51 protein-coding genes and 1 pseudogene (2 of these 52 running past the window's edge) are annotated in these 57,671 nt (G+C 39.3%); 31 read left to right on the top strand and 21 right to left on the bottom strand.

From position 1 onward, the window contains the following. The 12 genes and pseudogenes from mgtE to MR054_RS06540 all read left to right on the top strand — a co-directional run. Positions 1-925: the 3' portion of a magnesium transporter gene (gene mgtE, locus MR054_RS06595; protein WP_242157066.1), read on the top strand. 446 nt of this gene lie to the left of the window's left edge; the window shows 925 of its 1,371 coding nt (coding positions 447-1,371); the start codon falls outside the window, past its left edge; the stop codon is at positions 923-925. 125 nt (positions 926-1,050) lie between these two features. Next, positions 1,051-1,986, top strand: a complete 936-nt coding sequence (locus MR054_RS06590; RefSeq protein ID WP_242157065.1) for a 2-hydroxyacid dehydrogenase — start codon at positions 1,051-1,053, stop codon at positions 1,984-1,986. A 9-nt stretch (positions 1,987-1,995) separates the two neighbouring features. Beyond that, a complete protein-coding gene (locus MR054_RS06585) occupies positions 1,996-2,247 on the top strand; it encodes a VOC family protein (protein WP_242157064.1) in 252 nt (83 codons plus the stop codon). 15 nt (positions 2,248-2,262) lie between these two features. Then, entirely contained in the window at positions 2,263-2,727 is a 465-nt protein-coding gene (locus tag MR054_RS06580; protein WP_242157063.1) for a DUF4199 domain-containing protein, read from the top strand. Between the two features lie 14 nt (positions 2,728-2,741). After that, positions 2,742-3,197, top strand: coding sequence for a DUF1801 domain-containing protein (locus MR054_RS06575; protein WP_242157062.1), 456 nt, complete (start codon positions 2,742-2,744; stop codon positions 3,195-3,197). 34 nt (positions 3,198-3,231) lie between these two features. After that, positions 3,232-3,513: pseudogene (locus tag MR054_RS06570) on the top strand (VOC family protein). A 24-nt stretch (positions 3,514-3,537) separates the two neighbouring features. Beyond that, positions 3,538-4,302 (top strand): sulfite exporter TauE/SafE family protein, encoded by a 765-nt coding sequence (locus MR054_RS06565; protein WP_242157061.1) that lies wholly within the window; start codon positions 3,538-3,540, stop codon positions 4,300-4,302. A 47-nt stretch (positions 4,303-4,349) separates the two neighbouring features. Beyond that, a complete protein-coding gene (locus MR054_RS06560; RefSeq protein ID WP_242083094.1) occupies positions 4,350-4,730 on the top strand; it encodes a TM2 domain-containing protein in 381 nt (126 codons plus the stop codon). A gap of 96 nt (positions 4,731-4,826) precedes the next feature. After that, positions 4,827-5,150, top strand: a complete 324-nt coding sequence (locus MR054_RS06555) for an ArsR/SmtB family transcription factor (RefSeq protein WP_242083092.1) — start codon at positions 4,827-4,829, stop codon at positions 5,148-5,150. 60 nt (positions 5,151-5,210) lie between these two features. Continuing rightward, complete coding sequence (locus MR054_RS06550) at positions 5,211-5,351, top strand: hypothetical protein (RefSeq protein ID WP_242157060.1); 141 nt, start codon at positions 5,211-5,213, stop codon at positions 5,349-5,351. 16 nt (positions 5,352-5,367) lie between these two features. After that, positions 5,368-5,889, top strand: a complete 522-nt coding sequence (locus MR054_RS06545; protein ID WP_242083088.1) for a DUF6428 family protein — start codon at positions 5,368-5,370, stop codon at positions 5,887-5,889. Positions 5,890-5,977: 88 nt separating this feature from the next. Continuing rightward, on the top strand, positions 5,978-6,403 hold the full coding sequence (locus MR054_RS06540; protein WP_242157059.1) for an arsenate reductase ArsC: 426 nt from the start codon (positions 5,978-5,980) through the stop codon (positions 6,401-6,403). Here MR054_RS06540 and MR054_RS06535 read toward each other — a convergent pair. The 3 genes from MR054_RS06535 to MR054_RS06525 form a co-directional block, all read right to left on the bottom strand. After that, on the bottom strand, positions 6,400-8,229 hold the full coding sequence (locus MR054_RS06535; protein WP_242083084.1) for a GNAT family N-acyltransferase: 1,830 nt from the start codon (positions 8,227-8,229) through the stop codon (positions 6,400-6,402). The two genes, MR054_RS06540 and MR054_RS06535, sit on opposite strands and share 4 nt — an antisense overlap. Positions 8,230-8,251: 22 nt before the next feature. Further along, complete coding sequence (locus tag MR054_RS06530; RefSeq protein ID WP_242157058.1) at positions 8,252-9,502, bottom strand: aspartate kinase; 1,251 nt, start codon at positions 9,500-9,502, stop codon at positions 8,252-8,254. Between the two features lie 73 nt (positions 9,503-9,575). Beyond that, positions 9,576-10,064, bottom strand: a complete 489-nt coding sequence (locus tag MR054_RS06525) for a GNAT family N-acetyltransferase (protein WP_242157056.1) — start codon at positions 10,062-10,064, stop codon at positions 9,576-9,578. Between the two features lie 257 nt (positions 10,065-10,321). Here MR054_RS06525 and fbp point away from each other — a divergent pair, with 257 nt between their 5' ends. Beyond that, positions 10,322-11,329, top strand: a complete 1,008-nt coding sequence (fbp, locus tag MR054_RS06520; RefSeq protein WP_242157055.1) for a class 1 fructose-bisphosphatase — start codon at positions 10,322-10,324, stop codon at positions 11,327-11,329. 76 nt (positions 11,330-11,405) lie between these two features. Here fbp and MR054_RS06515 read toward each other — a convergent pair whose 3' ends face one another. The 8 genes from MR054_RS06515 to gltB form a co-directional block, all read right to left on the bottom strand. Next, positions 11,406-13,268, bottom strand: a complete 1,863-nt coding sequence (locus tag MR054_RS06515) for a SulP family inorganic anion transporter (protein WP_242157388.1) — start codon at positions 13,266-13,268, stop codon at positions 11,406-11,408. Between the two features lie 93 nt (positions 13,269-13,361). Next, on the bottom strand, positions 13,362-14,006 hold the full coding sequence (locus MR054_RS06510; protein ID WP_242157387.1) for a DUF2490 domain-containing protein: 645 nt from the start codon (positions 14,004-14,006) through the stop codon (positions 13,362-13,364). A 49-nt stretch (positions 14,007-14,055) separates the two neighbouring features. Further along, positions 14,056-14,682, bottom strand: a complete 627-nt coding sequence (locus tag MR054_RS06505; RefSeq protein ID WP_242083074.1) for a carbonic anhydrase family protein — start codon at positions 14,680-14,682, stop codon at positions 14,056-14,058. A gap of 26 nt (positions 14,683-14,708) precedes the next feature. Then, positions 14,709-15,542, bottom strand: a complete 834-nt coding sequence (locus tag MR054_RS06500) for a universal stress protein (RefSeq protein ID WP_242157054.1) — start codon at positions 15,540-15,542, stop codon at positions 14,709-14,711. A gap of 6 nt (positions 15,543-15,548) precedes the next feature. Continuing rightward, a complete protein-coding gene (locus MR054_RS06495) occupies positions 15,549-17,141 on the bottom strand; it encodes a SulP family inorganic anion transporter (protein ID WP_242157053.1) in 1,593 nt (530 codons plus the stop codon). A 96-nt stretch (positions 17,142-17,237) separates the two neighbouring features. Then, the gene (locus MR054_RS06490; protein WP_242083068.1) at positions 17,238-17,492 is read right to left on the bottom strand and encodes a hypothetical protein; all 255 of its coding nucleotides are present in this window, start codon (positions 17,490-17,492) and stop codon (positions 17,238-17,240) included. 246 nt (positions 17,493-17,738) lie between these two features. Next, complete coding sequence (locus MR054_RS06485; RefSeq protein ID WP_242083066.1) at positions 17,739-19,202, bottom strand: glutamate synthase subunit beta; 1,464 nt, start codon at positions 19,200-19,202, stop codon at positions 17,739-17,741. A 4-nt stretch (positions 19,203-19,206) separates the two neighbouring features. Further along, positions 19,207-23,721, bottom strand: coding sequence for a glutamate synthase large subunit (gene gltB, locus MR054_RS06480; protein ID WP_242157052.1), 4,515 nt, complete (start codon positions 23,719-23,721; stop codon positions 19,207-19,209). Between the two features lie 516 nt (positions 23,722-24,237). Between gltB and MR054_RS06475 the strand changes: the two genes are divergently transcribed. The 5 genes from MR054_RS06475 (at position 24,238) to MR054_RS06455 (ending at position 29,508) form a co-directional block, all read left to right on the top strand. Next, complete coding sequence (locus MR054_RS06475) at positions 24,238-25,233, top strand: outer membrane beta-barrel protein (RefSeq protein ID WP_242157051.1); 996 nt, start codon at positions 24,238-24,240, stop codon at positions 25,231-25,233. A 77-nt stretch (positions 25,234-25,310) separates the two neighbouring features. Beyond that, positions 25,311-26,597 (top strand): ammonium transporter, encoded by a 1,287-nt coding sequence (locus tag MR054_RS06470; RefSeq protein ID WP_242157050.1) that lies wholly within the window; start codon positions 25,311-25,313, stop codon positions 26,595-26,597. Between the two features lie 229 nt (positions 26,598-26,826). Then, entirely contained in the window at positions 26,827-27,165 is a 339-nt protein-coding gene (locus MR054_RS06465; RefSeq protein WP_242083057.1) for a P-II family nitrogen regulator, read from the top strand. A 22-nt stretch (positions 27,166-27,187) separates the two neighbouring features. Continuing rightward, complete coding sequence (locus MR054_RS06460; protein WP_242157049.1) at positions 27,188-28,405, top strand: ammonium transporter; 1,218 nt, start codon at positions 27,188-27,190, stop codon at positions 28,403-28,405. Between the two features lie 320 nt (positions 28,406-28,725). Further along, a complete protein-coding gene (locus tag MR054_RS06455; RefSeq protein ID WP_242157047.1) occupies positions 28,726-29,508 on the top strand; it encodes a DUF6090 family protein in 783 nt (260 codons plus the stop codon). A gap of 123 nt (positions 29,509-29,631) precedes the next feature. On the opposite strand, the gene MR054_RS06450 is transcribed toward MR054_RS06455, so the two are convergent. Further along, on the bottom strand, positions 29,632-32,220 hold the full coding sequence (locus tag MR054_RS06450; RefSeq protein WP_242157045.1) for a phosphoenolpyruvate carboxylase: 2,589 nt from the start codon (positions 32,218-32,220) through the stop codon (positions 29,632-29,634). A gap of 269 nt (positions 32,221-32,489) precedes the next feature. Between MR054_RS06450 and nadA the strand changes: the two genes are divergently transcribed. Together nadA and nadB are read left to right on the top strand one after the other, a co-directional pair. Continuing rightward, positions 32,490-33,416 carry a quinolinate synthase NadA gene (gene nadA, locus MR054_RS06445; protein WP_242083049.1) on the top strand — a complete coding sequence of 309 codons (927 nt, stop codon included), beginning with the start codon at positions 32,490-32,492 and terminating at the stop codon, positions 33,414-33,416. Between the two features lie 5 nt (positions 33,417-33,421). After that, positions 33,422-34,978 carry an L-aspartate oxidase gene (gene nadB / locus MR054_RS06440; RefSeq protein ID WP_242083046.1) on the top strand — a complete coding sequence of 519 codons (1,557 nt, stop codon included), beginning with the start codon at positions 33,422-33,424 and terminating at the stop codon, positions 34,976-34,978. A 49-nt stretch (positions 34,979-35,027) separates the two neighbouring features. On the opposite strand, the gene MR054_RS06435 is transcribed toward nadB, so the two are convergent. Further along, on the bottom strand, positions 35,028-35,363 hold the full coding sequence (locus MR054_RS06435; RefSeq protein ID WP_242083044.1) for a single-stranded DNA-binding protein: 336 nt from the start codon (positions 35,361-35,363) through the stop codon (positions 35,028-35,030). A gap of 333 nt (positions 35,364-35,696) precedes the next feature. Here MR054_RS06435 and MR054_RS06430 point away from each other — a divergent pair, with 333 nt between their 5' ends. Both MR054_RS06430 and MR054_RS06425 read left to right on the top strand, forming a co-directional pair. After that, entirely contained in the window at positions 35,697-36,215 is a 519-nt protein-coding gene (locus MR054_RS06430) for a DinB family protein (protein ID WP_242157043.1), read from the top strand. A 10-nt stretch (positions 36,216-36,225) separates the two neighbouring features. Then, the gene (locus MR054_RS06425) at positions 36,226-36,576 is read left to right on the top strand and encodes a hypothetical protein (protein ID WP_242083040.1); all 351 of its coding nucleotides are present in this window, start codon (positions 36,226-36,228) and stop codon (positions 36,574-36,576) included. Positions 36,577-36,583: 7 nt separating this feature from the next. Here the strand turns inward: MR054_RS06425 and MR054_RS06420 are convergent, their stop codons facing one another. Continuing rightward, positions 36,584-37,051: a CBS domain-containing protein gene (locus tag MR054_RS06420; protein ID WP_242157042.1), complete on the bottom strand. Its 468-nt coding sequence runs from the start codon at positions 37,049-37,051 to the stop codon at positions 36,584-36,586. Positions 37,052-37,142: 91 nt separating this feature from the next. Here MR054_RS06420 and MR054_RS06415 point away from each other — a divergent pair, with 91 nt between their 5' ends. After that, positions 37,143-39,434 carry a M28 family peptidase gene (locus MR054_RS06415; protein WP_242157041.1) on the top strand — a complete coding sequence of 764 codons (2,292 nt, stop codon included), beginning with the start codon at positions 37,143-37,145 and terminating at the stop codon, positions 39,432-39,434. 64 nt (positions 39,435-39,498) lie between these two features. Then, positions 39,499-40,215 (top strand): hypothetical protein, encoded by a 717-nt coding sequence (locus MR054_RS06410; RefSeq protein ID WP_242157040.1) that lies wholly within the window; start codon positions 39,499-39,501, stop codon positions 40,213-40,215. A gap of 53 nt (positions 40,216-40,268) precedes the next feature. On the opposite strand, the gene MR054_RS06405 is transcribed toward MR054_RS06410, so the two are convergent. Continuing rightward, entirely contained in the window at positions 40,269-43,724 is a 3,456-nt protein-coding gene (locus MR054_RS06405; RefSeq protein ID WP_242157039.1) for a VPS10 domain-containing protein, read from the bottom strand. A 4-nt stretch (positions 43,725-43,728) separates the two neighbouring features. Beyond that, positions 43,729-44,244: a hypothetical protein gene (locus MR054_RS06400; RefSeq protein ID WP_242157038.1), complete on the bottom strand. Its 516-nt coding sequence runs from the start codon at positions 44,242-44,244 to the stop codon at positions 43,729-43,731. 166 nt (positions 44,245-44,410) lie between these two features. On the opposite strand from MR054_RS06400, the gene MR054_RS06395 reads away from it, so the two are divergent. The 3 genes from MR054_RS06395 (at position 44,411) to MR054_RS06385 (ending at position 47,264) form a co-directional block, all read left to right on the top strand. Next, a complete protein-coding gene (locus MR054_RS06395; protein ID WP_242083028.1) occupies positions 44,411-45,001 on the top strand; it encodes a HupE/UreJ family protein in 591 nt (196 codons plus the stop codon). A 233-nt stretch (positions 45,002-45,234) separates the two neighbouring features. Next, positions 45,235-45,666, top strand: a complete 432-nt coding sequence (locus tag MR054_RS06390) for a deoxycytidylate deaminase (protein ID WP_242083026.1) — start codon at positions 45,235-45,237, stop codon at positions 45,664-45,666. After that, positions 45,666-47,264: a S41 family peptidase gene (locus MR054_RS06385; protein WP_242157037.1), complete on the top strand. Its 1,599-nt coding sequence runs from the start codon at positions 45,666-45,668 to the stop codon at positions 47,262-47,264. The genes MR054_RS06390 and MR054_RS06385 overlap by 1 nt, the downstream gene beginning before the upstream one ends. Before the next feature lie 12 nt (positions 47,265-47,276). On the opposite strand, the gene MR054_RS06380 is transcribed toward MR054_RS06385, so the two are convergent. Genes MR054_RS06380 through MR054_RS06370 form a run of 3 tightly spaced genes read right to left on the bottom strand, consistent with a single transcriptional unit; the run spans position 47,277 to position 48,700 of the window. Next, positions 47,277-47,879 carry an FAD-dependent oxidoreductase gene (locus MR054_RS06380; RefSeq protein ID WP_242157036.1) on the bottom strand — a complete coding sequence of 201 codons (603 nt, stop codon included), beginning with the start codon at positions 47,877-47,879 and terminating at the stop codon, positions 47,277-47,279. Then, positions 47,879-48,082 (bottom strand): hypothetical protein, encoded by a 204-nt coding sequence (locus MR054_RS06375; RefSeq protein WP_242157035.1) that lies wholly within the window; start codon positions 48,080-48,082, stop codon positions 47,879-47,881. The genes MR054_RS06380 and MR054_RS06375 overlap by 1 nt, the downstream gene beginning before the upstream one ends. Before the next feature lie 36 nt (positions 48,083-48,118). Further along, on the bottom strand, positions 48,119-48,700 hold the full coding sequence (locus tag MR054_RS06370; protein ID WP_242157034.1) for a MarC family protein: 582 nt from the start codon (positions 48,698-48,700) through the stop codon (positions 48,119-48,121). A gap of 102 nt (positions 48,701-48,802) precedes the next feature. Between MR054_RS06370 and MR054_RS06365 the strand changes: the two genes are divergently transcribed. From MR054_RS06365 to MR054_RS06350, 4 genes are all read left to right on the top strand, one after another. Further along, entirely contained in the window at positions 48,803-49,375 is a 573-nt protein-coding gene (locus MR054_RS06365) for a DUF3109 family protein (protein ID WP_242157033.1), read from the top strand. A gap of 282 nt (positions 49,376-49,657) precedes the next feature. Beyond that, positions 49,658-50,638, top strand: coding sequence for a ribonucleotide-diphosphate reductase subunit beta (locus MR054_RS06360; protein ID WP_242083014.1), 981 nt, complete (start codon positions 49,658-49,660; stop codon positions 50,636-50,638). A 200-nt stretch (positions 50,639-50,838) separates the two neighbouring features. Beyond that, complete coding sequence (locus MR054_RS06355; protein ID WP_242157032.1) at positions 50,839-53,328, top strand: ribonucleoside-diphosphate reductase subunit alpha; 2,490 nt, start codon at positions 50,839-50,841, stop codon at positions 53,326-53,328. Between the two features lie 201 nt (positions 53,329-53,529). After that, positions 53,530-55,302 (top strand): Na/Pi cotransporter family protein, encoded by a 1,773-nt coding sequence (locus tag MR054_RS06350; RefSeq protein WP_242157031.1) that lies wholly within the window; start codon positions 53,530-53,532, stop codon positions 55,300-55,302. An 81-nt stretch (positions 55,303-55,383) separates the two neighbouring features. Here the strand turns inward: MR054_RS06350 and MR054_RS06345 are convergent, their stop codons facing one another. Continuing rightward, positions 55,384-56,241, bottom strand: a complete 858-nt coding sequence (locus tag MR054_RS06345) for an OmpA/MotB family protein (protein ID WP_242157030.1) — start codon at positions 56,239-56,241, stop codon at positions 55,384-55,386. 146 nt (positions 56,242-56,387) lie between these two features. After that, positions 56,388-57,671, bottom strand: partial view of an inorganic phosphate transporter gene (locus MR054_RS06340; protein WP_242157386.1) — the 3' portion only. It continues 1,020 nt past the right edge of the window; 1,284 of the gene's 2,304 nt are visible here — the last part of the coding sequence; its start codon lies beyond the right edge, outside the window; its stop codon occupies positions 56,388-56,390.

The raw sequence follows: 57,671 nt of genomic DNA, 5'->3' as shown, positions 1-57,671 counted from the left end.
AGAGTTGGTAAAGGTGTATGAGACCTGGACGGTGGCAGGCTGTTTAAGGCGTATTAGAGGACAGGCCAAGGAAGTAACACGCGTGCATTCCATTTACGTCGTGAATAAACAGGAAAAATTAATTGGACGTCTTTCTTTAAAGGACTTGATTGTTGCTAAAAGTGAACAGAAAATAGCAGATATCTACATTTCAAACGTGGATTATGTAAATGTCAATGAAGAGGCCGAAGAAGTGGCCAAAGTGATGTCCAAATACGACTTGGAAGCCATCCCTGTGGTGGATGATAATTTAGTGCTTTTAGGACGGATTACCATTGATGATATTGTCGATGTCTTAAAGGAAGAAGCCGATAAGGATTACCAACTGGCCGCTGGTATCACAGGGGATGTTGATTCAGACGATAGTATCCTTGATCTAACCAGGGCGCGGTTGCCGTGGTTGTTTTTAGGTTTAGTAGGCGGTGTCGGGGCATTTTTAATTATGGAGGGCTTTCAAGAAGCCTTCAACAAATATGCGGTTCTCTTCTTTTTTACACCCCTTATTGCGGCAATGGCAGGAAATGTTGGTGTTCAGTCCAGTGCCATAATTGTACAAGGATTGGCTAATGATGATGTTAAAGGGAGTATCAATGGCCGATTGCTAAAAGAAATGTTCCTTGCAGCATTAAATGGGCTAATATTAGCCGTATTTCTTTTTCTCTTTGTTTGGTTCTCTAAAGGAGAAAAGAGTACCGCCTTGGCTATTTCCTTATCCTTGGTAGTTGTTATTATTGTAGCTGGTCTTATTGGAACTTTTGTCCCCTTGTTTTTGGATAAACGCGGTATAGATCCCGCTATAGCAACCGGACCCTTCATCACTACCAGTAACGATATTTTTGGTATTCTTATTTATTTTTGGATTGCCAAACTTATTCTGGGGATTTAATAGTTTGATATTATTTATGGGGATCTTTTCACGTTTCTACGTTGTCATGCAATAAGAATCCAAAAATCAAAAAAGGCCTCATGTAAATCCAAAAACAGTGTAATTTTATGGTCAATTAAGAAAAAATGAAAATCCTGCACCTTGATACCAACCACGAGCTTTTAAAGAATCAGCTGAATGATTTGGGGTTTACCAATCATGAGGATTTTACAACACCAAAGGAAGCTATAGAATCCAAAATAAAGGATTATGATGGGATTATTATCCGAAGCCGATTTACTATAGATAAACAATTTTTAGATGCCGCCGTTAATCTTAAATTTATAGGTCGTGTAGGTGCCGGGTTAGAAAACATAGACGAAGACTATGCCCAACAAAAGGGCGTGTATTTGATTTCAGCGCCAGAAGGGAACCGCAATGCCGTAGGGGAGCATACTTTAGGCATGATATTGTCCCTTTTTAATAAGTTCAATAAGGCCAACAGCGAGATCAAACAGGGGAAATGGCTGCGTGAAGATAATCGTGGTGTTGAGCTCGACGGCAAAACCATAGGGATTATAGGCTATGGTAATATGGGCAAAGCCTTCGCTAGAAAACTACGGGGATTCGATGTTGAGGTATTGTGTTATGACATTAAGGAGGATGTAGGGGATGCATGCGCCAGACAAGTGAGCTTGACGGAATTTCAAGAACGCGTGGATGTGGTTAGTTTACACACGCCACAAACCCCACAAACCCTGAATATGATAAATGAAAGGTTTATCAATGCATTTCAAAAGCCATTTTGGTTTATGAATACGGCACGAGGGAAAAATGTGGTGACAGCCGATTTAGTAAGGGCCTTAAAATCCGGAAAAGTTTTAGGGGCGGGCCTGGATGTCTTGGAATATGAAAATGCATCTTTTGAAAGTTTATTTACCTCAGAATTGCCTGATGCCTTTCAATATCTCATAGAAGCTGAACAGGTTTTACTTACACCACATGTAGCTGGTTGGACTGTTGAAAGCAAGGTAAAATTAGCCCAAACGATAGTGGACAAAATAAAAGCGAAATTTTGTTAACTTCCAGTCATGAAGAATGATAAAGCCCTAATTGGACTTTTTCAAGGGATGTTTGATCAAAATAGAGTAACTTTTAATCCTGGTTGGGACGAAAGCGGCACTCGCTTGGAGGCATTCACCGATGTTAGGGATATTCAAAGACAGCTCAAGCAACATGCCATAAAACTGGAAAGGGAATGCGATGAAAAGACCTCGGGGCCAACAAGTATGGTATTATATGATCCCGATGGCAATACCATTTTAATCGATCAGCATGTTTAAAAAAAACGATATGACATGAAAACCACAATGATAAGATACGGGATTTTTGGAGGGTTAACAGGATTTGTAATTTTTTTGTCCCATTTAACCTTTGCAAAATACCTGAGTCATACTATTCTGGAACTGTTTGGATACATCTCCATATTGCTCTCTTTATCGTTTATATATTTTGCAATGAAACACTATCGAGATAATGTCAACGGAGGAATAATTTCTTTAGGGAAGGCAGTATGGATTGGGGTTCTTATCTCGTTACTCGTGGGAATGGGAATCGGAATGGCCGATTTTATCTACACCCGATTCTTAAACCCCAATTTTTATGTGGACTATGCACAAATGCTTATCGCTGAAGGACGAGAAGATGAGGTTTTTGAAATGACCAGTATATGGGGAGCACTTTTTATGGTGGCCTTGGTAGTGGTTATTGGGTTTATGATATCGTTAATAGCAGCATTAATCTTACGTCGGGATAAAAAATAAATTAGGAATAACTTGTGAAATACGAAGCTTCAACACCAGAAGAGTATATCGATAAAATTCCTGAGGATAGAAGAGAAGCCATGCGAAAACTGCGAAAGGTCATTCTTAAAAATCTTCCAAAGGGGTTTGAAGAAGGCATAAATTATAATATGATCGGGTATTTTGTCCCGCATTCGGTATATCCCAAAGGATATCACTGTAATCCTAAATTACCGCTACCATTTTTAAATATAGCCTCGCAAAAAAATGGGATAACCTTGTATCACATGGCCTTATATGCCAGAGCAGATTTAAGGAGCTGGTTTGTTAACACCTATAAAAAAATGGCGTCTCACAATGTGGATATGGGAAAAGGATGTATACGATTTAAAAAAGTCGAGGCTATTCCATTGGATTTAATTGGGGAATTGGTTCGTAAAATATCAGTGGAGGAATGGGTTTCATATTATGAAATGTCCATAAAGAAATAAAACATAATTACAGACGAAAACGGGAGTCACTGGAATTGGAGGGCTGTTTTTTAAATGCACCGATCCAAGAGCTACAAAAGCATTGGTATAAATAACATTTGGGATTTGATGCCAACTATTTTGCACCTTCCCATAAGGACTTCATGGTTAATTATCGGGTTGCCAATTTAGAAGCTTTACTTGAAGTTTTAAAAGAAGAGATGTGACTATTGTAGGAGAGATGGAAACCTACGACTATGGTAAATTTGGCTGGATTTTAGATAATGATGAGCATAAAATTGCATTGTGGGAACCTGCAGATAAAGCTTTTTTGTAACTTGCGCGTTTCAAAACCCGACTATTGTCTTACTTCGAAATAATTCAATCGTATAATTTAACTGCATTACAATGGATGGCCATAGGATTTGCAGTTTTTTTATTGGGTTTATCCAAAGCCGGTGTTAAAGGTATTGGAATAATTATTGTCATTATCCTGGCCTTTGTGTTTGGAGAAAAAGCGTCGACCGGGGTATTATTACCTATGCTTATCGCAGCAGATATTTTTGCCGTTGTATATTATAACAGACATACCCAATGGGTCTATATAAAAAAACTTTTACCATGGATGGTTGTTGGGGTCTTAGTTGGAGTTTGGGTTGGGAATGATATTTCAGAAGTCATTTTTAAACGGATCATGGCACTCATTATTATTGGATCGGTCCTAATTATGGCTTTTACGGAAAAACGAAAGACGCTGGTATTGCCTAAACATATAGCCTTTTCAGGTACTACGGGATTTTTAGCCGGATTTACCACCATGATTGGTAATTTAGCCGGACCCATTTCCAATATTTATTTTCTTGCTACCCGTTTACCAAAAAATGAATTTATAGGGACGGCTGCCTGGTTGTTTTTTATAATCAATGTATTTAAACTTCCTTTTCATTTTTTTGTATGGCATACCGTAAGTAAGGAGAGTTTAATTTTAAATGCCACTTTGATTCCGGTTGTCATTTTTGGATTTTTTATAGGAGCCGCCGTTGTAAAGCTTATTTCAAATTTAAATTACCGGCGTTTTATTTTGTTTGTAACCGCTTTGGGAGGTATTTTAATGTTGTTTAGGTAATAGTGATATTTTTTTTGTTAAATTTAAACCACTAAAATTCAACTAAGATGTCAGATGATAAAAATTTAAACGATAAGTTCGACGAGGCAAAAGAAAAAGCGAATGAATTTGCACAGGAGGCTAAGGAATCGGCTTCAGAATTTGCCGAAAGTGCCAAGGAAACCATTAATTCTGGTGAAAATAAAAAAGTATTGGCAGGGGTATTAGCCATTCTGTTAGGGCCATTGGGCATTCATAAATTTATTCTAGGCTATAATAGAGAAGGGATTATTCTTTTGGTAGTCACGTTTGTGCTGGGTTTTGTTACCTGCGGATTGGGAGCCGGAATTACAGGCCTTATTGGTCTTATAGAAGGCATTATTTACCTTACAAAGAGTGATGAAGAATTTTATAATACGTATCAGGTAGGTAAAAAGCCATGGTTTTAATTCGAAAATAGTTAAAAAAGTCAAAAAATTTGCTTTTGACTTTTTTAATTGAATTTATTATCGTAATATTGCAATATAAAAATAATAAAAACAGTCATGGGAATTACTAAATCACAAATCTTCACGGAAAGTCAAAACGATTTGGCGCATTTTTTCAAAGTATTGGGACACCCCGCCAGGGTAGCTATTTTGCAACATATAAGCGTGCAAAACGCTTGTATTTGTAATGATTTGGTTGAAGAAATAGGTTTGGCACAAGCCACTATTTCACAACATCTAAAAGAACTTAAAAGCATAGGTCTTCTTGATGGTGAAGTGGAGGGGAAGAGTATGTGTTATTGCATAAACATGGATAGATGGAACACTATCCAGGAACAATTGAATCTATTTTTTAACACTACTAAATCCAATTGTTGTTAGCATGAATCTTAAAGTAATTAGTATGACTTAAGAGTGATTAAAACCATAAAATTTAAAAAAATGAAACAAATTAGTAAACCAAAATGGGCACGCAAAGTGTCATCACCAAATTTTAACAGATTAAATGCCAACGGTAAATGCTGCATAAAAAATTACCATACGGAAATTGGATATTTTGAAGCGATGACCTTGGTTAAATAACTTAAAACATCAGAAAATGAAAACACAAGAGTTTATTACCCTATTAGAACGCAACAAGGATAAAGATCTGTTGTTTGAATATGCACCAAATCTACTTGTAGGAGCTAATTATCATATCACAGAAGTTAAGCATGTTACCATAGACTCCGTGGATTGTGGGGCACAGACCGATGCCTGGCAAGAAACCGTAATTCAGCTTTGGGAAAGTCCCGATGAATTAGATAAAACTGAATTCATGTCTGTTTACAAAGCCCTGTCCATTTTACAAAGGGTAGAAAAAATGAAAGCGTTTAATTGGACTTCCGAATTGAAGATTGAATATGGTAATGTTCATTTTCATACGGCACAACTGTATGTTAACGATTACGAAATACAAGGCAACAATTTAATATTTAAATTGGCTGTCGAAAAAACAGATTGTAAGGCCAAAACAACTTGTGGAGTAACGGAGTCTAATACATTGGCGAGTTACAATAAACCCGATCAAATGCGTGTTGAAACGGAACCCTGTTGTTCGCCAAATGGGAATTGTTGTTAAGATGGGATCCTTCCTGCAAGGAAAGAAGTCCATTAACACCATGTTCCATCCATAAAAAATCTCCCTAATAGGATTAACCATTGAAATTATGATTAACATACTGGTATTATGCACGGGAAATTCCTGCAGAAGCCAAATGGCTCATGGATATTTAAACCAATTTACAGACCCTGAAAAGATCAGGGTCTACAGTGCAGGGATTGAAACCCATGGCATTAACCCTGGTGCGGCGGCAATTATGAAAGAAGATGGTATAAGTATAGATCATCACACTTCAAATCATGTGGATGAATATGTGCATGTCAATTTTGATTATATCGTTACCGTTTGTGACCACGCAAATGAAAACTGTCCATACATCCCAAGTAAAAACGCCATACGATTGCACCATAATTTTTTCGATCCTTCGAAAGTTAAAGGAACTGAAGAAAAAAGACATGAGGCCTTCTTAAGAGCTAGAGCAGAAATTAAGGAGTATTTTAAGCGGTTTGTCGAGGAATATCAATTGGCCTAGGCCCCATTATTTTCAGATAGTTTACGTTCCAATTCAGCTTGAAATTCCTCCATAACGGGTCTCACCGTACTCTCAGGAAGGTCTGCAATTTTTATGTACATTAAACCATCAACAGAGTTATTGAATAGGGGGTCGACATTAAAGGCCACCAGCTTGGCATTTTGTTTAATATACTTTTTTAACAGTACCGGTAAGCGTAGGGCTCCAGGCTCTATTTCATCAATTATTTTATCAAATTTATTGAGATCGGCTTCGGTTTCATCAAAGACAAAATCTTTATCAGCGTCTTTAAGCTTGACTTTAAATTCCTTTTTTGGATGCACATATTGCGCAATGTAGGGATCGTAGTAATGTGATTTCATAAACTCAATCATCAAAGATTTAGAAAAATTGGAAAACTGATTACTAATACTCACCCCGCCTATTAAGTACTTATGGTCAGGATATCTTAAAGTAGTGTGAACAATGCCTTTCCAAAGCAAAAATAAGGGCATAGGTTTTTGCTGATATTCTTTAATAATGAAAGCCCGTCCCATTTCAATGGACTGGCTCATCATTTTATAAAGCTCAGGCTCAAATCGGAATAAATCCTGAAGATAAAAACCATCAATCCCATAGCGCGCAAATATATGCCCGCCAAGTCCCATGCGATAGGCCCCAACAATCAGCTGACGTTCATTATCCCATAAAAACATATGGTGGTAATACCTGTCAAAGGTATCTAAATCGATGGCCTCATTGGTGCCTTCACCAACTTCCCGAAAGGTAATTTCCCGGAGTCTTCCAATTTCATGCAAAACATTTGGAATGGAAGCTGCTTCAGCCAAAAACACTTCATAGTTTTTACTCACCAATAACCGACAATCTTTTTCTCGCAGAACCTCTACTTCAGCGATCATAGCATTACCATCTACGGGAGTAACAATATTTTTCGGGAGCCTTGGGGTCTTTAGCGTCGATGATATATTTTCAAGAATCTTGGGTTTATCCTCAAAAGCATTCGAAAGCATATAGGTTTTTCTACGAATAAAATTTGAAAAATCTTCGAGGTTCCCATATTCCATCTGATCAGCTATACCAATTGGTTTACCTACTCTAACTTTAATGGTCCTACGTTTTTGCGTTAATAATTCCGAAGGCAGTTTAGCGGTCCTGAAGGTGTCACTTATTTTGGACAGTTTATAAAATAACTTACTGTTCTTTGCATGAAAATAAATAGGTACAATAGGAACTTCGGCTTTTTTAATGAGTTTGATTGCAGCTTCTTCCCAAGGTCTGTCAACAACAAGCTTACCATCTCTGTAGGTTGAGACCTCGCCAGCCGGGAAAATTCCAAGGGGATGCCCATCCCGTAGGTGTAATAACGAATTTTTGAATCCTGTAACACTGGATTTCACTTCCTTTCGATCCTCAAACGGGTTTACCGGCATAATATAGGGCATTAATGGCTCTATACGATGCAGTAAAAAATTGGCAATGATTTTAAAGTCCTTACGTTGTTCCAACATTAACTTTAAAAGCAGTATCCCATCAATACCACCTAACGGATGATTGGAGACCGTAATGTAGGCGCCATCTTTGGGTAAGCGCTTTAGATCTTCTTCCGGAATTTCAAATTTTATTTGAAAATCATCTAGAATTCCATTGAGAAAGTCCAAATCAGTTAAATGTTTATTACTTCGGTAAATTTTATTGAGGGTGGATATTTTAAGGAGCTTCATTAAAATCCAACCAATAAAAGTACCTAGAACTCCATATTTGTCCATTTGGATGGCCTTGGCAACTTCTTTAGCTGATACGAGTCCAGAATGTTGTGGTTTGGTCATGAGCGTAAATGTACTAAATAAACTATTTAGTTACTACTTGAACGGTTTCTGGTGTTAATTGTTTTAACAACACCGTTTTATCGGTTTCAATTTGAGCTATGGTTTTATGGTCGTAATGTCTTATGGTGTAGAGGGACACATTTTCATAATAGGTGACTTTAAATTTTGCTCTCAATTGATGCACGAGGATATCGAGATTATTATAAATATTATCGACGCAAACCGAAAAACTAATCGCCGAATTCTGAATGACATCCACCTTCATTTTATACAAGTGCAACAGACTAAAAATTTCACTGATGTTCTCTTCGACGATATAGGAAAAATCTAAGGAGGACAAGCTAATTAGAACCTGATTTTTTTTAACGATACAACATGGTGTCCATGGTTCCAAAACCATATCTTTATATATTTTTGTGCCTGGAGCGGTCGGGTTTAAAAAGGATTTAACATATAACGGGATTTCCTTTCGCTGCAAAGGTTGTAGGGTTTTTGGGTGGATAACCGATGCCCCGTAAAACGCCAATTCAATAGCTTCACGGTACGATATTTTATGGAGTAATCGAGCATTTTCGAAATAACGTGGATCTGCACTTAAAACACCGGGAACGTCTTTCCAAATCGTAACATTTTTGGCATTGAGGCAATAGGCAAATATGGCAGCAGTGTAGTCGCTACCCTCCCTGCCCAGGCTTGTCGAAAAGTTATTGGGATCGCTTCCCAAAAAACCCTGGGTAATATTTAAAGTGGAGGTATCGAGTTTTGATCCTATTAAACGCTGTGTCGCCTCCCAATCTACATTCGCACGACGGTAAAAGGTATCTGTTTTTATCAACTCCCTCACATCAATCCAGTTGTTTTTAATCCCGATACTGTTTAGGTATTCGCTTATAATGGTTGTAGAAATCAATTCGCCATAGCCGATCACTTGATCGTAAACAAAATTATAATCAGGCGATTTGTTTGCGTTCAAAACGGCATTTAATTCGGTAAAAAAGGCTTTAACTTTTTTGAAGGCCAAATGGTTCTCATTGTCAAATAGTTCTAAGAGAATTTCGTTATGATACTTCTTTACATCCTGAAGGGCACTTTGAAGCTCGGGCTTATTGTTGAAGTAATTTTCTATGACCACTTCCAAGGCATTAGTAGTTTTACCCATGGCGGATACGACTACCAATAGCCTATCATAACCTGTGGTCTGTAATACGGATGCTAGATTTTTTACCCCGTCGGCATCTTTTATCGAAGCCCCACCAAATTTGAATATTTGCATGGATTGTTTTATGGATTAAAATGTTATTGGATATAAGTTACATTGAGCAATCCAAAACCCAATAACATAATGCTTAATTTCTATTAAGTTTTGCGACATAATTTTTTATCCCGTTTTCATCTAAATGGACAACATCCCATTCCCGCATAACTATTGCGCCTTTGCTTTCATAAAATGTAATGGCCGGTTCATTCCAATCCAATACTTCCCAATTTACACGTTTAACACCTCTAGAATGGGCATAGGTTATAACTTCATCTAGTAAAGCCGTTCCAAGTCCGATACCACGCATGGCCTCGCTAACAATTAAATCCTCTAAATGAATGGCCTTGCCTTTCCAGGTGGAATACCGATTATAAATTAAAGCAATACCCTCAATTTTAGAATTAACTTCCGCAACAAAACAATGGAATGCCGGGGGCTCCCCATAACCATCATTTTGTAAATCTTCAACAGTAACTTCTACGGCATCCGGTTCTTTTTCAAAAACCGCCAGCTCCTTTATTAGGTCAAGAACAGCAGGCATGTCCTTTTTAGTGGCATTTCTTATCGTGTAATCCATAGGTGTGGTAATAATTCAAAAATACATGATTTTTTCATTAGAAAATTCATAAAAAAAAATTGAAAAATAAAATAACATGGTGAGGCGCACACCCCATTTATATTTAAAGTTTGTTTCTTCTTCAGGTAATTTTTTTTTTGATGTAATAACACATTTAGTATCAGGGGTTAAAACTAACTAATTATTGGGACTATTAATATCCAAAAACATTGTAGTTGGTTAAAATTTATAAGATATTTGTAGCTAAAACTTCTTCCATGACTTATAAAAAACAAACTTTAGGTGAATTTATTATTGAAAATCAAGCCTCCTTCAAGTATTCATCTGGAGAGCTCTCCAGTTTACTTAATTCCATTCGTCTAGCAGCAAAAGTGGTAAACCACGAAGTGAATAAAGCGGGTTTAGTTGATATTTTGGGGGATTATGGGGATACCAATATACAAGGTGAAAACCAGCAAAAGCTTGATGTTTATGCCAATGAGAAATTTATTCAAACCCTTACTAAAAGAAATATTGTTTGTGGAATTGCCAGTGAAGAAGAGGATGATTTTATTACGATTAACAGCCAGGATGAAAACCATCAAAATAAATATGTCGTATTAATAGATCCCCTGGATGGTTCAACAAATATCGACGTCAATGTATCGGTGGGGACTATTTTTTCTATATACAGACGGGTTACACCTATAGGTACACCGGTAAAGCTTGAGGATTTTCTGCAAAAAGGCAGCCGGCAGGTGGCGGCAGGATATGTGGTTTACGGGACGTCGACCATGCTCGTTTATACCACGGGTGATGGTGTTAATGGTTTTACCCTTAATCCGGCTATAGGGTCATTTTATTTATCGCATCCCGATATGCTATTTCCCATGGATGGCCATATATATTCGGTTAATGAAGGTAACTACATCCATTTCCCACAGGGGATTAAAAATTATATTAAATATTGTCAAATGGAAGAGGAAGACAGACCCTACACCTCACGTTATATCGGGTCATTAGTTTCAGACTTCCATAGAAATATGATTAAAGGCGGGATATATTTATATCCGCAAAGCTCCAAGAATCCAAATGGTAAATTGCGTTTGTTGTATGAGTGTAACCCCATGGCCTTTTTGGCCGAACAAGCCCATGGAAAGGCGAGTGATGGGTTTACTCGTATTATGGATATTGAACCTACAGAATTACACCAACGCGTACCCTTTATTTGTGGGAGTAAAAATATGGTCGAAAAGGCCGAAGAATTTATGCAATCCAGCCGCTAGTGGAATAATCGATCTGGTTTTAGAACATAATAAAGAGGGACGTGTTGCATCATGATACCTGAACCCTTTAAATAAATTATGCATCATGTTTTATATTGGCTTTTATCCATTGGGTACAAGCCTTAAAATTGTCGAACAGATGTTCTTTGGGAATAAGATCGGGGATAATATCAATACGCTCCATCATGTAACGTGGTTGTTTTAACAACCCTACAATGAGCACGGTAATACCGGATTTTTCGAGATCAACCAAGACATCTTCCAAGGCATATAATCCGGATTGATCCATATATTGCATGCGCCCGGCTCTTATGATTACGGCTTTGGCTGTATTCGGAATTTGTTTGGCAAGCTGCTGAAAATCACTGGTAGATCCAAAAAATAAAGGGCCTTTAATATGTTTGATGAAGACGTCTTCTTTTAAGTTTTCGGGAAAGTTAAGCTCATCGGCCCAGGCCTTTTCCTTAATTGGTTTAACATCTGATCTTTCCGCCGTGAGGTCACCTAACTTTTTCATAAACATTAATGAGGCAATTACTAAACCAATACCAACGGCATATACTAAATTCCAAAACGTAGACAGCAACAGAACGGTAAGCATAACCATGACTTCAGAACTTAACTTAATAGGGCCAAGTTTCAAATCGCGCGGTAAACTTGGTATGGCTTTTAATCCTTTATAGTCCATAACACCAATACCCACAGTAATTAAAATTCCGGCCAGAACGCCTGCAGGAATTTTAGAGGCAATCGGTCCCAAACCCAGAAGGATGATGAGCAACATAATTCCTGCAATCATCCCGGATAATTTGGTCCTTCCTCCAGAGCTAATGTTTACTACCGTTCTAATGGTAGCGCCAGCCCCCGGAATACCACCAAATACGGCTGCAATACTATTTCCAATACCTTGACCAACTAATTCTTTATTGGGTTTATGCTTGGTTTTGGTCATGTTATCCGCAACCACACTGGTTAAGAGCGAATCAATAGCGCCCAGCAAGGCTAAGGTTAATGCCGTAAATATGTAAGGGGTTAGGCTCCCCAAGTTAAAATGGGTGAAGATGTCCAGATTTGGAATAGGGAAACCACTCGGGATCTCTTCAATAGGCCTGTAATTTAATCCAAAACCAACGGCAATACCGGACATGACCACCAGTGCCACGAGGGTACTTGGAACCGCTTTTGTAATGCGCTTAAAACCGTATATAATTATTATGGTGCCTATGGCTAAAATAAGTTCAAGCCAGTTGATATTTTGGAGTGCACGAGGTAATACTTTGAGTGCGCCATAGGCGCCCGAGGCATCCTTTGCAGCCAGGGTCTGGGATTCTTTTAAAATATCTGCTGCTGATGTTAGTTCAGCACGACCTATGGTTTCTTTAAAATTTTCTAAAACCAATATGCCTTCTCCTGCTTCTTCTTTGAGTATGTTTTCAAGAATAACTTCTTCGGCTTGTGGTTTAAACTGATTCACAAACTCGGCATCTTCCTTGGGATAATAGCCTAAGGAGGGTAAAATTTGAGTGAGAATAATGATGACACCAATGGCGGTCATAAACCCTGAAACTACAGGATAAGGGATGTAGCGGATATATTTTCCAAGGCCCAATATGCCTAAACCAATTTGCATTAATCCTGCTAATAGAAAAACGGTGAGTATAATAGGGAGGGCTTTATTAATATCGCCATCGTTACCCGCGATAATTCCGGCGATAACCACCATACTAACTGCCGTCATGGGAGCTGTTGGTCCTGAAATTTGTGTATCGGTTCCACCAAACAAAGCGGCAAAAAAGCTGATAAAGATAGCGCCATAAAGTCCAGCCGTAGGACCTAATCCGGATGATACCCCAAAAGCCAGGGCAAGGGGTAGGGCCACAATACCGGCAGTTATTCCTCCAAAAGCATCTCCTTTAATATTTGAAAACAAATTCCTCATGATTAATACCATTAACAGTTATTAAATTTCAACATAAACCAATGCATTGTGCACAAACACTTACCAAAGGACAAAATAAATCTGTGTACTACATTAAAAGTTTACAAATGTAATGATATTCAATTGGTCCCTTCCAGAGGTCTCAAAAAATTGGTTCATGTAACCTATTTCAATTTTTACAGCATCCGAAACTTTATATCCTAAGCCGCCATATAACCGATTCCTATCGAAAACTGAGGATTTCGTATTCAGAAAAATTTCATTGTATGCTGATATGTACAATGGATTTTTACCCGAATCTTTATATTGTAGGGGCAGATTTAGGCCTAAAAAATAACGAAACCGCAATCTAAAATCAGATTCTACAAAGCGTTGTTCAAATCGATAACGGTGATTTAGCTTTACAGGACCAATCTCCTGCTTCGAAATGAACTGTTGAAAAATGCGATGCTCATTAACCGTAACCTTATCGTTTTCATCTATATAATTTTCAGATAGAATATAACCATAGCCTAGTAAAATATCGGATTTATTATTATTAAAACTATAGCCTAATCCCGTGCGCAACAACAACTGTTCTAAATCATCTATGGCATTGTAATTTCTATATTGAACTTCGTTATGGATGTTCCAACCCTTGTTAAGTTTTTTATTTCCAATATAAACCAGCCAATTTCCAAAATTACTATCCTGTCCCAGCATATGGAATGATGGCATAAATATAAATATTAATGCCATCATTACTATTTTCTTTTTCATCTATAGCCTACTTAAAAGATCCGACGCCTTAATAGAAAGTTACTTCTCCCGTTTTAATATCATACATGGCACCAACGATTTTAATCTCGCCCTTTTTTTCCATTTCAGATAGAATAGGACTTTCCTGGTGTATTCTTTTTATGGTAAGATGCACGTTTTTTTCAGAAACATGGTCTACAAAATCAAGGTTGGAGGAATTTCTAAGGCTTTCATCTTTAGGCTCTTCAACGGCATTAACGGCTGGGGTTATTTTTTGGATGAGTTTCGTTAAATTACCCATTTCGGCATGGTCGCATGCCCCCTTTATAGCACCACAACTCGTGTGCCCTAACACGACAATGAGCTTTGTTCCGGCAAGTTTACAAGCGAATTCCATGCTTCCTAGAATATCCTCGTTAACAAAATTACCGGCTATCCTAACACTGAAAATATCACCAAGCCCTTGATCGAATACCAATTCTGCCGAGACTCTGGAGTCAATACAGCTTAATATGGTTGCAAACGGAAACTGTCCATCGCTGGTGTCATTGACCTGTTCTAAAAGATTTCTATTTGCTTTTAGGTTATTTTGGAATCGAACATTACCCTCTTTTAAGAATTGTAATGCCTTATCCGGGGTCATGGTCGCTTGGGTTTCTCTTGTATGTGCTTTCATAATGTGTTTTTTAAGGTAATTAGTGATTAAATACGGTTTAAATTAGGATGCTTTTCCCCAGATAATAATAGGGATACCTCTAAATTATGTATCATTTTTTTAAGGTCCGTTATCATTGGGTTAGTCTTGTTTTTGGTACTTTTCGGTGATCTTTCCAAGAGTAACAAGTTAACATTATTTTTCAACATGTAATTTGAAATATTTTTTATCGTATTATCATTCTGCTCAAATACATATTCATCAACATGTTCAACAGCAGCGTTCCCGGAATGTTTTAATTCGGCTGAATTTTTTATAATCCTAAAGGATTTTAAGGGTTTAGCCGAATGATCGATTAATTCTTTCCCAAACATTAAACGCGATGTAACTTCAGAATTATTGAATAATCCAAGTACAGGCTTTTTATGAGATTCAAATGCATTGTCATTGGCAGAGATCATAATGGTGCCTGAAAAATGTTTTATTACATATTCTGTAATATTATTACCCGGTAAATTAATTGTTTTTTGTTTTCTTTTACCAAGGACAATTATATCGGGTTTACTGCTTTTAATGTACTGTTTTATTTCGTTTTTAATATTCCCATAAGACAAATTGTATTGGATATTGATATCATGATCGACGGAGAGCGGATGAAGCGTGTTCATCATGTCCTTTTTAATATTAAAATGCTCCTGGTTTATAGTACGCATTGCCGTTAACTGGTTGTCCTTATCAACGATTTCAGTCGGTTTTTTAACATAGAGGACATCAATTTCCGCATCAATAATTTTGGCGAGTCCTATGGTATTGTTTAGGACTGCTTTTACGGATTTGCTAAAATCCGCAAGCACTAAAATTTTAAATTTTTTATTTTTCATAATGATTTAACTTAAGCTTAAACTTGATTTAGGTCTTTCATTAAAGAATTGAACAAAACTTGATGGATTTTCTACGATGCCACGTTTAGAAATTAACTTAATATCGATATTCCTTTCTTTTGCTTTAAAGGCAAAATCATCTAAAATCTCAATAATGTCGTTATCTAAATATCTGGTTTTTAAAAGATCAATTTCTAAATAGGTGTTAATGGGTAAACTATCCAATTCCTTTAAAATGGCACCTTTGTTAAAAAATGTCACCTCTTCTGCCAGGGTCATTTTAATTTTATGCTTGCCATTACTCTTATCTTCAATATGTAAGAAATGAGAATTTTGGTAGCTTTTTAATAAAATAACGACAATACCAACGGTCAAACCCAGACCGATGCCCCAGAGTAAATCAATAAAAACAATTCCCAATACCGTTACTGTGAATGGGATGGATTGTTTCCAACCCAAATCGTACATTTTTTTAAATAATTTCGGTTTAGCCAGTTTATATCCTACAACCAGGAGGATTGCTGCTAATACCGATAGGGGAATCATATTTAATAATCTGGGAATTAATATCACCGAAATCAAAAGGAATATACCGTGAATTATGGTGGACATCTTCGATACTCCCCCGGATTGAATATTCGCTGAACTTCTTACTATAACCTGAGTTATCGGTAAGCCACCGATTAACCCGGATAGTATATTCCCCGTGCCCTGTGCTAATAGTTCCCTGTTGGTGGGCGTCACATTTTTATGGGGGTCCAATCGATCCGTAGCTTCTACACACAATAGGGTTTCCAAACTAGCGACCAGCGCAATGGTAAAGGCCACAATCCACACATCCGGATTTAGAATAACCCCAAAATTCGGAAAACTGAATTGCGCCAAAAAAGAACTGGCATCTTCCGGTACGGGAACACTCACCAGGTGCGTTTGCGCAATCGCCAGGGTGTCATTGGTTTTCGTTAAAGCGAAAAAAACGATACCAAGGATTACCGCTACCAACGGCCCTTGAATTAATTGAAAAATCTTGGCTTTTTTAGTCAATACTTTTTCCCAAAGAATTAAAATACCCAAACCAACAAATCCTATTAACATAGAGCCCAAAGTGATATTATTGGCTATTTGAAACAACGTTGAAAATGTATTTTCACTTGATGCCTGAAAGAAGCTGTCTGCGCCTTCCGGTTCGATATCATAACCAAAAAAATGGGGTATTTGCTTTAATATAATAATGATACCAATGCCGGTAAGCATACCTTTGATTACGGATGAAGGAAAGTAATAGCCAATAACTCCAGCTTTTAAAACACCAAAAAGTAATTGGATGGCCCCACCCAATACAACAGCCACCAGAAAATTTTGGTAGCCTCCTAAAGTTCCAATTGCGGTTAAAACGATGGCCGCCAAACCAGCAGCTGGACCACTTACACCAATATTTGACCCACTCAGTCCCCCCACGACAATTCCTCCAACAATTCCTGCAATTAATCCTGAAAATAGTGGTGCCCCACTTGCTAGTGCAATACCTAGACATAAGGGTAATGCAACAAAAAATACGACTATACTCGCTGGCAAGTCATTTTTAATAGTCTTAAACATATAATAAAAGTTAATTTAAATTGAACAAAATAATAATGATAACTTGAGCAACCCGGTAATGTTTAAAAACAGGTTGTTCTAAAAACACAATAAAAATTAACTAAAGTCTGGGGGAGGAGAAATAAGGTTTAAATGTGGTTTCGTATATTTTTTAAAAAAATACACTAATGTATTCTCAGATTCAAAGAGGGTGAAATCGGTTTCGAAGGCGTTTGAGCGTGAAAACAGGACCTCCATGTTTTTGTTTTTTTCACTGCCTTTTTCTTCTTCTTCAGCCAAGGAGTAAAAAATGGAAGTATCAATAGAATCATTGACCATAGAAATGACCGATGGCGCTACAATGAACGCCATGAAAATTACAGTAAAGAATATTGATATTGTTTTTTTATTCATATTGAATAGTTGGTCAAATGCAAATATAACATTTAGCCCGCTTTATTCTGTTAAAAGAACTTTAAAATAACAGTTCCTTCACATATCAAGGGTTTCGAGATCACGTGAGATGTCCATCCCGGACATTCAGATTTCTATGGTTTATAAGAAAAAGGGCTTCTTTCGCCTTGTCATGTTAGCTTCAGAATGGGATTCATTAAATTTTTATAATCCTATCAGATCACCACTTTCATCCTTGGTGGTCAAATCCGATTTACCCATAAGATAGATATCTACTTGTCTTGCGGCTTCACGACCTTCTGAAATGGCCCAAACTATTAAGGATTGTCCACGTCGCATATCGCCGGCAGTAAAAATGTTTGAGATATTAGTTTGGTATTTACCATATTCTGCCTTGTAATTGGATCGCGCATCTCTTTCGATGCCTAATTTTTCGGCAAGTGTACTTTCTGGTCCTGTAAATCCTAATGCCAATAAAGCCAGATCGCATGGCCATATTTTCTCGGTACCTTGAATTTCAACAAGTTGTGGGCGCTCTCCGGGAACGGTCTTCCACTCCACATTAATTGTTTTTAAAGCAGTAAGCTTGCCATGGTCGTCGGAAATAAATTCTTTGGTATTAATTAACCAATTGCGTTCCACACCTTCTTCGTGCGAAGACGATGTTTTCAATTGAAGCGGCCAATACGGCCAAGGGGTGGTAGGTGAGCGATGCCCCGGTGGTTTTGGCATTATTTCAAAATTAGTAACCGATTTGGCCCCTTGACGATTAGAGGTTCCGATACAGTCCGATCCTGTATCGCCACCACCAATGACAATCACATGCTTATCGGTAGCCAACACTTGATCCTTAACCGCCTTACCGAATAGGACCTTAGTCTGTTGGGTTAAAAAGTCCATGGCCTGTACTACACCATCAGCGTCAATTCCGGGAGTTGGTAAGCTGCGTCTTTCAGTAGCTCCTCCACATAACACGATGGCGTCGAAAGTTTTTAGTTGCTCAACATCGTAATTGACCCCAACATTGACATTGGTTTTGAAGGTGATACCCTCTGCTTTCAAGATATCAAGGCGACGATCAATAATTTCCTTTTCCATTTTAAAATTAGGAATGCCATACCTTAACAAACCTCCAATTTCATCGTCGCGTTCAAAAACGGTAACCGTATGACCAGCCCTGTTTAATTGTTGGGCAGCAGCCAGACCGGCGGGACCGGATCCAACTATGGCAATGGTTTTATCCGTTCTTATTTTTGGCGGCTGTGGTTTTATCCAGCCTTCTTGAAAAGCGCGTTCAACAATATTTTTTTCTATATTCTCTATGGATACCGGGTCTTCTATAAGCCCCAATACACAGGATTTTTCGCAGGGTGCCGGGCAAAGTCGACCGGTGAATTCAGGAAAATTGTTGGTGGAATGCAATAGCCATGACGCTTTTTGCCATTCCCCTTGATGCACCATATGGTTGAAATCCGGAATTAAATTTCCTAATGGACAACCACTATGACAAAACGGAATGCCACAATCCATACAACGAGATCCTTGTTTCGTTAATTCGGGTTCGCTTAATGCTACTGTAAATTCTTTATAATGTTTAACACGATCCTCTACGGGCGCGTAGGTTTCATCTTGTCTTTCAAACTCTTTAAATCCTGTTACTTTTCCCATGACACTATACTGTTGTTAATTCCTCTATCATTGGTTCTTCGGTCTCAATACGTTTTAAGGCGACCTTGTATTCTTTGGGCATCACCTTGACAAATTGGGGTAAATAAGCGTCCCAATCGGCTAAGATTTTCGCGCCTTTCTTACTGTTGGTATACGCTACATGTTTTTCGATCAATCCTTTTAATTCTTCAGCATCACTTTCTAATATGGGATCAAAATCGATAGTTTCTTCATTGCACAATCCTTTGGTAAAGTTCCCTGAAGCATTCAACACGTAGGCATAGCCACCACTCATTCCGGCGGCAAAATTTCTACCGGTCTTACCCAATACGACTACTTTTCCACCGGTCATATACTCGCAGCAATGGTCGCCAACACCTTCAACAACCGCAACGGCACCCGAGTTTCGAACGGCAAAACGTTCTCCTGCAATACCATTAATATAGGCCTGGCCTTCAATAGCTCCAAACAAACATACATTACCCACTATGATATTTTCTTCGGCAATAAAGGTTGCTTTTGCTGGTTTTTTAACAATAATTTTGGCGCCGGAAAGCCCTTTTCCCAAATAATCATTGGTATTGCCTTCCAGCATGAAGGTTAATCCATTAGCACCAAATGCTCCAAAACTTTGACCTGCAGACCCTGTAAAATTAACATTTAGAGTGTCTTCAGGAAGTCCTAAATGACCGTAAATCTTTGAGATTTCATTGCTTAGGATGGCCCCCACCGTACGATTGGTATTTTTAATTCTATAAGAGAGTGCGGTTTTTTCCTTTCTGTAGATCGCTTTATGCGAATCCATGAGTATTTTAAAATCCAATACATCCTCCAAATCATGATCTTGCTTTTCTGTATTCTTTACAGGCAGTGTACTGTAAACAGCGGGTCTGTATAAGATGCTTGATAAATCAAGTCCCTTAGCTTTATAGTGCTTTATGGCCTTATTTGTATTTATCTTGTGCGTTTGACCAACCATTTCATCCAGCGTTCTAAAGCCCAATTTCGCCATGATTCCCCTTAATTCTTCTGCGACATAGTAGAAGAAATTAATGACATGTTCCGGAGTCCCTCTAAAGTTTTTACGCAATTCTTTATCCTGTGTGGCCACACCAACCGGACATGTGTTCAAATGGCATTTACGCATCATAATACAGCCTGATGCCACAAGTGGTGCTGTGGCAAATCCAAATTCTTCAGCACCCAGAAGTGCCGCTATGGCCACATCGCGTCCTGTTTTTAACTGACCGTCACACTCCACGACGATGCGACTTCTTAATTTATTTAGAACTAAAGTTTGTTGTGCTTCAGAAAGACCAAGCTCCCAGGGTAATCCGGCATGCTTCAATGAGGTTAATGGCGATGCTCCCGTACCTCCATCGTAACCTGAAATGAGAACTACATCGGCTTTGGCTTTGGCAACACCCGCGGCAATAGTACCTACACCCACTTCTGAGACTAATTTTACATTAATCCGAGCTTCGCGGTTGGCATTTTTTAAATCGAAGATGAGCTGTGCCAAATCCTCTATAGAGTAGATATCGTGATGCGGAGGTGGTGAAATTAAGCCCACAAAAGGGGTTGAGTTACGAGCGGCAGCAATCCACGGTAATACCTTTTCGCCGGGTAATTGCCCGCCTTCACCGGGTTTGGCTCCCTGAGCCATTTTAATTTGAATTTCTCTGGCATTGGTCAAATAGTGCGAGGTCACTCCAAATCGCCCTGAGGCCACCTGTTTGATGGCAGAATTTCTACTGTCACCATTGGTATCCGGATGAAAACGGTTTCTATCCTCACCACCTTCGCCGGAATTGGACTTCCCTCCAATACGATTCATCGCTATGGCAAGATTTTCATGTGCTTCGCGGGAGATAGACCCATAAGACATGGCACCCGTTTTAAAACGCTTTACAATTTCTGTCCAGGGTTCCACTTCTTCAATTGGAATGGGGTTTAAATTGTCGAATTCGAACAAGCCCCTGATGGTCATTAATTTTTCAGATTGCTCGTTAATGGCCCGGGCATAGGTGTCATAACTTGCTTGGTCGTTTAATCGAACCGCTTGTTGTAATTTGGCCACCGTAGTGGGGTTAAACATATGCCGCTCCCCATTTCGTCTCCACCGATAATCCCCTCCAATATTAAGGCCTAAACGTTTGTCAATTAATTTGTCGGGGTAAGCATATTTGTAGCGCTCATTTATTTCTTTTTCTATTTCGTACAAGCCAATACCTTCAATTCGAGAGGCGGTGTAAGGAAAATATTTTTCAACAAATTGTGAGTTGAATCCCACTATTTCAAATATTTGGGAGCCTCGATAGGAATGAAGCGTAGATATTCCTATTTTATTCATTATTTTTAAAATCCCTTTACCTATGGCCTTGTTGAAATTCTCGACAGCCTTCTCCTCATCCATTCCGGTTATAAAGCCTTCTTTGACCTGCATTCTTATGATTTCGTTTACCATGTAGGGGTTAATGGCACTTGCACCGTAACCGAATAAGGTGGCAAAGTGATGAGGTTCACGAGGTTCAGCAGATTCTATGATAATATCAAAATACGACCGTTTACGTAAGCGGTTTAACTGATGGTTTACGTAAGAGCATGCCAATAAGGCTGGAATCGGAGCCAACTCTTGATTGACACCCCGGTCTGATAATATAATAATATTGGTTTTTCTGTCCAGTGCTTTTTCAACCTGTGTAATAATGTCTTCTAAAGCATATTCGAGGCCATTCAATCCCTGCACTTTAGGATAAAGGATGTGAATGGTTTCCGCTTTAAAGGCTTCAATTTGGATGGTTCTTATTTTTTCTAAATCGGCATTGGAAATCACAGGGTTTTGAATTCGAAGCTTTCTGCACTGACGTTCGGTAATACTGAAAATGTTTCGGTCCTTTCCTAAATTCAGGCTTATGTCTGTTACGATTTCTTCCCGAATACCATCCAGTGGCGGGTTGGTTACCTGAGCAAATAATTGTTTAAAGTAGTTCGAAATGAGCTGTGGCCGGTCTGAAAGCACTGCCAAAGGGGTATCGGTACCCATGGAGCCCAGTGCCTCTTTGCCTTTAACGGCCATAGGGGTAATAATCTCCTGGATATCTTCAAAGGTGTAGTTGAACAAGCGCTGTCTTGTTTTGATATCAATCGTTTCAATCGGGCAGGTGTCATTGGTGTAGGGAACATCCCTAAGGTGAAGCCGTGTTTTGTCCAGCCATGTTTTGTAAGGACGTTCAGAAACAATTTTACTTTTTATTTCTTCATCTTTAATAATACGTCCCTCGTTCATATCTACCAGGAACATTTTCCCCGGTTCCAATCGGCCGTGACTTTCAATGTCCTCAGGTTCAATATCAACCACGCCAATTTCTGATGACATGATTAATTTACCACTTTTGGTAACGGTATAGCGTGAGGGGCGTAATCCATTTCTATCCAAAAGTGCACCGATGTAATCGCCATCGGTAAAGGGCACCGATGCGGGGCCGTCCCAAGGCTCCATGATACAACAATTATATTCATAAAAGGCCTTTTTATCTTCAGACATGGTTTTATGTTTTTCCCATGCTTCAGGAATCATCATCATCATAATTTCAGGCAGAGACCGACCGGTATGGGTCAATAATTCAACAACCATGTCCATGGAAGCAGAATCCGATTTGCCCGGGAGGATTATGGGGAATAACTTTTCAATTTGTGGTCCGAAAACATCACTTTTCATTATTTCTTCCCGAACACGCATTCTACTCACATTACCTCTTAACGTATTGATTTCGCCATTTTGACACATGAAACGGAAGGGCTGCGCCAATTCCCAGGTAGGCATGGTATTGGTGGAAAACCGCTGATGCACCAGAGCCAAACGTGTTACCAAATCGATTTGTTGCAAATCGGTGTAATAGGGACCAATATCTTCCGGTTTAATAATCCCTTTATAAATGATCGTGGTCGTGGATAAACTGGGGATATAGAAATAGGAACTTTCCGAAATTCTGGAGTTCAGGATTTCATGTTCGGTAATTTTACGTGCGGCATACAATTTTGCCTTAAATGTGGCTTCATCAATGTCTTCAGATTTCCCGATAAAAATTTGTTCGATTTTTGGTTCAGAAGCTTTGGCAATTTCTCCTAATTGCGCGGAATCCACCGGGACTTCACGCCAGCCTAATATGGTGAGCCCTTGAGCGATGACTTCCCGTTCGAAGATAGTCTTACAATAATGATATTGGTTTCTAACCTTTGGTAAAAAAATCATACCTACGGCATAGGCTCTTGGAGCCGGTAAATTAAAGTGACAAACCCGGTTAAAATAGTCATGGGGAATATCGATTAGCAACCCGGCTCCGTCACCGGTTTTCCCATCGGCACTAACCCCGCCTCGGTGTTGCAGTTTTACCAGAATTTCGAGAGCGTCATGTATAATTTGATTGGTCTTTTCTCCTTTAAGGTTACAAATAAAACCCGCGCCACAATTTTCGTGTTCAAAATCAGGCGAGTAAAGTCCTTGCTTATTCAACATAATCAACAATTTTGAGTTTAAAAAAACTTGAGTTGGAAAGGCTAAGATAGAGACTAGAATTCGAAATACAATGGCGCTAATTTCATTATTTCGATTTTAGAGGCATTGCGAATAGAAAAATAAGTATATATCAATTATAATGACAATTTTTATTAAAAATTCAATACACGAAATGAAGCAATAAATGTATAAATGTGAATTTATGCTAAGGTTTATTGAAATTTCTAAAATTAAAGCTACAAAAAAAGTGAAAACACTGTTAATAATTCAATCATTTCAATTGTAAAAAAAGTAAAAAATCAAATATTTTAAATTATACCCTCAAAAAAATGGGGGTAAAAATGAAATATTAATAAAAATCATTTTTTTGCCCCTAATTTTTATGGGGGTAAATATATTTTAATATAGTTTTACGCCGTTCTTAAGGAAATTTTAGGTCTGAAAACAAATAAAAAAAACCAAAAATCAACTCAAAATCCGGACCTAAAAAATTAATAACTTAAAATGAAAACTATTATGAAAAAACTTATTACACTTTCAATGCTTTTAATGGCAACAGCTTTATTTGCTCAAGAAGAAGCAGAAAAAAAACTTTCTATTGGTGGTAGTGTTGATGCTTACTATCAAACATATTTAACTGCTCCAGATAATGAAGGCGTAGCATTCGGCACTTCGTTTGCTGACGAAACTGGTTTTGCTTTAGGTATGGCTAATTTAATTGCTAGCTATGACGGTGAAAAAACAGGAGTCGTTGCCGATGTTGTTTTTGGTCCTAGAGGTGATGCTGCAATTGGTGGGTATAACTTGAATCAATTATATGCTTACTGGAATGTGTCTGAAAACACAACGTTAACAATGGGTCGTTGGAATACCTATTTAGGCTATGAAGTTATTTCTCCAACAGGTAACTTTAACTATAGTACTTCTTACATGTTCTCTAGTGGGCCTTTTTCTATGGTTGGTTTAAAAGCAGATTTTGCTTTATCTGATGATTTCAGCTTAATGCTTGCCGTGATGAACCCTACCGACGTAAACAACAATATGGTTGGAGGTTATTCTTTAGGTGCTCAATTCGGTTTCTATGGCCAATATCTGAACTTATATTATGATGATGATGAAGTATTAGGTTTCGAAATCGATTATACCGGTGGGTTTGATGTATCAGATTCTTTCTTCTTAGGAATCAATGCTGCTTACCAAACAATGGAAATTGAAACAGATATTAATGGTGGTTTTTATGGAGTAGCATTGTATCCTCAATTTGGACTGTCTGATTCTTTCGATTTAGGATTAAGAGGGGAGTTATTTGGATATCATAGTGATTATGATAATGTTGATGAGCCAAGTGTCTTTTCGTTAACCTTAACGGGTAGCTATTCGGTAGAAAACCTAACGATTAAGCCTGAAATCAGATTAGATTCTTGGAGTGATGATATGCCATATTTAGACAATGATGGCGCTCCATCCGACAATTTAGCCGCCCTTACTTTAGCCGCAATCTACACATTCTAACATAAATAAACAATGCATTCTGGAAACAGAATGCATTTGTTCTTTAAAATAGTTACTAACCGATAAAAACGATAATTATGTCTTTACTTAGTTTACCCCTTTTCGTTCAAGATACCGCCGCCATAGAAGGCGATATGGGAATGCTTTGGATGCTTATTGCAGGTATTCTGGTATTCTTTATGCAGGCCGGGTTTTTCCTGGTTGAGTCTGGAATGACAGATTCCAAAAACGCCGTAAACATTGCCATGAAAAATTTCCTGGACATTGCCGTAGGATCCTTATCCTTCTGGTTTATAGGATATTCCTTAATGTACGGAAGCGATGCCAGTGGTGGTGGATTTTTCCACTGGGGAGGATTTGTATTCTCTCAGGGTGCAGCCGACCTGTTTTTCCAAACCGTATTTGCCGCAACAGCTGCAACTATTGTTTCCGGAGCTATAGCAGGAAGAACCAAATACACCACTTATGCTATTTTTAGTATTATGATGACCGCTATTATTTATCCGATCGCTGGTGGTTGGGAATGGAATGGTGGATGGCTAAACGCCGAATGGATGCCAGCCGAATTTATTGATTTTGCAGGATCTTCCATTGTTCACTCTGTTGGTGGATGGGCCGCTTTAGTTGCTGCATGGATGGTTGGTCCGAGAATTGGAAAATTCTTGAACGGTAAACCTGTTGAAATGCACGGTCATAACCAAATGTACGCTACCCTTGGGGTATTTATCCTTTGGCTGGGATGGTTTGGTTTTAACGGTGGTTCACAATTAGCCTGGGGTGGAGATGATGCAACTGCTGCTTCTCAAGTGGTACTTGTCACTAACCTCGCCGCAGCAGCCGGTGCTTTAGGCGCCTTATTATTTACCTGGTTCAAAAATGGGAAACCTAATTTGGCAATGACCTTGAATGGGGCACTTGCCGGTTTGGTAAGTATTACGGCCGGTTGTGGTAACATGTCAGAAGGGGGTTCGGTATTGGCAGGATTATTAGGAGGTATCCTTGTAGTATTGTCTATTGGATTTATTGAGAAGAAAATGAAAATTGATGACGCTGTTGGTGCGATATCCGTTCACGGTGTTGCTGGTGCCTGGGGAACTTTAGTCATTGGCCTTTGGGGTATTGATGGCGATACCGGCATTGGGTTATTTAACGGTGGCGGAACAGCACAATTAGCTGCACAGGCTATTGGTGTATTGGCATATGCGGTTTGGGCCATCATTGTTTCTTATATCTTCTTATTTATCATTAAAAAGTGTTGTAACGGATTACGAGTTACCGAAGAAGAAGAAATCGCCGGTCTTGATATTTCTGAGCATGGCGCCATTGCTTATCCAGGTAAGAGACAAAGAGAAATTGAAGACTAATATTAATATTCAGCATTTATGAATAACTGCTGTTCGCAATGGTTTTATTACGAAAATGCTGCTATATTAAAAGTTTACCATTGATTTGGGATGCCTTTAGAAACTCTAAAGGCATCCTTTTCATGACAAAATCAAAGGGCCATTCATTACATTGAGGACCCAGATTTATCTAAGTAAAGACTATTCCTTATATTGATGGTTTTTTAACCAACTATTTAAATTAATTATTATGAAGAAAATTGAAGCAATTATTAGAAAGTCCAAATACAGTGTGGTGAAGGATGCATTACATGATGTTGGCGTAAATTTTTTCTCTTACTGGGATGTGACAGGATTGGGGAATGAAAAGGAAGGACATGTGTACAGAGGTATATCCTATAGTACAAGCGATATTCAACGTAGGTATCTATCCATTGTTGTGAATGATGATTTTGAAGAGGCTACTATTCAGGCCATTTTAAAATCAGCGGCCACTGGCGATGTAGGCGACGGTAAGATCTTTGTATCCGATGTTAGCGAGGTTTATAGAATACGAACCGGGGAAAAAGGAGGAGAAACATTAAGATAATAATCATCAAACACTAAAAATTATGGAATTACTTACAACAAATAATGTATGGATGATGATCTGTACAGCACTGGTTTTCTTTATGCATGCTGGATTTGCATTTTTGGAAATAGGATTAACTAGACAAAAAAATACAATAAACATATTATTTAAAAACATTTTTATTATCACAGCAGGTTTACTGTTGTACTATTTAGTAGGATTCAATTTAATGTATCCCGGAGAATTTAATGGGTACCTCGGGTCTATTGTGCCGGGGATTGCCCCTCCCGAAAATGGCATGACACCCGAATATGCCGATGGCGGATACACCTGGTGGACTGACTTTTTGTTTCAAGGGATGTTCGCGGCAACGGCTGCTACCATTGTTTCGGGAGCGGTAGCCGAAAGAATTAAAATTGGACCGTTTATGATTTTCACGGTGATTTATGTCGGTTTAATCTATCCTATCGCGGGCTCTTGGAAATGGGGCGGCGGATTTTTGGATGAATTAGGCTTTTACGATTTTGCAGGATCCACTTTAGTACATTCTGTTGGGGGATGGGCCGCTTTAGTAGCGGTATGCCTGTTAGGCCCTAGAATTGGAAAATTTAAAGATGGAAAACCACAGGCTATACCGGGGCATAATATTCCACTTGCTACGGCCGGGGTGTTGATACTCTGGTTAGGGTGGTTCGGATTTAATGGAGGTTCTGTGCTTTCAGCCGATCCGGAGTTAACCTCAATAACGCTGGTGACCACATGTTTAGCTGCAGCCGCCGGAGGTATTGTTGCTGCTTTGGTATCATTTTTAAAATTCAAGAACCTGGATTTAACCATGTTCCTCAATGGTATTTTAGGTGGTTTGGTTGGAATCACCGCCGGAGCTGATGTGATGACCCCGGAAAGTGCCATATTAATTGGAGCTATTGCCGGTGTACTCATTGTATTTGCGGTAAGCTTTATTGATAGATTGCGTTTGGATGATCCTGTTGGAGCCATTGCAGTGCATTTAGTTTGTGGTATGTGGGGTACCCTGGCTGTGGGTATTTTTTCAACAAACCCAGACCATAATTTTATGGCCCAGTTAACAGGTGTTGCAGCTTATGCTGCCATATGTGTGGTATCTGCATTCCTGATTATCTTCACGCTTAAGAAATTAGTTGGTATTAGAGTTTCCGAAAAAGAAGAGTTGGAAGGCTTGGATGCCCATGAACACGGTATGGATGCCTATGCCGACTTTAGGATGAATGAGCATTAATGAGTGTTTAGTATAGTGCGTATATAAAAAACGCTCCACGCATAGTGGAGCGTTTTTTAATTTTAAAGGGGATAGGGCACATCGTAAAACTTAAAGGCCTATATTTACTTTTCGTAAAAATATGGACCTGTTACCTGATTTTCCATCTCTGAACCTGTAAATGAAGATCCGGTTAATAAGAGCGTGTCGTTTTATTATAAATGACAGGGACAAATCATAAAAATATCTTAGAGTAACAAGTCCCTTTTTTGTGTAGCAAAATTAAAATTCGAATAGACCTTTGAAGGTCATTTGGGCTTCTGGTCACATAATGGATTCATATGATGATTAAATTTTTTAGACACATCCGTAAACAGCTGTTATCCGAAAGTAAATTCAGTAAATATATCATTTATGCCCTAGGGGAAATTATCCTTGTGGTTGTTGGGATTCTAATTGCATTAGGCGTTAGCAATTGGAATGAAAACAGAAAAGAACGGTATCGTGCTCATAGCGTGCTGGAACATTTAAGTAATGAGATTCGGCAGGATTCTGTTTATTTCAATAATGTATACCAGGCTGAAAAAAACATCTACCTCCGTGGCGCTGAAGTCTTATTTAATGAACATGTGAAGGACGAGATTACCGAGGAATATGACTCCATTATTGGAATGTCCTTTAGACTGGCCTGCTTCACTCCCGGTATCAAGGCTTTAAAAAATGCCTATGGGGAACTTACCGCCTCGAATTTATTAACGCATATCAAATCGGAAGACCTGAAAAAGAATTTGAAGGCCTATTACGGACAAATAGACTTTCTTAATAGTTATTCAGATCAGTCCCAACCCCTGAGTAATGATTTGATCATGGAATTGGCGCAGTATTATGAGATTATTCCTGAGTCCAAAGAGACCTTGAAGGAACTGTCCGATTTCTCCGGTGCCATAGAGAACTACTTTACCGCAAAATACGATTTACAAGCCTTTAGGAAAAATAAGAGCTTGAATCCAAAACTTTACGATATGATCGATATTCACAAAGACAGACTCGGAGGGCTGGACATCTTGCGACAATTATCGGTAAAAATTCAGGATGACATTAAACTGGAATTAAAAACGGATTGAAGTAACAACCCGATAAAACGCTTATACGATTTTGGGGTAAAGGCATCACATCCAGGTTAACCTTCCTTCAAAACAGAGGGTTTCATTAATCTGTATCCAAACCTCATTTAGACCAACCACGGTTTACGCCGAATTCCTACTGGCATTGATATTTCCAAATAAGGAGCGAGTCACTATCTTTTCGAAAATTTTAAGTTGTTCTTCATCCTTAACCTCAGCTTTATTGAGTTCCTGCACCTTTTTAAGCGCGTATTGCTGGATGGTCAGTAATGGCAGAACAATGGATTCACGAACCTCAATAGAAGCCTTTCCGGAGGGTTCATTTTCCATTAATTCCTTATACCCGGCCACCTTTAAAAGCAGACGTTTTGTGGTAAGGTATTCCTCGTAAATGATATTCCAGAAGGCACCAAACTCTTCGTCCTCAGACATGTATTTGGTAAGGTCGAAGAAGGATTTGGTTAAGGACATCATACTGTTTTCCAATAAGGTCTTGAAGAATTTAGAATTTTTATACAGCTGTTCAACCTTATGGAGTTCTCCTCGGTCTTCGTAAGCTTTAATGGCGGTACCTACACCAAAAAACCCGGGAACATTTTGTTTTAATTGACTCCATGATCCCACAAACGGGATGGCCCTTAAATCCGAAAATATCAAAGTGTCCGAGGTTGAGCGTTTCGATGGACGACTGCCTATATTGGTTTTCGCATAATATTTCAGGGTACTCATTCGCTCTAAATAGGGAATGAACATCGGGTGACTTTTAAAATTCTTATAGGCCTGAAAGCTAGTCTCAGCCAGATCGTTCATAACCGATTTGTCTTCTGGAGACATGGGCATTTTATTCTTTCCAAAGCGGTTAAAAAGACCGGAACTAATAAGTTGTTCTAAATTGTACTGTGAAGATTCCAAGGTTCCAAAATTCGAACTAATGGTTTGGCCCTGTATGGTCAATTGCACTTCCTTATCTTCTATGGTTGGGCCCAAAGAGGCATAAAAATTATGGGTCTTTCCACCACCTCTCGCTGGCGGGCCTCCGCGCCCATCAAAGAATATGGCCGTAATATTATATTTCCTGGACATCTCCGTGAGCAGTTCCTTGGCTCTAAATATCCCCCAGTTGGCCATCAAATAGCCACCGTCTTTGGTGCCATCCGAAAAGCCCAACATAATGGTTTGCCTATTCCCTCGTTTATCTACATGGGCTCGATATTGTGGATTGCTATACAATTGTTCCATAACCCGAGGGGCATTTTCCAAGTCGGTAATGGTTTCAAATAAGGGAACAACATCAACGGTTAATTCGTCTTTAAAGGCAACCATTTTTAGCATGGCAAATAATTGCATGACGTTTAAAGCGGTCTGGTTGTTGCTTATAATATAACGGTTGGCCCCTTTCTCTCCGTTAGTGGCCTGGATCTCCTTAATACACTTAATTGTTTTTAAGGTGTTGGCAACCATTTCATCCTCAAAAACACTGAGATCATCAATATCGTCATTGGCTCTGGACAAAATATCTATTTGTTCAGCTTCATCTATGTCATGATAATTTTTGGGGAAGGAATCACTTCCTTTTTCAATTAAATGGTCGATCACCGTTGTAAAAACAGAATGGTGGATCCTGCTGTCTTGTCGTATATCCAACGTTGCAAAATGGTAACCAAAAATATGTATTCTGTTTATGAGGTTGTTTATCTCGTTTACATATAGCGATTGGTGTTCGGAAACAATGTGGTTTCTAATACTTAGTAATTCCTTTAAAAGCTCTTTAGCTGTTGGAGCGTCTTCAGAATAGGGATTGAGGCTGTAATTATACATAATGGTTTCTAACCTTACAATGCGCTCTTCTACATTTCTAAAGGTTAATTTACGCCTTAAGTCCTTTAAATCCTGATAGTATTTTTTTAAGATGGCCTGTTTCAGTTTTTTGGCCACTTTTAATGTGGTATCCGGTTTTACAAACGGATTACCGTCACGATCTCCTCCCGGCCAAAAACCAACATTAATAATCTCGTTATGTTTCTTACCGTCGTCGTAAATATTTTGCTGAATATAATTATAAATTTCTCCAAAAGAGGTGTAAAAAACGTTCTCCAGATACCAGATTAAGCTTATGGCCTCATCATAGGGGGTTGGTTTTTCCCTTTTGAAAAAAGGTGTTTTTCCCAATTGGCCAAATAAATTACTAATATTGGTAATATTGTTCTCCTTAATGGCCTCGGTTAGATCTGTAATGATCCCTAAAACAGAACCGGGATAGAATTGTGTGGGGTGTGCCGTAAGCACGATACGGACCTTAAACTCCTCCAAATATTCTTTGAGTTCCTGTAATCGGTTTTCCGAATTGGCCGTTTCCTTTAAGTTTCTTAACGTCCCCAGGCCTTCCATATTGTTCACTATAGGGAAAGCAGCATCTTCGATGGCGTCAAATAAAACCACCTGCCGTTCAATGTATTGGATAAACCTAAACAATAGGTTAATCTGACTTTGTTTGGTGCGTCTGGCCTGGTATTTTTTAAAAAAGGTATCAACTATCGTGGTAGGGTCATCGCCATTGGCAAAACCTTTTTCACATGTTTCGTGGAATAGGGGCAGCAAAACCCCCGTTTTCGTGATGGCGTCAAAAGGTAATGTCATAAATATACTGTTGAATATTTGATATTTAGACAGCACATTTTGCTTGAATCGTTTCAATTTTGGCTCTACGGACATAAGATCAATCTAATAAAAATGAACCATAAAAGTAATGAAGCTATAGTAAATGAACGGTATGATAAGAAATATTTATTGATTTTTCGTGTTTAATCATTTCTAATTGTGAATAATTTAAAAAAACAAATACATATTGTAAACTTTCTAAAGTTACGGGGCGAATAGGTAAAGAATTTACGGAATACTAAATGATAAAAATAATATTTAAGATATTTGCATAAAAAAGGAAGGTCTTTAAGCTGAGAAAGAATTATGTGCAATTGAAAATTATGGATTTAGTTAAGGAAATACAAGGTCTCAAAAAGAAAAAAAATGCAGTGATACTGGCACATTATTATCAAGTGCCGGAAATACAGGATATTGCCGATTATGTAGGGGATAGTCTGGGCTTATCGCAGCGAGCGGCTGAAACCAATGCTGACATCATTGTTTTTGCCGGGGTACATTTCATGGCAGAGACCGCAAAAATTTTAAACCCCAGTAAGAAGGTTGTTTTGCCCGATTTAAATGCGGGTTGTTCTCTGGCAGATTCATGTCCTCCGGAAGCCTTTAAGCAATTTACGGAAGCACACCCCGACCATGTGGTCATTACCTATGTGAACTGTTCGGCAGAAATTAAGGCCTTAAGCGATATTGTTTGTACCTCGTCCAACGCATTGAAAATAGTACAATCCATACCACGGGAAACCCCAATTATTTTTGCACCGGATAAAAACCTGGGAGCCTATATTATGAAGGAAACAGGACGGAATATGTTGTTGTGGGACGGCAGTTGTGTTGTGCATGAGGCATTCTCAATGGACAAGTTAATCGAACTTCACAAAAAGCATCCGGATTATAAAATAATAGCGCATCCGGAATCTGAGGATCACATACTCAAAACAGCCACATATATAGGATCAACCTCAGGAATGATCAATTATGTGAAATCCCATGCGGATCAAAAGTTTATTGTTGCAACAGAAGCGGGGATTTTACATAAAATGCGGGAGGAAATGCCCCATACCGAATTGATTCCCGCCCCTGCCAAAGAGGACAACACCTGCGCCTGTAGTGAATGTCATTTCATGAAAATGAATACCCTGCAGAAACTTTATGACTGCCTGCTTAACGAGTCCCCCGAAATTGAGGTTGACCCAGGAATTATTGATCGCGCCTTATTGCCCATTGAGCGAATGTTGGAATTGTCTAAATAGGTATAATGACTACGGATTATTTAGTAATTGGTTCTGGAATTGCAGGGTTAACCTTTTCAGTTAAAATAGCCGAAAAGTTTCCAAAGAGACAGGTTACCATCATTACTAAATCCAATGAAGAAGAATCTAATACTAAATATGCCCAGGGGGGTGTTGCCGTAGTTTTGGATGCGGAAAAGGACTCTTTTAAAAAACATATTCAAGATACTTTGATTGCCGGTGATGGCCTTTGTGATGAAGCGGTGGTAGACCTGGTTATAAAGGAGGGACCCAAGCGATTCAGGGAGCTATTGGACTGGGGGGCTAATTTTGATCTGGATAAAAGTGGTAAACTCGATTTAGGAAAGGAAGGGGGGCATTCCGCATATCGTGTAGTCCATCATAAGGATATTACGGGTGCCGAAATAGAACGCGCCTTACTGGCAAGAGTACACCAGCTGGAAAACATAAAGCTTCTGCCCCATCATTTTGCCATAGACTTAATTACCAATCACCATCTCCAAGGGAACATACCGAAACAGGATGGGTGTTATGGGGTATATGTATTCGATCAAAAAAACAATGCTATTTTTACCATACAGGCGAATGCCACTTTGCTGGCTTCCGGGGGGATTGGGCGCGTGTATGGGCATACTACAAATCCCGTTATCGCTACAGGTGACGGTATAGCCATGGCCTATCGGGCAAAAGCTTTGATTAAGGATATGGAGTTTGTACAATTTCATCCGACAGCCCTGTACGAAACAGACGGGGAATCCTCCTTTTTAATATCGGAAGCCGTCAGGGGATTTGGGGCCTATTTGAGGAATAGATCGGGGAAACGATTTATGTTGGATTATGACCAACGTGCAGAATTGGCCTCAAGGGATATTGTATCCCAAAGTATTGATAGGGAATTAAAGAAAACAGGAGAAACCCATGTGTTTTTGGATTGTACGCATTTGGATGTCGAGGCCTTTAAAACCCATTTTCCAAATATCTATCAAAAATGTAAAGAAAACCATATTGCTATTGAAAGGGATTGGATTCCGGTAGTACCCGCATCACATTATTCCTGTGGAGGCATCGTGGTGGATCGCGATGGAAGGACCTCGGTACCAAATTTATTTGCCTGTGGGGAATGTTCACGGACAGGGTTGCATGGCGCCAATAGGTTAGCGTCCAATTCCTTGTTGGAGGCCCTGGTCTACGCCCATCATATTTTTAAATTTCATTGTAATCATGAACTTCCAACTCTGGAGGTGGCTATTCCGAAATGGAATGATGAAGGGACCTCCATAGCTAAAGAACATGTATTAATTCAGCATAATTTAAGACAATTACAGGCCTTAATGAGAGATTATGTTGGGATTGTGCGAAGTAATAATCGTTTATCCAAAGCCATTAAACGACTCGATTTGATTTATAACGAGGTCGAAGATCTGTATAAATCTTCTAAAATCACAACCTCGCTTTGCGAGTTAAGAAATATGGTAAATGTGGCCCATTTGATTATTAATCAGTCCTTGGAGCGTAAGGAGAATAAAGGGGGCTATTATAATTTGGATAATATAAAAAAATAACCGAGACGGTTTTGTTTGTCTCGGTTATTAAGGTGCGGAACAGGTCAAGTTATTGTTTCCCCAACATCAGTAATTCATTGCAGACCACTTCCGTAATGTAACGTTTATTACCCTCTTTATCATCGTAGCTTCGTGAGGTTAGTTTTCCTTCAATGGCCACTTCCTTGCCTTTAGTAACATATTTCTCAATAATCTGTGCGGTTTTCCCCCAAGCAATTACATTATGCCATTGCGTATCCGTAATTTTTTCACCATTGGTATTGGTGTAACTTTCATTGGTAGCAATATTAAATTTTGCCAGGGTCTTTCCGGAGTCCAGAGTAATGATTTCCGGATCGTTTCCTAAGTTGCCAATCAACTGTACTTTGTTTCTAAGTGTACTCATAATTTAAATTTTTTAAGTCTGCCCGCGGCAGACGGATTAAACAGTTAATACCATTGAACCGCCTGGGATTCAACACTGCAAATTTGGGAAGGCCTCGGCAGTTTATTCGGATGTTACTTATTTAAAATCGTTTGTAACTGTTTGTAGTCATTTGTAAACGGCTTATGAATTATCACTAAATTTACAGAGAAACACAGGTAACCCCTTTTGTTGCAATGGATATAGGATTTTTAAAGGGCTAGCTGCCAAGCATTGTGAAATAGAACCAGTAACAATTGAATTGTAGGAAAAAGAATATATATTTAATTTTTTATTATATTAGCAACCTGTACCATGACGTTTATGACTATCTCCTCAATTAGTACGCAATTGGAACAAAACCGAACGGTTTTTGACGGTCTGTTGCATGGAAAATCCGAGACGGAATTTTTGTGGCGGCCGGAAGCACAAAAATGGTGTTTGCTGGAAATTGCTTGTCATTTGTTGGATGAAGAGCAGGAAGATTTTAAAGCACGTATCAAGTATATATTTGAAAGGCCGGAGGGACCTATGCCTTCCATAAATCCCCCTGCCTGGGTTACGGAACGCAACTACATCTCCAAAGATTATGAAACCGTTGTTCAATCCTTTTTAGAGGAGCGAAAGCAATCCGTTATATGGTTGCGGGAACATATGAGTGCCAATTGGGACCAAAGTATCCATCATGCGCAACTGGGCGTGATGTCGGCCAGGTTGTTCCTTCACAATTGGTTGGCTCATGACTATTTGCACATTCGGCAAATAGTAAGACTGCAGTACGCTTTTTTAAAACAACAGGGGGGGTTGAACCTCAATTATGCCGGTAACTGGTAAACATTTAACTATGGGAAGAACATGCTTGGAATGCGGTGATGCCATTGTTGGACGAATAGATAAAAAGTTCTGCGATGATGCCTGTAGAAACGCGTATAACAATCGCGTTAATAAGGACAGTAAAAACTTAATTCGAAATGTCAATAATAGGTTACGGAAAAATTATCGCATTTTGGAAGCCTTTAATCCGGATAAGAAAACGAAGACCTCCAGGGCTAAACTTATAGAAGCCGGATTCGATTTCAACTATTTCACAAGTATTTATACAACCAAAGCAGGGGTTGTTTATTACTTTGTATATGACCAAGGGTATTTGCCCCTTGAAGCCGATTATTTTGCCTTGGTGAAGCGGGACAGTTAAACATCTATTATTTCCACCAATTCTGGCCCTTAAGTGTCATAGCCGCTTTGAGCACATCTTTTTGACTGATTTGTCCAACCAGTTTGCCGTTTTCAACAATAGGGAATCGACGTCTTTTGGCACTTAAAAACTTATTGGCAGCATCAAAAATATTCATGTTCCCATCTATGGTTTCAACATTAGCAGCCATGTGCTTTTCAATGGTTTTGTCCTGCATGGGCATATTGTAGTATCTGCTCTCGCTAATTTGTTTAATGCAATCCCCTTCTGAAATAATTCCTATTAACTCATTTTTATCATTAACAACTGGACCTCCGGAAATACGGTGTTTTATTAGGGTTTGCATGACACTCTCTATCGTCTGGTCCGGTTTGAACTTAATTAAATTACGAGTCATGTAATCACTCACTTTTAATGGTATTTCGTTCGCCGCACTTTTTTGCCGACGTGCTCCTATAAAACTTTTTATCCCCATAATGCCTTACTTTAAGAATATTAAATGTAAATATTTTTTTTGAGTTTTCCTATTGTTTACTTTTATGGCATAATGGAATCTTAAAAAAACAATGATAAAAAAGGCCATTGCGGTTATACTCATAATAGGGGCTGTTGTGTGGAGTTTTACTGCGCTAATGCCTGGAAAGGAATCGCCTGTAGATGTTCCGCAATCTCAGTTTTCAACCAAAAGGGCCTTAAGGTATCTTAAAAGAATTGCCAGGGCACCTCATTATTTGGGAAGTGCCGAGCATAATCGTGTGAGAGATTATATCGTAAAGCAATTAAAGGGCTTAGGCTTGGAAACCCAAATTCAAGAAGGATTTTCGGTGGACGATTCCGGAAACCTGGCAAAAGCAAAAAATATTATCGGACGCATACGAGGCAGGGAAAGGGGTAAGGCACTTTTACTGCTTACCCATTACGACAGTGACCCTCACGGGGCCATAGGAGCAAGTGATGCCGGATCCGGAGTGGTAACCATTCTCGAGGGGTTACGTGCTTTTTTAAGCGCGGACAAATCCCCAAAAAATGATATTATCATTTTGATTTCCGACGCAGAAGAGCTAGGATTAAATGGGGCCAATATTTTTGTAAACCAACATGAATGGGCCAAAGACGTTGGATTAGTTTTAAATTTTGAAGCCAGGGGCAGTGGTGGTCCGGGAATTATGTTCATTGAAACCAATCATGGCAATGCCAACATCATTAAGGGTTTTGTTCAGGCCAACCCGCAATATCCTGTAGGCAACTCCTTGTTTTATAGCATTTATAAAATTTTACCCAACGATACCGATTTAACCGTTTTTCGAGAGGATGGCGACATAGACGGGATTAATTTGGCCTTTATAGACGATCATTTCGATTATCATACCCCATTGGATAATTACGACCGATTGGATAGAAACTCCTTAGCCCATCAGGGCAGTTATATCATGGCCATGCTACCTTACTTTTCAGAAGTCGATTTGGAAAAATTAACCAGTAATGAAGATGAGGTTTTTTTTAACATGCCTATATTTAACATGGTAACCTATCCGTTTTCATGGATTTACCCCATGCTAATCATAGCGATTATCTCATTCGTTGTATTGTTGATTTACGGGGTCCAAAAAAATGTCATTACGGCTAAGGCCATAGGTAAGGGGATTTTAGCGTTTGTCATCTCGCTGGTGTTGGCTGCAGCGATTGGATATTATTCATGGGAAGTGTTACTCATGGCCTACCCACAGTATACAGAAATACTTCACGGGTTTACCTACAATGGACAAGATTATATATGGGCCTTCACCAGCTTGTCCCTGGCCCTGTGCTGTTTTGTGTACCATAGCACCTATAAAAAGGAGAATACCGCAAGTTTACTTGTGGGCCCCATTGCCATTTGGTTCATCATTTGTGCAGGAGTGGCCTTCAAACTTAAGGGCGCCAGTTTTTTTGTTATTCCGGTTTATTTTGCCTTGTTAAGTTTGTTCGTTTGTATCAGGCAGAAACAACCCAATATGATCCTAATGGCACTACTGGGTTTTCCCGTTTTAACAATCATTGGACCTTTTGTACAATTATTTCCTGTGGGGCTTGGTTTAAAATTGATGATGACCAATACCGTTTTTGTAGTCTTGATTTTCGGGTTGATGCTCTCGGTATTTGCCCCGTTTAAACACAAAAAAAGATGGGGATATGTGTTTACTCTATTTACCATATATTTTTTGGTCACCGGGCATATGCATTCAGGTTTTTCAAAGGATCGGCCCAAGCCCAATAGCTTATTGTATGTGTATAATGCAGACGATAGTGCGGCAGTCTGGGCTACTTATGATAAACACCTTGACGGTTTCACGGAACCCTTTTTTGGACCGCACCCTAATCAAGGGTCTGTATCATACCCTCACGTATTAGATAGTAAATACAAGACTCCATTTACCTTTACCCAAGAGGCTCCCATAAAAGCCATAAACCCACCGCTTGTCCATGTCATCAGAGACACTGTAATACATGATGCACGACATATAGCACTTTCTGTAATTCCTCAAAGGGCTATAAATAGAATGGAGGTGTTTAAGGATTCCTTGAATTCTTTTCAAACTGTTAAAGCAAATGGCTTACATTTGAGAAACGTAAATACCTTAAGCGATAACAGACTTTTAAGTTATTATGTTACGGACCAGGATGCCTTGGCATTGCAATTTGTGGTTTCCAAAAGTCAAAATACGCAAATAACCCTTTATGAGGCGTCATATGATTTGCTGGAAAGCGATCGTTTTAATATACCCCAACGCAGTCAGGATATGATCCCGAAGCCTTTTGTATTAAATGATGCCATTTTGGTGAAACGGACTATAATGATACCTCCCAAAAATAATTAGCATTCTTTTAAGAGTTACAATGGTAATTTTTTATAGTTTTAGCAAAATTTTTAAAAAAGTAGACATGATGCGATTTTTGATGTTGATTTTATTAGTGAGCACAGCAAGTTTAAATGCTCAAGAGAATGGATTGTTAAAACATTTTGAAGGCTATTACACTCAAATGAAAACCCAGGGCGATGTGCAAGGTATAATAAATGCGATGACGCATTTAAATGTTATAGCGCCATCACAAGCCAGAAAAGACACCTTGGCCTATATTTACATGAGTGAAGGGCAACATGTTCAGGCATTGAACACGATAGGCTATGATAAAGTGGCTACGGATTCCGATATAGCCGTGGAAGTGAAAGCCATTGCCTTGAAAGCAGTAAAGCAGCCACAATTGGCGGTTGGGCATTTCGAAGAGCTTTTTAAAAGAAATCCAAATGCACCGGTAGCATATGAATTGGCAGAACTCAATTTGCAGTTAAAAAACCTTGCCGAAGCAGAAAAAAATATTACTTATGGTTTGGCCAATTCTAAAGAAGATGAGAACAAAGCGTTTTATGAAACGCAAACGCCATATCAGGTCCCGCTTAAATCGGCATTCATGTATTTAAATGCGTTGCTTACCTATAACAAAGATACTAAGGCCAATATTGATGCCGCGGTGGATATATTGGATGCGACCTTAAAGACAGCGCCAAATTTTAATTTGGTTAACCTGACTAAAAATGAGCTTTTAAGGCAGAAGCAAGTATTACAAGCTCAAGCATCCCAGCAACAACCAAAAAATTAAGCGGGTCATACCTGTTTTTAAAAGGGGTTCGTTTTTAAAAATGAGCCCCTTTTTTATTTAAGGATCAATTTTTTAGTGATCTTTCCGGTGGCTGAGGTCAAATTTAAAAAGTAAATCCCAGCCGCACAGTTGCCCATATCCAATCGGTAGGTGTTGTTTTTAACCTTGGCGTTTTGGGTTTGTAAAATGACTTTCCCGGTAATATCGGTCACAGTAAAACTAATGCTGCTCGCGGTTTTTGTAGTTATATTAAAGCGGTGATATGAAGGATTCGGATGAACCCTAAAGACTTTTGGATCAAAATCTGTTACGTTTAAGGTCCCTTCAATGCTTAAATTGTCAATGATAACCCCTTCAAAAACTTCATATTCGTCCGAATGAAACACAAACCGAAAGACCAGGTTAGATTCATTATTTAATGGGGTTAAATCATAACTGTATTCTTGCATGGTGGTATTTGTTCCCGTCCATTGGGCACCGGGACAATTAAAGCAATTGACTCCCGGAGTTGTGTTACTGTTATACCAATTCACATCGTCCGCCGTTCCCAATACCGACCAATTCATACCGGCATCGGTTGAATATTCAATATACATAATATCCCAGTCTTCCTCCAAGTCGTAAGCCATTTGGAATTTAAGGACAGGATTGGCCAGTAGCGTTAAGTCATAACAGGGGGTCACCAAATAGCTTTTGATATTGTTGCCATAGGATCCCCCTAAATGGGTACCATACACATTATTACTGGTAGCTTCAGTATTCAGCACAGTACCTGTAGCGATGCCACGCTCCCAAAAAGCACTTGAACTGGGACAATTACTCTCCGCATTAAAACCTATTATCGCATCATCCGGAAGTTCAAACGTGTTTACCACATTGATGGTCCCCGAAGTATTAGCATAAAACCAGGCATTCAATGCGTTATTGTGGTTATAGGTGTCGCCGGGAGTCGTAGCGTTAACGTTTAATTCTTGTAAACCATTGCCGGAAACCGCCATTGCTGGAAGGTCAATTAATTGTGAAGCCCCGGAAACCAGGGTCCCATTCCATACGGTATTTTCAGTTTGACCATTTAAGGTATAACTTACCGTTATGTCCTGTATGGGATCGGTACCACGATTTTTCACTAAGGCCCCAACCGAACTTAAAGTTCCACAAACAACCTGTTCATCAATCCCTACTATATCCTCCAGGCTCATTTCATTTTGCAACGATTCCGTCGGAATATCAGATTGCCAAATGCCCCTTCCATAAGTCGCTGCTGAGATGTTCCCGTCGTTTAGGTTAATTTCCAAATCAGTAACCGAAACATGGGGCAAATTAGCGTCAAAAGCCTCCCAATCGCCTATGGTATCGTCATAACGATAAACCCCTAAGCTTGTTCCCAGAAATAGTGGATTTTGACTGTGCAAAGGTTGGTGTTTTATAATGTTTTTTGTCACCCCGGGAAGGGAACCCGTAATATCGATAAAGTTAAGGCCGCCATCGGATGATTGAAACACCTGTCCCCCTAAACCGGATGTTGTTACGTAAATAAAATTGCTGTCATTGCCATTAACTTCTATAGAGGTAATATTGGAGGCAAACGTTTTAATGGCAATAAATGACAACCCTTTATCGGTACTTTTGTAAAGCGACTTATCAATGGCCACATAAATGAGGTTTGGGTCGGTGTCGTCCATTTCCAAAAAGTCAATATTGATATTATTCCCAAAGGAAGGCGATACGGATTCCCATTCCGTACCACATAGCTTGTATAATCGGGAATACCCGGCATATAGGATGCCGTCTCTATCCATGGCTAGCGGGGTAATCCAATTGCCTCCATTATCATTATTATCGGGATCTATTTCATCTGCCGGGGCAGATACGTAGGCATCATTGCTTGCCCCGGAGGATTTGGATAGGTAGAGCGTACTTCCGTATTGTATAAAACCGAACATCGCGCTGGAATCATCAGGCTTTATGGCCGTATCCATGCCGTCTGCACCATAGTACACCTGCCAGATATTGTTTAAGGCGAATCCGCCATTATCCTGTAGTCCCCCAACCATGATGTCCGAGCTTTCTCTGGAAACACTTAACTTGTAAAATTGGCCAATTTGAAGACCTTCAGATAAATCGGTAAAGTTGCTTCCACCATTGGTGGTTTTATAAAACCCACCATCCGTACCTGCAAATAAGGCGTTGTTGTAAAAGCGTAATAAATGGATGTCCGCATGGGAGTAGGACGCGGAACTAGGCTGAAACCATTCATTGACCTTGGTAAAATCCACACCTCCATTGGTCGATTTCCAGATGTTGAGGACACCGACATACAATTCATTTTCATCGGTATTGGATACCGCTAAGGCCATATCGTAATACGCTTGTTTGCTATCATCAAAAAGATCTGCATTAGACGGGGTGTTGGCTGCCAATGCATTAAACGTGACTCCGGAGTCGGTGGATTTATACAGGCCCTGAAAGGCATTGTCCAAAGCGCTTAAAACATAAATGGCATTGGCATTGTTTGGTGTGACATCTATAACTAAACGGTTGGAAGAAGCGGGTAAACCAGTACCAAATTCACTATTTGTGAAGGTATCCCCTCCGTCAGTAGATACATATAGGGTATTTGTGGTCACTGCATAAATCGTATTGGGATCACCGGGTTTTATTTTGATATCTTTAATGTTCAGGTTTTCCGTTCCGTTTGTATTGGACCAATTAACCCCGGCATCCGTGGTCTTAAAAACACCTCTATTGGTGGCCACCCATAACATATCAGAATTGCCGGGATGGATATAGATGTCGTTCATATTTGTAGGCTGACCGGGGCTGGTATTTAAACCAGTCGTGTTCCATGTGGTGCCACCATCGATGGATTTCATCACACCAACACTGTAGGTGTCAAAATTATCATCGTCTCCCGTAGCGATATAAATGACATCATGGTCATTGGGATCAATAGCTATACCCGAAACCCCTATTTGAGGTAATTGATCTGAGAGGGGGGTCCAGGAAAGGCCGGCATCCGTAGATTTCCAAATGCCCCCGGCAGGAGCACCGGCATAGTAAGTGTTTGGGGTAATAGGGTCTACGATAATAGCATTAATGCGTCCTTGGCCGGAACTCCATGATCCCGTGTTAGTATGGCTAAAGGGCCCCTTCGGTTGCCAATTGCTAACAGCTGTCTTGGCAGTGTTCAGTTTGGCATGTTGCGTCTCCATCCAGGAATTCCATAATTCATTGGAGGCCGGCAAGGTTCCCTCGGCTTTCACAAAGTTTTTCCAGTAGTTCTCCCAGCGCTTAAAGGGCTTGTGACCACTTCCTTTTTTATTCGGGTCTTTGTCTTTCCAGTAGTTGTTAAAGGCCTCAACAATACCATTAAAAGTCAGGAGATTGGATTTCGAAGATTGCTGTTTTGAGGTCGTGCTTAAATGTTTCATCCAGGGCGCATCCGGATTGTATTGTGCCCGCATGATGAACGAACAAAGTAAGATAAGGGTATAGGTTAGGATTTTCATAAGACTAGGGCTTTGGAATATTTTCATTCCGTTTGAGTTCAATGATCTTGTTGAGTTGCAGGTCTAAATTAGAAATAGCCACGAGAAAGGCCTTGATGCCTTCGACGAGCTCGGGCTTGGTTGTTGTGGATAATCGTAATAAACTTTCAAGTTTGTAAGTGGTAGTTTCAACAATTTTTATTCTGGCTAATATGGGATTATTCTTTAAATCCTCGGGGATGTTCTTGATTAAATCCTTTAAAAGCGTCTCAATGGCTTTGTCATTATCCTTGAAATAACTCAGGTCTCCTTTTTTGATATAACTCACCTGCTCCTGTAATTGATGATATTCTGCCCAAGGATCTACCATTTTTCTGGCTTCCTGACTTAACACGAATTCGGTATAGTCTATTTTGGAAATGTCGCTTTCGGTAACGGCAGTACTCACCATATCTTCCGAGGCAGTATTGGCAAGGGATGGGTCTTGTTTTTTACAAGATAAAAGCACGAGTAACAGACTTAAGGCATAAATTAATTTCATTAGGGTCTTGCAATTTTAGGATGCGCTACAAAGATATAGGAATAGTTTATTAGTTGTAATGTCCAATGCATATATCCAATATCCATATTGTTCATCGCCTAAAAATAAGACATTAAATTAAATAAGTAAATTGTATCTTTAGCAACTTCAAAAAAAGATGAATACCATGCTTGAAAATTTTTGGTTTAACGTAGAATATGGGATTAACCACGTGCTCGATATTAATGCTTACGATCATGTCCTTTTTTTAATAAGCCTTACGGTACCATACGCTTTTAAGGACTGGAAACGGGTCCTTTTATTGGTTTCAATGTTTACCTTGGGACATACCTTATCCTTAGTTTTGGCAGCTTATAATATCGTGAGTATAAATGTACAACTGGTGGAGTTTTTAATTCCGGTTACCATTTTAATAGTGGCCGTTTATAATGTGCTAACCGCCGGAAAAGGAGCCCAAAAAGAGCGAGTGGGAATTTTATTTTTCACCACGTTGTTCTTTGGTCTAATTCATGGATTGGGTTTTGCGAGGGAGTTTAAGATGCTTTTAGGAGATTCCGATAATACCTTAGTGCTCCTTCTGGAATTTGCCCTTGGGATAGAAATTTCCCAGATAATTATTGTGTTTATGGTGCTCTTCCTGGGCTATCTCGGGCAAACCATATTTAGGTTTTCGAAGCGGGATTGGATACTGGTAATTTCATCTGTTGTTATTGGGTTAGTCATACCGATGTTGCACAACAGCGATTTTTTGAGCTAGTGGCATTCGATATTTGGTTAAATTTTTGATAAAACTTTAACTTGTATGTGTTGTAATTAAAATACGAAGCCATTATATTCGTTAATAAAATGGCCTGAAGGATTCTGGGGTTAACCTGGTATGTGATGGCGGGGATGATGTTGAGGTACTCGAAATGCGCGAAGTCCGGATATGAGGTTCAGTCGAAAACCTGGTGATAAGAAAGCGCACAGGCCTAAATTAAAATGAAGTGAATGCCAAAACCTAAACAACTCAAATACGATAAGGCTTATCTAAGAATAGCCAGAGAGTGGGGACAGCTGTCCTATTGCAAACGCCGACAAGTTGGTGCACTTATTGTTAAAGATAGAACGATCATATCTGATGGGTATAATGGCACACCAACCGGATTTGAGAATTTTTGTGAAGATGATGAGGGCTATACCAAATGGTATGTTTTACATGCCGAAGCCAATGCCATACTTAAAGTGGCCAGCTCAACACAATCCTGTAAAGGGGCTACCCTGTATATTACCTTATCCCCATGTAAGGAGTGCAGCAAGCTCATCCATCAGGCCGGAATTATTAGAGTGGTGTACCACAAAGCCTATAAAGACGATTCCGGATTGCAGTTTTTGGAAAAAGCCGGAATTAAATTGAAATTAATAGAAGAGTTATCATCATAATGCCCTTTCAAAAAAAATATTTGCCTTTCGTTTTTGGGGTTGCCATTGCAACCGGCATTTTTATTGGAGGTAAACTCAATTTTACGGATGCACCGGATCGATTGTTCTCTACGAACAGTAAAAAAGATAAGCTCAATCGGCTTATCGATTATATTGAGTATGAGTATGTAGACGATATCAATACCGATAGTATCGTTGATGTTACCGTTAATGGTATTTTAGAGAATTTAGATCCACATTCGGTCTATATCCCACAACGAGAAATGGCCCGGGTAGCAGAGGAGATGCGCGGGGATTTTGTTGGGATTGGAGTGAGTTTCTATACCTATAAAGATACCATAACCGTTATTAGAGCCATAGAAAATGGACCAAGTGAAAAAGCGGGTATTCAGGGTGGGGATCGCATTATCGTGGCCAATGGCGATACGCTCATAGGCAAGGGGGTGACAGATGACAGTCTTGTAAAAAAATTAAAAGGCGTTATCAATTCCAAAGTGCATTTAAAGGTGTACCGACGTGGGGAGCCCCAACTTTTGGATTTTACCGTAAGACGAAGTGTTATCCCTATTAAGAGTGTAGATGCGGCGTATATGTTAACGAACCAGTTGGGGTATATTAAAATCAATCGATTTGCCGAAACCACGTACAAAGAATTCAAAACGGCTTTACAGAAACTAAAAGGGGAAGGCGCAACTGAAATTGCATTGGATTTACGAGACAATCCCGGAGGGTTTTTGGATATCGCCGAAAAAATAGTGGATGAATTCCTTGAAGACAATACCCTCATCCTGTTTACAAAAAATAAACGCGGGGATGTTGAAAAAAGCTATGCCACGAAAAAAGGAGATTTTGAAGAGGGGACCATATATGTGCTGATCAATGAAAATTCAGCTTCGGCCAGCGAGATAGTAGCCGGGGCACTTCAGGATAATGATAAGGGAATCATAATTGGGAGACGCTCCTATGGTAAAGGATTGGTGCAACGTGAAATGGATCTGGGTGATGGCAGTGCCGTCCGTTTAACCGTATCGAGATACTATACCCCCACAGGACGTTCCATACAACGTCCCTATAAAAACGGGCATAAAGATTATTATGACGAATACCTGGAACGCATCGAAAGTGGGGAATTACTGGACGCAGAGAACATTAAAGTAGCAGATTCCTTAAAGTATACCACGCCTTCCGGAAAAATTGTGTATGGTGGCGGCGGGATTATTCCGGATGTATTTGTACCCATTGATAAGGGCATGTTTAACGAAACCTTAAACTATTTAATGCGTCGTGGGTTTATAGGGTATTTTGTCTTTGAGGAATTAGAAAAGGACAGACATCTTTACGACGGCATATCCAGACAGGATTTTATTGATCATTTTAAGGTCAGTGATAATTTAGTAACTTCTTTTCAGAACTACCTCAATGTGAGAACCGATTCGGATATTACTTTCGTGGCCTACTACGAGGAAATACGACAGTACATTAAGGCGACCTTGGCAGATCAGTTATTCGGTAACGGCGCTTTCGAAGAAGTCTTCAACCAAAATGATATTATGATCGAAGAGTTGATCAATTTAAGTCAAGGAAATATATCCCATTAATATCCTCTGATGTTACAGCTTATCATGCACCTTGGTATGCTTGCCCCCATTCCAAAGGGTTAATATATCGGTGGCCACATGCGCACCACTGCCACTCGCTATGGCAAACTGACTGCGCCAGCCCGCTAAGGTACCGGCAACGTAAAGGCGATCCTCAATCAAGTGATCGGTGTTTTTCAGCCAAATGCGATCTTTTTCTGCTTCAGCTCTTGGATGGGCGTCTTTATATTGTTCCAAACCTTTAATACGCATCAAATTGGTATACCCCACAGCAATAACTAAAATTTTTGAGCGGTACCTGTTTTTGTTGGTATTCACATTAAAATAATCTGCAGTCCTTTCAATTTCAAGAACTTTTTCCTTTTCAATTTGATCCACATGAGGATATAGATCGGTCAATTGCTTTTTACCACCATTTAAAATAGAAGCACCGGTAGTATTAGGAGGCAATCCCAATACATTATTGAACAAGGCATCCTGTAGATGGGATGCTTTTTGATGTACAATAATGCCTATATGTTTCCCTTTTGCATAGGGTTTGTCTTTCGCAGAGCCCAAAACTAAAGCACAAGATAAGCCTGCGGCGCCACCGCCAATTATTAAAACATCAAACATCACTTTTTATTTTTTACCTTTTCCTCGATACGTTTGGACAGGATTAATATCAACATTAAAACAATGGCACAACATGCGGCTAAAATGGTGATTAGTGCCACGATACTATCCCCTTCAAAGGGGTGATTTACATCAATGTGGGTCAGGTTAAATAGACTTAGGACTGAAGCTATAATAATAATAACGATTGCGATGTATTTCATTTTTTAGGATTTTAGTTTTCAATGCCCCTGAAGGCCTTAATGAAATAAAATTTTAATGTTATGGGCAAATAATTTAACCGCAATGGCCAATAAAACCACGCCAAAAACTTTTCGTATAATGTTAATGCCATTTGCTCCTAAAAAGCGTTCAATTTTAGAGGAGGTTTTTAAAACCATATAGATAACGACGACATTTAAAATGATGGCAAAAATAATATTTTCTACCCGGAACTCGGCACGCAATGAAAGCAGGGTCGTTAAACTTCCGGGACCGGCTATTAAAGGAAAAGCCAGGGGGAATACGGAAGCCGTTACCGGATTGGTCTCTTCCTGTTTGTACAATGTAATACCAAGAATCATTTCCAGGGCGATGAAAAAAAGAATGAATGCACCGGCTACGGCGAAAGAGTTCACATCAATGCCAATAAGATTCAAAATGCTTTTTCCTAAAAATAGGAAAAGCGTCATGATAATACCGGCGATGAAGGCTGCTTTTTCACTTTGTATATGTCCAACCTTTTTGCGAAGATCGATCACAATGGGAATATTGCCCACAATGTCAATTACTGCAAACAATACCATAAATGCCGTAAAGATCTCTTTGAAGTTGAGTTGCATAACCTTTTTATTTAATAGCCCTGCAAAGGTCCATATTAATTATGAAATAACAAGGTCTAATAAATCTAAACTTTATCTATTTTTGTGGATTATTGCATGATTATGTTTCAGTTAGGGAAAACCATAGTTTCAGAGGACATTTTGAAAAAGGATTTTGTGTGCAACCTTTCGGCCTGCAAAGGGGCGTGTTGTATCGATGGGGACGCAGGAGCGCCTTTGGAAGAGGAAGAAACCAGGATTCTTGAAGCCATTTATCCCAGGGTGAAACCCTTACTTAGGCAAGAGGGGATTACCGCTATTGAACAACAGGGCCTTTATGTCAGGTCGGATGACGGCGAATTGGAAACCCCTTTAATTGATGGTGCCGATTGTGCCTTTGTGGTATTCGACGATCAAAATGTGGCCCTTTGTGCTATAGAACAAGCCTACAATAAGGGAGAGATTTCCTGGAAAAAACCGGTTTCTTGCCATTTGTACCCTATTAGAGTAAAAGATTACACGGAGTTTTCGGCTGTAAATTATCACAGATGGCAAGTTTGTGATGATGCCTGTACCCTGGGGGAGGCCTTAAAGATTCCCGTATATCAGTTTGTTAAGGAGGCTTTAATTAGAAAATTCGGACCGGACTGGTATGCCGAGTTGGAGAAAGCTGCCACATCTTTTTTGCAGCCTTAAAGGAGGGTCTTGAACTGCCTGTTTTTATTGAGGGTTTCTGGATTTTAAGCTGATATTTTTTGAAAACTTTTCAATATTTCTAAAAATATAAAATATTGAAAAACAAATAGTTAGCATTTTTTTTCTGTAAACTTCTATTTCTCAACATTTTTTTTATTTGTTAAAAACTTGTTGAAAAGCTTTCTGAATTTTTTTTAAAATATCGTAATCATTTTACAATCTTTGTTATTCCGAAATCGTCACAATTTTTCGTCAAACTTTTATAAAAAATCCATTTTAGCTATGTCGCAAGCAGTAGAGCCTATTCTCAAAGAAAACCAAGATCGTTTTGTAATTTTCCCCATTCAGCACCATGATATTTGGGAATGGTATAAAAAGCAAGAAGCAAGTTTTTGGACCGCAGAAGAAATAGATCTACACCAGGATATAACGGACTGGGCTACTAAATTGAATGACGATGAGCGCTATTTTATTAAACACATTTTAGCCTTTTTTGCCGCCAGTGATGGTATCGTAAATGAAAATCTGGCGGAAAACTTCGTGAGTGAGGTTCAGTATAGTGAAGCCAAATTTTTCTATGGATTTCAAATAATGATGGAGAACATCCACTCCGAGGTGTATTCCCTGCTCATAGATACTTATGTGAAAGATGAAAAGGAGAAAAATATTCTTTTCAAGGCTATAGAAAATTTTCCGGCCATAAGGGAAAAGGCCGAATGGGCGTTAAAGTGGATAGAATCGCCCAGTTTCGCAGAGCGCTTAATCGCATTTGCTGCGGTAGAGGGCATCTTTTTCTCGGGAAGCTTTTGTTCCATCTTCTGGTTAAAGAAAAGAGGACTTATGCCGGGGCTAACCTTTTCGAACGAACTTATTTCCAGAGATGAAGGGCTGCATTGCGATTTCGCGGTGCATTTACACAACAAACATATTGTCAACAAAGTGCCTAAAAGCCGTATCACCCAAATCTTAACGGATGCCTTGGATATTGAACGTGGATTCATTACAGAATCTCTGCCGGTTAGCTTAATTGGAATGAACGCCAAGCTAATGACCCAGTATCTGGAATTTGTAACAGACAGACTCCTTGTAGAATTTGGCTGTGACAAAGTCTACAATGCCACAAATCCATTTGATTTTATGGATATGATCTCACTTCAGGGAAAGACCAATTTCTTTGAAAAGCGAGTGTCCGAATATCAAAAGGCTGGTGTATTAAATAAAGAAGAAGAAAAGGATAAATTTACGTTTGATGCCGATTTTTAATCGGTTTTAAATCTTTTTAAAGTCCTTCAACAGACCCGCATTGTTTTCCCCATAGAGGAAAATGAATTAAACGATTTATAGAGTATTTATAATCAAACCCAACTGAATGTTTTCTAACCCCATGGGGAGGAAATTTTTTTAGAACAACTAACTAACCCAATTTCTGACTAAACATCAGAAAACAAAAAAATGTGTAAAAAATGTATGTAGTAAAAAGAGACGGAAGAAAAGAACAGGTCATGTTCGACAAGATCACCGCAAGAGTGCGAAAATTGTGTTATGGATTAAACGAACTGGTAGATCCATTAAAAGTTACCATGCGCGTCATTGAAGGTTTATACGATGGTGTTACGACCAGCGAATTGGATAATTTGGCAGCAGAAATTGCGGCAACCATGACCACCGCTCACCCGGATTATGCACGTCTGGCGGCACGTATTTCGGTGTCAAATCTACATAAAAACACTAAAAAGACCTTCAGTGAGGTCATGCAAGATTTATATACCTATGTGAATCCAAGAACGGGTAAAGACGCACCATTGCTTTCCGATGAGGTGTATAAGGTCATTATGGAACATAAGGACCGTCTGGATTCGACCATTATTTACAACCGTGATTTTGGGTACGATTATTTTGGGTTCAAAACTTTAGAGCGTTCCTATCTGTTAAAGCTGAACGGAAAAATAGTTGAACGCCCACAGCACATGTTAATGCGGGTTTCGGTTGGGATTCATTTAGAGGATATAGAATCTGCGATAGAGACCTATGAGTTGATGTCTAAAAAGTATTTTACGCATGCCACACCGACCTTATTTAATTCGGGTACGCCCAAGCCACAAATGTCATCTTGTTTTTTGTTGACCATGAAGGAAGACAGTATCGACGGGATTTATGACACCTTAAAGCAAACGGCTAAAATTTCGCAATCGGCAGGCGGTATTGGATTGGCTATGCATAATATTCGAGCTACCGGGAGTTATATTGCAGGGACCAATGGAACCAGTAACGGGATAGTCCCTATGCTTCGGGTGTTTAACGATACCGCACGATATGTAGATCAGGGTGGAGGAAAGCGAAAGGGCAGTTTTGCGATATATATTGAACCATGGCATGCCGATATTTTTGACTTTTTGGAATTGAAGAAAAATCATGGAAAGGAAGAAATGCGTGCACGTGACTTATTTTATGCCATGTGGATTCCCGATTTGTTCATGAAGCGGGTACAGGAAGATGGTGCCTGGACCTTAATGTGCCCCAATGAGTGTCCCGGATTGCCGGAAACACACAGCGAGGCGTTTGAAACCTTGTACCTTAAATACGAGGCCGAGGGCTTAGGCCGAAAAACCATCAAGGCACGTGAACTATGGGAAAAGATTTTAGAATCCCAAATTGAAACGGGTACACCATACATGTTGTATAAAGATTCGGCAAATCGGAAATCCAATCAACAGAATTTGGGAACCATTCGTTCTTCCAATTTGTGTACTGAAATTTTGGAATACACCTCGCCGGATGAAGTGGCGGTATGTAATTTAGCATCTATTGCATTACCGATGTTTGTTAAAGGGGGTGAATTTGATCATAAAGAACTCTTTCGCATCACGAAACGGGTAACCAAGAACTTAAACAGGGTAATCGATAGGAATTACTACCCGGTGCCTGAGGCAAAAAAATCCAATATGCGCCATCGCCCAATTGGTTTGGGGGTGCAAGGATTGGCCGATACCTTTATCCAACTGCGTTTGCCATTTACAAGTGATGAGGCCAAACAATTAAATCAAGATATTTTTGAGACTCTTTATTATGCCGCAGTAACCGCGAGTATGGAAGAAGCCAAAGCAGATGGCCCCTACCAAACCTATAAGGGTTCCCCAATAAGCAAGGGGAAATTCCAGCATAATCTTTGGGGATTAAAAGATGAAGAATTAAGTGGTAACTGGGATTGGGCCAAATTGCGTAAACAGGTGCTTAAACATGGCGTCAGGAATTCGCTGCTGGTGGCCCCCATGCCAACAGCATCAACGTCCCAAATATTAGGGAATAATGAATGTTTTGAACCGTATACCTCTAACATTTATACCCGTCGGGTATTATCTGGGGAGTTTATAGTAGTAAACAAGCACTTATTAGAAGATCTTGTGGCCTTGGGCCTTTGGGATGAGAATTTAAAACAAGATATTATGAGGGCCAATGGCTCCGTTCAGAATATTGATACCATACCTCAGGACATCAAAGAGCTTTACAAAACGGTTTGGGAATTAAGCATGAAAGATATTATAGATATGTCCCGTCAACGCGGCTATTTCATAGATCAATCACAATCCCTAAATCTCTTTATGGAAGGCGCTACCATGGCAAAATTGACATCCATGCATTTTTACGCCTGGAAGAGCGGATTAAAAACAGGGATGTACTACTTGCGAACCAAGAGTGCTGTCGATGCCATTAAGTTTACATTACAAACTTCCAAAAAAGAAGAACCGGTGGCGGAAGTCGTGGAAGTAAACAGTATTGCAATACAACAGGAGGACGCCAAGAAAAAGAAGTTGGCAGCGCAGAATGCTGCTAAATTTGCAAAGCAAAACCCATCAACTGAAAATGTGGAGCCCATGACTCCGGAAGAAATGAAAGCCCTTATTGCCCAGGCCAAAGCCGGTGAGGGAGATGACTGTCTTATGTGTGGATCCTGATCTTGATCTGAGCTTGAATTCATTTTATGACGTGGTCTTAAAACAAGCATTTGCCCAGGCAAATGCTTTTTATTTGGAATCCATTAAAGGGGTATAGGGGATTTATCAAGACAGGCATCAAAAAAACAACCCATTTGGAGAAATGAGGCTATAAGTGTCTAAAATATATAATATCTTTAGTCCTTAATCGGTTACATGAGAATGGGCATGTTAAAAAAAGGATTTTTTTACGGGCTATTAATTCTTCTGGGATTTTTATTTTATCTCTTTGAAAATTTCGAGACCATTTCCGCAGGTGTGGCTATCCTTCTGTTTGGCATGATTTTGTTGGAAGAAGGTTTTAAAGGCTTTACTAAAGGACCACTGCAACATTTTTTAAAAAAGGCAACGAACAGGCTCTATAAAAGTATTGCTACAGGAGCCTTCGTTACAGCCTTAATACAATCCAGTTCTTTAGTCTCCGTAATTACCATTTCGTTTATCAGTGCGGGATTAATTTCATTGGCCGGAGGGTTAGGATTAATTTTTGGGGCAAATATTGGAACAACGGCTACAGCCTGGCTGGTAGCCGGTTTCGGACTTAAGATAAAGATTTCGGCAATGGCTTTGCCCATGTTGGTCTTTGGACTTGTTTTTTCCTTTCAAAAGCCGGTTTCTCTCAAGGGAATTGGAAATATTTTAGCCGGTTTAGGGTTCTTTTTCCTTGGAATTCACTATATGAAGGAGGGATTCGATGTCTTTAAAGAACATATTGATTTGTCCCAATTTGCCGTATCCGGGTTTAGAGGGGTCTTTATTTATACCGGTCTGGGAATTGTTATCACGACCATTTTACAGTCCAGCAGTGCTACTTTGGCGCTCATTTTAACGGCCTTGGCTGCCGGACAGATCGAATACGAAAATGCCTTGGCCCTATCCATTGGCGCTAATATTGGAACCACAGTTACTGCCATTCTGGGGGCAATTAGTGCGAACAGTTCAGGAAAACGATTGGCTGCAGCACATTTTATTTTCAATGTCATTACGGGTCTGGTGGCTATTGCATGTATTTATCCCCTGGCCGAATTCGTTAATAGGGCCTCGAATTATTTATCGATTTCACCTACAAATTATACCTTAAAGCTGGCCCTATTTCATACCATTTTTAATTTTCTTGGAGTCGTTTTAATGGTACCGTTTATTAAAAGTTTAGAACGGATATTATTACGCTTTTTCATTGAAAAAGGGGAAAAGGACGTTCATGAACCTAAATATCTCAATCCGGCCGTATTAGAATTCCCCGGTGCGGTTATTTCCGCATTAATTAGCGAATCTAAATACTTATTTAAAAATAGTGTCTTTGAAATTGTCACACATGCCCTGAATATTCATAGAGAAGATGTGAAATCTGACGAAAAGCTAAATACCATTATTGAGAAATCGACAACAGATTTCCATACGGACGTTGAAGATTTATACTATACTAAAGTAAAAGCGATTTACAGTGAGATCATAACCTATGCCACGACCGCCCAAAGCACCTTACATTTAAACAATAAGCAGAATAAGACCATTACCGAAATAAAAATTGCCAACCGAAAAATGGTTGAAATTATCAAGGAGGCGCGGGAGTTGAACAAAAATATCACCTTCGCCTTAAATGCCGACAACGCCCATTTGATCAAGGAATATGACAACTACAGGAAAAAATTGGCCAAGGTATTACGGGTGATCTATTTATTCAGGAAAGAAGAAGACACAAAGAATTATGAATCGAAATTAAAGAAGTTAAAGGCCGAAGCAAAGGCTAATATCAGACAAAGTAGCAAGTCTATGGACCGACTGATCAGAGAAAATTTAATTACGGCAGAGATGGCCTCATCCTTATTTAATGATTATTCCAATGTAAATGATATGATCAAAAAGTTAATTGAAGTTGCCGAATTGCTTTATGGTAAAATGGACAGCCTGTTTGAAGTTAGTGGAAAGGATTGAAAGGGGCGTCCATAAAAAAAGCTGAACAGGAGATGACGATCTCCTATCCAGCCTGAAGCTTTAAGAGCGATGTTGATCTTTTTAATCCATCCTGTTTTCAGCAACCGAACCATCATTGGCCATGAGTGCAAAAAATTTGTCAATATTGGGAAGGATAATAATACGTGTTCTTCTGTTTTTAGCCATGTTTTCACGTGAATCATTGGGGACCAGGGGTTGATAACTGCTTCGCCCTGAGGCAATCATTTTTTCCGGTGCGACATCGTACTGGTCTTGTAATTGACGTACAACAGAGGTGGCCCTGAGGACACTTAGATCCCAGTTGTCTGCAATGTTAGAGGTGCTTATGGTTCTGGAATCGGTATGACCTTCAACCATGATATCCAAACTGGGTTCCGAATTGATTACATCGGCTAATTTTTGTAAAACCGTATCCGCTTTGGGGCTTAACCGATAACTTCCGGTGTTAAATAACATGTTATCGGCAATGGAAATCATCACCACCGTTTCATTGATGTTTACGGCAAAGTCCTCGTCTTCGTTCATATGGCTTTCCTGTATGGTTTTTTCAAGGTTGTAGGCAATGGCCAGATTCATGGAATCTTTAAGGGTTTTGGCTTGGGCTAACTTGGCGGGATCCACCTGTTTTAAGGTGTTACGCATTTGGGTTTTGGTGTCATTGGAGATGACACCAACGTTTTCAACCTGTTCTAATTTGGAATTATTTTCATCCTGTAGTGAAGCTATTTTAGTGTTGTAAGCATCAACACGTGCTTGAATTTGATCAAATTTGGCTTCTAAGTCTTCTTTTTCAACTCTTGTCTTTTGTAACTCGCTTTTTATTTCGCCGTTTTCCTGTTGTAAGGCCAGGTATTTTTTCTTGGAAACACAGGAGAGGGTCACAAAGGACAATGCGAGTAAAATTGAAATTTTCTTCATAATCATAATCTTTATACTAATTTTTAGGGTTTGCTCTATGTACGATGAAAAGATAGTTGCAGACGTTTCATGACAGGATTTATTTCATAAAAACACAAAAGCACCTTTGTAGGTGCTTTTGATATAATAAAATAGTTGGACATGTATTACTCTTCTTCCTCTGTACTTAATTTAGCCGGTGCCACAGAAGCATCGTGTGCATTATGGTATTCTTCTAAAAGGTTCATGGTGGCCGTCAGCAAATCTTTGGTCTCTAACAATAAACCGAAATAAAGCGTGGTGTTTTTAGGACTCGATTCTTCCGTCCGTGTGCGATCCACCTGCTTTTGGATTTTTTCAGAAACCACATTAAAGATGGCCTTTTCACGTTTTATAATACTGCCTATTTGCTCGAAAGAACGGGAATCGAAGGCCTCCTTAATTTCATTAAGTAAATTCTCAAGGGATTCATCAACCTCCTTAAGTTCTTTTATTTGATTGAATTTCAGTTTTTTGTGATTATTGTTTACGTGTTTATGACTCACTTTAACGATGTACTCCAGGGATTGGGTCATATCCTGTAAATATCCCAGAATATTGATGTAAAAATTACTGGCACCAACACTGGATTCATCCAAATTCTTGATGAAGTAGAAAATGTTATCCCGCAGGCCATCCACCTCATTGGATAGTTTAAGAATTTGCTTTTTATTCTTCTTTAACAAGGCCAGATCCTGTTTTGCAAGACCGTTTATGGCATTGGTATATATCTTATTACCGCGTTTTACCACATTGGCAATATTATTGGCACTTTCATGTATAACCCCTTGTATGGAACTGCTCTCCGCTTTTATCAAACTGTCCTCAGCTCTAATTTCTTTTGATTTTTTATTGTAAACAATGGTGCTTCTTATCAATAAAGCAAAGGCGATGAACAACAGAATGGGAAACATAACACTGGTGTTCAGATTCAATAAATAGGCGACTAATGCCGCTGCCGAAAAGGCACTGAGGGCTGTGAAAAACCAACCGCCAATCACATTGATAACCCCGGCAACCCTGTAAACGGCACTTTCAGGCCCCCAGGCCCTATCCGCCAGGGAGGTGCCCATGGCGACCATAAAGGTGACGTAAGTCGTGGACAAAGGCAGTTTATAGGATGTGGCAACAGATATTAATACCGCTGCAACCATTAAATTTACTGCAGCACGCACCAAATCGAACGCCGGAAGTTCGTATTTTTTGTCTTTAGAAATTTTGATAACCGGCGCTTCAAATTGTTTGTCAATTTTTGTTTGCCAGCTGTTAGGCAATATAAACGAATACATTTGAGACATGAGCATGGCAAACCGCACAAAACCACGTGATAAGGCGTTGGGTTGAAAGCGCTCTTTCGTTTCGCCCTGATTGGATAAATCCAGAGAAGTTTTAACCACCCCTCTTGCCTTGGT

Origin of the sequence: Aestuariivivens sediminis, from assembly GCF_022662105.1 — a bacterium.
Taxonomy (GTDB): Bacteria; Bacteroidota; Bacteroidia; order Flavobacteriales; family Flavobacteriaceae; genus Aestuariivivens; species Aestuariivivens sediminis.
The sequence above is the reverse complement of the archived record's forward strand: the minus strand, read 5'-3'. Positions and strand labels throughout refer to the sequence as shown.

Coding starts and splice junctions, on each gene's coding strand:
- MR054_RS06365 (WP_242157033.1), top strand. CDS start 48,803: ATGTTTCAGTTAGGGAAAACCATAGTTTCAGAGGACATTTTGAAAAAG.
- MR054_RS06430 (WP_242157043.1), top strand. CDS start 35,697: ATGACGTTTATGACTATCTCCTCAATTAGTACGCAATTGGAACAAAAC.
- MR054_RS06540 (WP_242157059.1), top strand. CDS start 5,978: ATGATTAACATACTGGTATTATGCACGGGAAATTCCTGCAGAAGCCAA.
- MR054_RS06525 (WP_242157056.1), bottom strand. CDS start 10,064: ATGGATTACACGATAAGAAATGCCACTAAAAAGGACATGCCTGCTGTT.
- nadB (WP_242083046.1), top strand. CDS start 33,422: ATGACTACGGATTATTTAGTAATTGGTTCTGGAATTGCAGGGTTAACC.
- MR054_RS06375 (WP_242157035.1), bottom strand. CDS start 48,082: ATGAAATACATCGCAATCGTTATTATTATTATAGCTTCAGTCCTAAGT.
- MR054_RS06390 (WP_242083026.1), top strand. CDS start 45,235: ATGCCAAAACCTAAACAACTCAAATACGATAAGGCTTATCTAAGAATA.
- MR054_RS06405 (WP_242157039.1), bottom strand. CDS start 43,724: ATGAAAATCCTAACCTATACCCTTATCTTACTTTGTTCGTTCATCATG.
- MR054_RS06475 (WP_242157051.1), top strand. CDS start 24,238: ATGAAAAAACTTATTACACTTTCAATGCTTTTAATGGCAACAGCTTTA.
- MR054_RS06350 (WP_242157031.1), top strand. CDS start 53,530: ATGGGCATGTTAAAAAAAGGATTTTTTTACGGGCTATTAATTCTTCTG.
- MR054_RS06380 (WP_242157036.1), bottom strand. CDS start 47,879: ATGTTTGATGTTTTAATAATTGGCGGTGGCGCCGCAGGCTTATCTTGT.
- MR054_RS06515 (WP_242157388.1), bottom strand. CDS start 13,268: ATGAGGAATTTGTTTTCAAATATTAAAGGAGATGCTTTTGGAGGAATA.
- MR054_RS06545 (WP_242083088.1), top strand. CDS start 5,368: ATGAAAACACAAGAGTTTATTACCCTATTAGAACGCAACAAGGATAAA.
- MR054_RS06425 (WP_242083040.1), top strand. CDS start 36,226: ATGGGAAGAACATGCTTGGAATGCGGTGATGCCATTGTTGGACGAATA.
- MR054_RS06470 (WP_242157050.1), top strand. CDS start 25,311: ATGTCTTTACTTAGTTTACCCCTTTTCGTTCAAGATACCGCCGCCATA.
- MR054_RS06455 (WP_242157047.1), top strand. CDS start 28,726: ATGATGATTAAATTTTTTAGACACATCCGTAAACAGCTGTTATCCGAA.
- MR054_RS06415 (WP_242157041.1), top strand. CDS start 37,143: ATGATAAAAAAGGCCATTGCGGTTATACTCATAATAGGGGCTGTTGTG.
- MR054_RS06585 (WP_242157064.1), top strand. CDS start 1,996: ATGAAGAATGATAAAGCCCTAATTGGACTTTTTCAAGGGATGTTTGAT.
- MR054_RS06485 (WP_242083066.1), bottom strand. CDS start 19,202: ATGGGAAAAGTAACAGGATTTAAAGAGTTTGAAAGACAAGATGAAACC.
- MR054_RS06345 (WP_242157030.1), bottom strand. CDS start 56,241: ATGAAGAAAATTTCAATTTTACTCGCATTGTCCTTTGTGACCCTCTCC.
- MR054_RS06385 (WP_242157037.1), top strand. CDS start 45,666: ATGCCCTTTCAAAAAAAATATTTGCCTTTCGTTTTTGGGGTTGCCATT.
- MR054_RS06505 (WP_242083074.1), bottom strand. CDS start 14,682: ATGAAAGCACATACAAGAGAAACCCAAGCGACCATGACCCCGGATAAG.
- MR054_RS06490 (WP_242083068.1), bottom strand. CDS start 17,492: ATGGCGTTCATTGTAGCGCCATCGGTCATTTCTATGGTCAATGATTCT.
- MR054_RS06400 (WP_242157038.1), bottom strand. CDS start 44,244: ATGAAATTAATTTATGCCTTAAGTCTGTTACTCGTGCTTTTATCTTGT.
- MR054_RS06460 (WP_242157049.1), top strand. CDS start 27,188: ATGGAATTACTTACAACAAATAATGTATGGATGATGATCTGTACAGCA.
- MR054_RS06510 (WP_242157387.1), bottom strand. CDS start 14,006: ATGGCATTAATATTTATATTTATGCCATCATTCCATATGCTGGGACAG.
- MR054_RS06495 (WP_242157053.1), bottom strand. CDS start 17,141: ATGTTTAAGACTATTAAAAATGACTTGCCAGCGAGTATAGTCGTATTT.
- MR054_RS06500 (WP_242157054.1), bottom strand. CDS start 15,542: ATGAAAAATAAAAAATTTAAAATTTTAGTGCTTGCGGATTTTAGCAAA.
- MR054_RS06395 (WP_242083028.1), top strand. CDS start 44,411: ATGCTTGAAAATTTTTGGTTTAACGTAGAATATGGGATTAACCACGTG.
- MR054_RS06555 (WP_242083092.1), top strand. CDS start 4,827: ATGGGAATTACTAAATCACAAATCTTCACGGAAAGTCAAAACGATTTG.
- MR054_RS06410 (WP_242157040.1), top strand. CDS start 39,499: ATGATGCGATTTTTGATGTTGATTTTATTAGTGAGCACAGCAAGTTTA.
- MR054_RS06420 (WP_242157042.1), bottom strand. CDS start 37,051: ATGGGGATAAAAAGTTTTATAGGAGCACGTCGGCAAAAAAGTGCGGCG.
- nadA (WP_242083049.1), top strand. CDS start 32,490: ATGGATTTAGTTAAGGAAATACAAGGTCTCAAAAAGAAAAAAAATGCA.
- MR054_RS06370 (WP_242157034.1), bottom strand. CDS start 48,700: ATGCAACTCAACTTCAAAGAGATCTTTACGGCATTTATGGTATTGTTT.
- fbp (WP_242157055.1), top strand. CDS start 10,322: ATGACTTATAAAAAACAAACTTTAGGTGAATTTATTATTGAAAATCAA.
- MR054_RS06535 (WP_242083084.1), bottom strand. CDS start 8,229: ATGACCAAACCACAACATTCTGGACTCGTATCAGCTAAAGAAGTTGCC.
- MR054_RS06450 (WP_242157045.1), bottom strand. CDS start 32,220: ATGTCCGTAGAGCCAAAATTGAAACGATTCAAGCAAAATGTGCTGTCT.
- gltB (WP_242157052.1), bottom strand. CDS start 23,721: ATGTTGAATAAGCAAGGACTTTACTCGCCTGATTTTGAACACGAAAAT.
- MR054_RS06360 (WP_242083014.1), top strand. CDS start 49,658: ATGTCGCAAGCAGTAGAGCCTATTCTCAAAGAAAACCAAGATCGTTTT.
- MR054_RS06465 (WP_242083057.1), top strand. CDS start 26,827: ATGAAGAAAATTGAAGCAATTATTAGAAAGTCCAAATACAGTGTGGTG.
- MR054_RS06355 (WP_242157032.1), top strand. CDS start 50,839: ATGTATGTAGTAAAAAGAGACGGAAGAAAAGAACAGGTCATGTTCGAC.
- MR054_RS06580 (WP_242157063.1), top strand. CDS start 2,263: ATGAAAACCACAATGATAAGATACGGGATTTTTGGAGGGTTAACAGGA.
- MR054_RS06560 (WP_242083094.1), top strand. CDS start 4,350: ATGTCAGATGATAAAAATTTAAACGATAAGTTCGACGAGGCAAAAGAA.
- MR054_RS06550 (WP_242157060.1), top strand. CDS start 5,211: ATGAAACAAATTAGTAAACCAAAATGGGCACGCAAAGTGTCATCACCA.
- MR054_RS06590 (WP_242157065.1), top strand. CDS start 1,051: ATGAAAATCCTGCACCTTGATACCAACCACGAGCTTTTAAAGAATCAG.
- MR054_RS06530 (WP_242157058.1), bottom strand. CDS start 9,502: ATGCAAATATTCAAATTTGGTGGGGCTTCGATAAAAGATGCCGACGGG.
- MR054_RS06435 (WP_242083044.1), bottom strand. CDS start 35,363: ATGAGTACACTTAGAAACAAAGTACAGTTGATTGGCAACTTAGGAAAC.